Source organism: Deinococcus multiflagellatus, from assembly GCF_020166415.1.
Classification (GTDB): domain Bacteria; phylum Deinococcota; class Deinococci; order Deinococcales; family Deinococcaceae; genus Deinococcus; species Deinococcus multiflagellatus.
Genome location: NZ_JAIQXV010000009.1, coordinates 56,359 through 112,418, shown reverse-complemented (window position 1 = coordinate 112,418; position 56,060 = coordinate 56,359). Strand labels below are relative to the sequence as shown.

The window sequence follows — 56,060 nt, the reverse complement described above, 5'->3', positions numbered from 1 at the left end:
AGGCCCCCGACGACGCCTTTATTCCCGCCAGCACGGTCAAGCTGATCACGGCCAGCAGCGTGCTGGACGAACGCGGCGGGGCGTCGGGGGTCTGGACGGCCGAATTGACGGTGCCCGCCGCCCAGGTGGGCCGCGCGCAGGTGTCGCACCTGACCCTGCGCGGCAGCGGCGACCCCACGCTGGCGGTCACGGGGGCCTACAGCCTGCGGGCCCTGGCGCAGCAGGCCTACGCCCACGGCGTGCGGCAGGTGGGGGAGGTGCGGCTGGACCAAACGCCGCTGGGTGGCCCCTGGGCACAGACCCCGCTGGGTCTGCCCATGACCGCCCTGCGGCTGGCCGAGTGGCACGTCCGTCCCCCCGCCACCGCCGCCGAGGCCCACGCGCGCCTGGGGGCCGCGCTGGTGCAGGCGTTGCGCCGCGCTGGCGTCTCTGTCGCCTCGGCGCAGATTGGGCGCGCCGCCCCCTTCCGGCCCTACGTGCCCCCCGCCCGCACAGACGACCGGGGCCGCCCGCTGCCCCCGGACCCTTTCATTCCGCTGGCCCAGCGCCCCGAGCAGGGGGTGGCCAGTGTGCGCAGCGCCTCGCCCGCGCGGGTGCTGGCCGCCACGCTGCGCCCCAGCGACAACCTGCGGGCCGAAGAACTGCTCGCCACCCTGGCGCACCGCCCCGGCGGCAACGGCACCCTGGCCGGGGCCCTGGCCCGCGAGCGGGCGTGGCTGCGCCGCGTGGGCGTGGACCTGCGGGGCGTGCGCCTCACCGACGGCAGCGGCCTGAGCCGCGACAACCGCCTGACCGCGCGGGCCCTGGTCACGGTGCTGCGCGTCCAGTACGACCTGCCCCACCCCCTGCCCGGCAAGACGGGCCTGCCCGGCGCTCTGTACCGTACGCGGGGCAACGCCTTCATTGAGGCCCTGCCCCAGGCCGGCACCGGCGAAAACGTCCCCGAGCACGACGGGCGCGGCGGCACCCTGGCCCGGCGGCTGCTGGGCGCGGGGCTGGACGTACGCGCCAAGACCGGTACCCTGCCCGGGGTCAGTGCGCTGGCCGGCTACGTGACCGGCCGCAGCGGGCACCCCCTGGCCTTTGCGATCCTGATGAACGGCCCCGAGGAGGTCCCCATCCTGACCCTGCGCGCCTTGCAGGACGAACTGGTGCAGGCCCTGGCGGCGCGCTACTGACTCCCAGATCGCTAGGCCCTGATACCCCCACCGGGCCGCCCCCCGGCCGGGCGTGGAGTTCTTCACATGCTGGCCGGGGCATCGCCTAGACTCGGGGGCGTGATGAACGACGCAGGGATGAAGGTCATGCTGGCCACCGGCAACGCCGGGAAAGTGCGGGAAATACAAGAAGCGCTGTCTGGCCTGAACTGGACCCTCTCAAGCGTGAGTGGCCTGCCCCTGCCCGAGGAAACCGGGCGCACCTACGAGGACAACGCCGCCCTGAAAGCCTGCTTTGTGGCCCACATGACCGCCATGCCCGCCCTGGCCGACGACAGCGGCCTGGAAGTCGAGGCCCTGGGCGGCGAACCCGGCGTGTATTCGGCGCGCTACGGCAACTGGAACAGCGATGTAGAGCGCAACGTGTACCTGCTCGACAAGCTGCGCGGCCAGGCCAACCGCCGCGCCAAATTTGTGTCGGTGGTGATTCTGGCCCACCCCGACGGCCACGTTGAAACCTACCGGGGCGAACTGCACGGCACCCTGCTGGAAGGCCCGCGCGGCGACGGCGGCTTTGGCTACGACCCCCTCTTCGTGCCCGACGGCCACACCCGCACCCTCGCCGAAATGACCGTGCCCGAAAAGCGGGCCATCAGCCACCGGGGCCAGGCCCTGGCCGCCCTGGCCCACGCCTACCGCGAAGGCCCCCCCGCCCGCCCCGTCCCCACCACAAGCAACGAATAAAGCCCAGAAGCAACCGCCCACCCCATCCCGCAAAGGATGAGGTGGGCGTTGTTCTGGGTATGGAACTCGTCGGGCCAGAGACGTGCTGTTCAGCGATCACGCCTGAACCCCCGTGCCCACCCTTGTTTTGAAAAGTAGAACCTCCTGGGCCGCACCAAGCCGTCTTGCCCCTCGACCGCCCAGGTCCAGACGAGGCCGTCGTGCCCGAAGGGCGCGGGCCATTGCGCGTTACCAGCGGATGGCGTCGAAGCCAGACACGTTACTGAATGGAGCAAGCCATCCAACTTCAGTAAAAACTCTTGCCCAGCGCAGCGCCGCTCCCCCCTGCCCCTCTGGGGTAGGGGGGCTGGGGGGGTGGGGCAACCTCACCTACCCCTGCCCATGCTCCCGAACATCCGTCTTCAACCGCATCAAAATCGCCCCCATCCCCCGAAGCCGCATCGGCGTGATCAACTCCGTCAGCCCCATGTCCATATAAAACTGGTCCGGAATATTCAGAATCTCCTCGGGCCGCGCCCCGTCCAGCGCCTCATGCAGAATGCCCGCGTAGCCGCGCACGGTCGGCGCTTCCTCGGGCACCTTGAAATACAGGTGCATGCCCCCAGCCTCGTCCTGCTCGGTCACCAGGAAAAACGGGCTGGTGCATTCGGGCACGGGCTTCAGGAACTCCGGGTGCTCCAGGTACTTCTCCGGCAGGCCGGGCAGCTTCTTGCTGTATTCCAGCAGGGCCTGCAGCCGCAGCGGTTTGGGCGCGCTGCGGAACAGATTCACGATGCTCTGCAGCTTTTCGGGGAGGGGCGCGCTCTCGGTCATGCCCGCCACTGTAGCGCCCGCCCCGGCGGGGGAATGGGGTGGGCTGTCCAGTTGACCACTTTTGTCAATAACTGTGGCCGAAGGGTACAATCCGGGGGCAAATTGAGCTGGGCCCGCGCCCGCCGCAGGAGGCACACCTATGGATTACGCGAAAGACGTTCTTGTCAGCACCGACTGGGTCGCCCAGAACCTGAACACCCCCGGCGTTCGCCTCATCGAGGTGGATGAAGACATCCTGCTGTACGACACCGGCCACATTCCCGGCGCCGTGAAGCTGGACTGGCAGACCGACCTGTGGCACCCCGTGGAGCGCGACTTCATTACCCCCGAGGAAGTCAGTGCCCTGCTGGGCCGCCTGGGCATTGGGCCCGACGACCAGATCATCCTGTACGGCGACAAGAGCAACTGGTGGGCCGCCTACGCCTACTGGTTCCTGTCCTACAGCGGCGTGAAGAACCTGAAGCTGATGAACGGCGGGCGCCAGAAGTGGATCGCCGAGGGCCGCGAGACCACCACCGACGCGCCCCAGGTCGAGGCGACCCAGTACCCGGCACTGACCCGCGACGACTCGCTGCGCGCCTTCCGCGACGAGGTCAAGGCGCACCTAGAGAGTGTCAAGAGTGGCGCGGGCGCCCTGGTGGACGTGCGCAGCCCCGACGAGTTCAGTGGCAAGGTGACCCACATGCCCGCCTACCCGCAAGAAGGCGTGCTGCGCGGCGGCCACATTCCCGGCGCCCGCTCCATTCCCTGGGCCAAGGCCACCAACGAGGACGGCACCTTCAAGAGCGCCGAGGAACTGAGGGCCCTGTACGAAGGCGAAGGCGTGACCCCCGACAAGGACGTGATTGCCTACTGCCGCATTGCCGAACGCAGCAGCCACAGCTGGTTCGTGCTGCGCGAACTGCTGGGCTACCCCAAGGTGCGCAACTACGACGGCAGCTGGACCGAATGGGGCAACGCCGTGGGCATGCCCATCGAGAAAACCTACAGCGAAGCGTAAGACCTCGGTTTTTCCGCGCGGCCAGTCCCTCCCAGGGCTGGCCGCTTTTGCGGCCCGCGTCCTGTACGCTGGCCCCTATGGTGCGGCGATCACTGGTGCGGATTCAGGCTGAGAAAGGCGAACTGAGGCTGGACGTGCTGCCCAGCGGCCAGGTGGGGCTGTCCTTTGCTGGCCGGCAGGAACGGTTCGGGACTATTGAGGCCGCTTTTGAAGGGGCGGCCCTGTGGCCCGGCCTGCCCGCTCACCTCTACGACGCGCTGGCCTGGGAACTGGACCTGCTGGCCGGGCACGGTGCCGGACGCTGGACTGGGGAAGACGGTTAGGCAGGAGGAGCGCTCTCATCGGCTGGGCGCGTTCCTCTGCTCCCCTCAGGCCAGCCGCGCCTCAATAATCTGCGCCGCGCGGGTGGGCCCCCCGGCCTGCTCAAATGCCCTGCGCAGATCGCGGCACCGGCCCCGCACCGCCGTATCGTGCACCAGGGCGTCCACCGCCGCCCGCAACTGCCGGGCGCTGCGCTGGAAAGGCTGCAGGGTGCGGCCAATGCCCAGCTGCGCCACCCGCTGGGCAATGGTGAACTGGTCGGCAGCCTGCGGCACCGCCACCACCGGCACCTCCTGCGAGATGGCTTCAGACACGCTGTTCATGCCCGCGTGGCTCACAAAGACGCTGGCGCGTGACAGCACCTCCAGCTGCGGCACGTAGGCCCGCGCCTGAATATGGTCGGGCAGCGGCCCCAGCACGGCAGGATCGGTGCGGTCGCCCACCGACAGGATGACCTGATAGGCGCCGTCGGCAAAGGCCGCCACACACTGGCGGAAAAAGTCTGGCTTGCGGTTAAACACCGTGCCCAGCGACACGTACACCAGCGGCCGGTCGTCCAGCGGCCCCAATGTCGGCGGCTGCTCGGCGCGGGGCGCCACCGACGGCCCGATAAAGTGAAAGTGCGCCGGGAACCGCTCGCCACGCGGCTGAAAGGCCTGCGCGGTGCAGACCAGAACGTCGTCACCGTCCATGGACAGCAGATCAAACTGGGTCTGCATGGGCGGGGCCGCGTACTGCCGGGCCAGCTGCGCGGTCAGGCGGCGCAGTTCCAGCACCTCCCGGCCGCCGGGCAGCGGCGCGGGACCCACGTCCAGGGCCATCAGCATGGGGCGGGGCGGCAGGACCCCTGGCCCCAGGGCAAACCCACTGCTGATGTTCACCAGGGGCAGCTTCAGCGTGCGGGCCACCATGCGGCCCCACAGGCACATGAAGTCTGCCAGCACGCCTGCAGGCGCCAGGGCCTCGACTTCGGCCAGCAGCTGGGGCAGCAGCGCGGCGGCGCAGTGGGCCTGCGCCAGGGCGTAGGCGCTCAGGCGGGGCTGCTGTGAGCGCTCTACCGACCGGAAATCCCAGGCAATGGGCCGGAAGGTGGCGCCCGTGGCCTCAATTTTCGCGCGCACTTCCTCGCCGCAGTAGTACACGACATGGTGTCCACGCTGAACGAGTTCGCTGACGATGGGCAGGGTGGGGTGAACATGCCCCAGCGCCGAGAGAGTAAAGACAACAATGGTACTCATTCCCACACTCTACGGGCCGCGTCCGGCCGCTGGCCGCTTGACGGTCTAGAGCCTCGGTGGTGGTGCCCCTTCGGGCCCAGGGCAGGCGGGTGCATAGGTTGACAGGGCCTGAATACCGCTCTATCTTGAAGAAATCAAGGCGGCCTGCGGGTCGCCTTTTTTGCTGGGCCGCTTTCGAGAAACGGCGCCGATGCTGGGTTTCGCTGGCCCCTCTTGCGCTGATGCACCTGCGACCTCTGACCAGCCACCAGCGCGGGCGGCCCCAAGGTTCAGAAAAGTGTCATAGGCGGCACTCTAGGCTAAAGGCATGATGGGAGTTCTTGTCGCCCTGGCCGTGCTGGCTGCGCTCGCTCTGGTCTGGGCTCTGGCCCGGCGCCGCCGTCCCCCCGCCGCGCCCCCGGCCACCCCGGCGGACCGGCCCTCGGGCGTGCGCGTGGTGCCCACCCCGGCCGCCCCCTCCCCGGTGGTCAGCCCCCTGCCGCCCCAGACGGCCGCCCCTGTGCCGCCAGCCCCGGTCCAGGCCGCGCCGGCCCCCATTGTCCCGCCTGCCGCCCCTGTGGCGCCGGCCGTGGCAGCGACCGCCGTGACAGTGCCCGCTGTGGCGGCCCCCGCGTTCCTGACCCCTCCGGGCACCGCTGCCCTGGACGACCCCGACGCCATTCGCCCCGAAGTCAGCGCCGAAGCCGTGGCGACCGCCCGCGCCGCCGTGCAGGCCGACGTGCCCGACGAGGTGCTGTCCGACGCCCTGCTGGACGTGACCCCCGATGAACTGAAGCGCCTGATGGCCGCCGTTCCCGAGGACGTGATGGCCCGCGCCATCGGGCAGGTGGACGATGTGCGTAACCAACCTGTGAAGGCCGAGGACCTGCAACAGCTTCAGGGCCTGGGCAGCGCCTTGGACGATCTGGATATCTGGAGCTTCGGGGACGACAGCGCGGCGCCGGGCGGGCACAAGGCCTAACGCCCCCCTTCAAAACGCCCGACCCGTTCCAGCGGCCCGCCCAGTCCCTCCAGGCGGGCCGGCAGCGTCTCGGTGGGAATAGCCTTGCCCGTTGCCACGTCCACGGTGTGAAAGGTGGCGCGGCCCTGCGCCGGCCAGACGCTCAGCAGCGTGACGGTGCTGCGCGCGGTGCCCGGAAAACCCACGTAGGCCCGGCCCCCAATCCCTCCGGCCGACAGCACGTTCAGCCCGCCCAGTCGCCCCGGGTAAAAGGCCGCGTGGTGGCCGTGCAGGTAGGCCAGCACGTTGCCGTCCTCCATCACCTGCCGCAGCGCCCCGGCCTCGCGGATCACCTCGCCAGGGCGGTTCTTGTCGGCGCTGACCCCGGCCAGGGGGAGGTGGCCCAGCACCAGCCGCACCCCCGCCGCGCGGGCCGGCCCCGAGGCCAGTTGGGCCGCCAGCCAGCGGCGCTGCGCGGCGTCCACCGTGGGCCCGCTGGCGTCCAGGGACGCCACGAACACCTGCCCCCCGCCCAGCGTGAACGCGAAGCGAAAGGGAAAGCCCGCGCGGTCCACGTAGGCCAGGGCCGGGGCGTGCGCCTGCCAGTAGCGCGCGGCCTCGCGGCGGTCGCCGGGCAGGGCAGCGTCGTGGTTGCCCAGCGTGAAGGCGAAAGGCAGGCCCGCCTGGGCCAGCGGGGCGCGCACCTCGCGGTCAAAGGCGGCCCACATGGCGCGCACCTCCCCGGCACTCAGGCGGGGGCTCTGGCCGGCCACCAGATCGCCGGGCGAGAGCACCGCGTCGGGTCGCCACGCCTGCACCTGCGCCAGGGCGCGGCCCAGCAGCGCCGGGTACGTGGTGGCGCCGTAGGGGCCGTTGAAATCGCCCAGAATCGCCAGCCGCAGCGGGGGCGCTGGCGGCGGCGCGGCCGACAGCAGGGCGGGCAGCAGCAGGGCCAGCGGGGGGCGCGGAAGCGGCATGGCCGCACTGTCTCATGGGGTCTTGAGCAAATCATCAGCCGGGGCTGACCGGAGCGGGTCAGGCTGGGGCATGACCCCCGACGACCCCACCACCCCCAGAGACGCGCTGCCCGTGAACCCCACCCTGGCACCCCACACCGCCCCCGCCGCCGACCACCGCCCCGCCGAGCAGGGGCCGGCGCCGGACCACCTGCCCCCGGCCCCCGCCGTGCCCCAGCCCAGTGGCGACGGCCTGAGCAGCGCGGAAGTGACCGCCCTGGTGGGCGGCGCCGACCCCTCCATGACGGAAGCGAACCTGGCCCTGGAGAGCGCCGAGGGCCTGGACCCGACGACAGAGAGCTGAGCGCAAGCGCAGCCAGTCGTTCCAGCATGGGTGGCCTTCTGGGCCGGCGAGGACAGCGCTGGACCGGCTTTGAGGGTTGAGGTCCGCTCGGACCGCATCACTTCTCACGCTGCTCTCTGTGCTGAGGGGGCCGGCGCTGCGCGGCAGGCCGGGTGCGCCTCCGGCTTTGCCCCTAAGCTGGGCCCATGAAGTCCATGGCCGAGCTGCGCGCCGCGTGCGCCGCCCTGACGGGCTCGCAGGAAACCTTTCCCTTTGACGCCACCACCCTGGTCTTCAAGGTGGGGGGCAAGATGTACGCCCTGACCGACATCCAGGCCGAGCCCCTGACCCTGTCACTGAAGGTGCGCCCAGAGCAGGGGGACGAGCTGCGCGCAGCGTGGCCCGCCATCGCCCCGGGCTATCACCTGAACAAACGCCACTGGATCACGGTGACCCTGGACGGTACCGTGCCCGACGAACTGGTGGCTGAACTGCTGCGCGGCAGCCACGCCCTGGTCACCGCTGGCCTGACCCGCGCCGCGCGGGCTGAACTGGGTCTATGAGCGAGGGGCCTGTGCGGATCACCCTGGGCGCTGGCGAACAGCGCTGGCCGGGCTGGGTGCCCACGCAGCAGGCCACGCTGGACCTGCTGAAGCCCGCCAGTTTCGAGCGGTTCTTTGGTGGGACCCTGGCCGACGCCTTTCTGTGCGAGCACGTCTGGGAGCACCTGTGGCCGGAAGAAGGGGCGCAGGCGGCGCGGCTGGTCTTTCAGTATCTGAAGCCCGGTGGCCGCCTGCGCGTGGCCGTGCCGGACGGGCACCATCCGGACCCCGCTTATCAGGCGCTGGTCGCGGTCGGTGGCCCGGGGCCCGCCCATGACCACCGCGTGCTGTACACGCTCGAAACCTTCGCGCCCCTTTTCACGGCGGCGGGCTTCAAGGTCCAGCCCCTGGAATGGTGGGATGCGGGCGGCACCTTTCACCAGCAGCCCTGGTCGCCGGACGACGGCCCGGTGTACCGCACGGCCCGGCTGGACCACCGCAACGAGGCGTGGCGGCGGGGTCAGGGCCCAGCCGGGTTTACCAGCGTGCTGCTGGACGCGGTGAAGCCGGGCTAGGCCCCCAGCCGCCATTCAGCCCCAACAAACTGGCTGGACCGGATTACGCTATTTACATATTCCATTTGGCCGGGTAAGCTGGATGGTGAACAGCACCACCATTCCCCTGCGAGGTTGCCCATGATTGTCGAAACCAAGATTGTTGGTCGCCGGACCCCCTTTGAACGCCGCCCCTTGGAGGTGCCTGCTGGGCCGCAGACGCTGCGCAGCCTCCTGACCCATCTGGTCGAGCAGGAGGTGGCGGCCTACCACGAGCGCCAGAACAGCGTGGGCGTGCTGCGCGTGCTGACCGAGCGCGAACTGTCTGAGGCCACCCTGACCGGGCGCGTGAGCACCTCGCCCCAGGCGCCGGGTGGCACCGTGACCACCGAGGACGCCGTGCGCACCGCCCTGACCGGCTTTGGCGACGGCCTGTATTACGTGTTCGTGGACGACGAGCAGGTCGAGGCCCTGGACGCGCCGCTGACCCTGCGCCCCGACAGCACCCTGCTGCTGGTGCGCCTGACCGCGCTGGCGGGGGGCTGAGATGGACGTTCAGGAGTACCTGCGCCCCTTTCAGCAGCCCTGGAAGCCGGCCTTTCTGGCGCGGCTGGACACCCTGCCCGCTCCCCTGGCCGAGCTGGTGCGCGCCGAGGTGGAGCACCGCCCCGAGCGCGAAGGGCCGCCCACGCGCGAAGACATCCTGACTGACCACCTGCACGCCAGCACCCCCGCCGAGCGGCTGGCGCTGGCGCAGGTGTTCTTTCCGCAATTTCCCGAGGTAGCCGCTGCGGCCCTGGCCGCCCTGCTGACCCGCCACCCCTACCCGCAGGGCTACGCCCGGCGCGCCTTCCGGGCCCCGGGCGACCGCCGTATGGCCCGGCACGCCCTGAACTGGCTGTGGCAGACCTGGCAGGCCACGCGCGACTACCCGCAGGACCTCGCGTGGTTTGCCGTTCACGCCGGTCTGCTGAATCCCTGGGAGTCGCAGACCCTGGGCCTGCTGCTGGGGCAGGCCATCAGCGACGGGCACGAGGACGTGTTCGAGGTGCTGCGCCAGACGGCCGGCGCCGAGCACCCCGTGGCCCGCATGGGGCGCCATGTCCCCCTGGCCCTGCTGTCGAGCACCCGCGAGGACGCTTGGGCGCTGGCCGAACGCCTGCTGCTGGCCGCCCAGCGCCAGGAAGGGCTGCGGCAGGTCATTCTCGAAACGGTGGACGAGGCCAGTCTGAGCGCGTTTACCCGGATGCTGCGCCTGATTCTGCGGGAAGACCTGCTGCGCTTTGCCGCGACCCTGCGCGCCGCGTGCGTGTGGTTTGGCCTGAACTACGACGTGACCGACCTGAAGGTGGTGCGCGCCCACCTGGAGACCGCCCTGGGCTTTCTGGAAGACCCCGCCACGGCCCGCGCCGCCGTCGCTGGCGGCAGCGGTGTGGGCGCCTACCTCGCCCTGTACACCCTGGCGATGGCCGATGCCCGCGAGGCCGCCGCCCTGGCCCAGCCCCTGCTGACTGACCCGGCCCCCGAACGCCGCATGGCCGCCGTGCAGTTTCTGGAAGCGGCGGACGCCCTGACGCCCGCCGACCTGGGCGCGCTGCTGGCCGACCCGGACCTGCGCCTCGCCGCGCTGGCCGGGGGGCGGCCCCACGCCTACGCCCAGGCGGCGCAGGACGCGCCCCCCTTTGACGCGTTCGTGGCCTACGCCGGGCGCCTGCCCGCCCAGGCCCGCCACGAGCCGCTGCTGTTTCCCTGGCTGGGCCACATCCCGGCGCGCAGTGACGCGATGGACAGCCTGCCCGGACTGGTGGGGGGCGCCCCTCTGGCAATTCTGGCGCCCTACCTGAACCAGATGAGCAGCAGCGGCAAGAATGCGGCGCTGTGGCATCTGCGGCGGCGTCATACCCCACAGCCGGAGGAAAAGGCTGCGCCCCCTCAGCCCCTGGACGCCCCCACCCGCGACCTGCTGCTGACCCTGCTGCAAGACCGTGTGGGCAGCGTGGCGCAGACGGCGGTGGAGATCATGGCCCACCTCTCGCCCACGCCAGACGAGGTGCCGGTGCTCGAAGGGCTGCTGAGGCGCCGGGGCGCCGACCTGCGCCGGGGCCTGATCCGGCTGCTGGCGGCCGACCAGGCCCAGGGGGCCCAGAGCGCCGGGCGCCTGCTGGCCCAGACGAACACCGAGCAGCGCCAGGCCGGGCTGCAACTGCTGCGCGAGGTGGGGGGGACGCCGCCCGCCGACTTCAAGCCGAAGAATGTCACCGAACAGACCCTGCTGGCCGCGCTGACCGAGCCCGAGAGCCAGCTGAGCCTGCGCGACGGCCTGGGCCTGTTTGACCCGGCGGCCCTGACCCGCCCCGAGGCGCCTGTGCCGGTGGAGGGCGACTTTGCCCCAGACGTGGCGCGCGGCGCCGAATTGCTGCGCGCGCTGGACGCCCTGATCGAGGCGCACCGTGAGACCCCCTTGACCGGCCTGGGCTGGGACGGCCAGCAGACGGCGCTGCTGGGCAACGTGTCGGGCTGGCTGCTGAGCCCCCGCGCAGAGCAGCCCATGCCCCTGGCCGACCTGTGGCATGGCTGGTGGGCCGGGCGCCCCGGCGCGCAGGACGGCGACCTGACCCGCATGGCCTGGGCCCTGTCGCACTTCGTGGCCCGCCAGGACAGCACCCTGCCGGACCTGGAAGCCGAGGCCGAGGAGGACGAGGCCCTCGCTGACGTGCTGGCTGAACTGGCGGGGGAAGAGGATGCCGAGGCCGACCCCGAACGCGCCCAGGCCCGCCGCACCGCCGAAACCCGGCAGGCCCTGCGCCGCGCCACCCTGCACCGCACGCTGGGCCCGCTGGTGCCGCTGCGGCTGGCCCACATGGACCGGGTGCAGGCGGTCGCGGGCCACCTGCAATCCACCTTCGGCACCCCTGCGGACGTGGATCTGGCCCTGGACGCCTGGGCCACGGCCCTGAGTGGGTTGCCGCAAGACGCCCAGATGCTCACCGACCCGCGCTATTCCTGGCGCAGCGAGGACCCACGCGACCTGCTCTCGCCGCTGCGGCCCAGGCACGCCGGCGGCCTGACCCCGGCCCAGGAGCGGCGCCTGTGGCAGCTGACCCTGCACGAGGGAACGGCCTTTCCCCACCTGCCCCGCCGCCGCCCGGACACGGCCCTGCTGCTGCGCGCCTACGAGCAGGGCTGGGCGGGCCGCGCCGACCTGTGCGATCAGCTGATCGGCCCACGCCCGGAGCGCACCGGCTATTACTACGGCAACGACTTTGACGACCTGACGACCTTCACCCGGCGCCGCCTGCGCGAGGGCACGCCCACCCACCCCGACTGGCAGGCGGCGGTGGACGCCGTGCGCGCCCGCGTGCTGGAGGTGGAAGCGGTGCGCGGCGACCTGGAAACGCCCGCCACCCCGGCGGCCTTGGCCCTACAGTCCGTCAGCGGCGCGGAGAAAGCCCTGCGCCTGCTGGCCGCGCTGGGCAAGAACCCGCTGAAGCGCGGCTACCAGGGCCGCAACGAGAGCCGCGACGTGACCTTCAGCCACCTCATTCGCGTGGCGTTCCCGGCGCCCGGCGACACCCCCGCCACCTTTGCCCGGCTGGCGCAGGAGGCCGGGCTGGGCGAGGCCCGGCTGCTGGACCTGGCGATGTTTGCCCCGCAGTGGGCCCCGCTGGTGGCGGGCGCGTTGGGCTGGCGCGGCCTGCAGGACGGGGTCTACTGGCTGCACGCCCACACCCGCGACACCAACTGGAGCGTGCCCCAGGAGATCCGCGAGGACTGGGAGGTGCAGATCAGCGAGCGCACCGCCCTGTCCCCCGAAGACCTGATGGCGGGCGCGGTGGATGTGGCGTGGTTTCACCGCCTGCACCGGGTGCTGGGCAAGGCACGCTTTCAGGCGCTGCTGGGCGCAGCCAAATATGCCTCCAGCAGCGGCGGCCACAAACGCGCCGAGCTGTACGCCCAGGCCCTGCGCGGCGAGGTGACGGCGGCCGAACTCACCACCCGCATCCGCGAGAAGCGCCACCAGGACGCCGTGCGCGCCCTGGGCCTGCTGCCCCTGGGGCGGGGCGCCGCCAGGGCCGCCCGCGAACTGGAAGCCCGCTACCGCCTCCTCAGCGACTTTCGCCGCGAGGCCCGGCAGTGGGGCGCGCAGAAGCAGGCCAGCGAACGCCTCGCCGCCGACATTGGCCTGCAGAACCTGGCCCGCACCGCTGGCTACGCCGACCCCCAGCGCCTAATGTGGGCGATGGAAGCCCGCATGGCCCCCGACTGGGCCCAGACGGTGACCGAAGGCGACGTGACCGTGGGCATCCACCTCACCGCAGGCGGTGAAGCCAGCCTGACCGTGGCACGCGGCCAGAAGAGCCTGAAGACGCTGCCCGCCGCCCTGAAAAAGCACCCCGAAGTCGTGGCCCTGCGCGAGGCGGTCAGGGAACTGGGCGCCACCCAGCGCCGCATGCGCGGGGCCCTGGAAGAGGCGATGGTGCGCGGCGACCTCTTTACCCCCCAGGAACTGCGCGACCTGGCCGGGCACCCGGTGATTGCGCCCATGCTGCGCTCGCTGCTGTGGGTGCTGAACGAGGCCGCCGTGGGCTGGTGGCAGGGAGACGCGCTGGACACGCCCGGCGGTCCCGTCCCCCTGGCCGACCACGCCCTGCGCCTGGCGCACCCGCATGACCTGTTCGTGGGCGGGCAGTGGCCGCAGCTTCAGCAGGACATCATGACGCGCGGCGTGACGCAGCCCTTCAAGCAGGCCTTCCGCGAGTATTACCCCCTCACTGGGGCCGAGCAGGGCGCCCGCCGCACCACCCGATACGACGGCCACCACGTCCAGCCCGGCAAGGCGGCGGCCCTGTTCAAAACGCGCGGCTGGGTGGCGGTCCCTGAAGAAGGCGTGCGCAAGACGTGGCATGCCGAGGGCCTGAGCGTCTGGGTGGACACCAGCGTGGGCTACGGCACCCCCAACGAGGTGGAAGGCGCGCCCCTGCACGCCGCGTATTTCCTGCGCCCCGGCGCCACGGAACCCCTGCCCCTGGCAGAAGTCCCGCCGCGCGTGTTCAGCGAAACCATGCGCGACCTGGACCTGGTGGTCAGCGTGGCCCATGTGGGCGGCGTGGACCCCGAAGCCAGCCAGAGCACCACCGAGATGCGCGCCGCCCTGCTGCGCGAAACGCTGCGCCTGCTGAAGCTGGGCAACGTGCGCCTGGAGAACGACCACGCCCTGATTGACGGCCACCACGCCCGCTACACCGTTCATCTGGGCAGCGGCACCGTTCACCGCCAGCCGGGGGGCTTCCTGTGCATCGTGCCGGTGCACAATCAGCACCAGGGCCGGATTTTCCTCCCCTTTGCCGACCCCGATCCCAAAACGGCCGAGGTGGTCAGCAAGGTGCTGCTGCTGGCCGAGGACCGCAAGATTCAGGATCCCACGATTCTGGAGCAGTTGCGGTAGGGGGAGGGGCCATGAGCCATGGGCTTTGGGCCATGAGGGCTTGTTCGCTCATGGCCCAGCGCGGGGAGCCGTGCCACCCCAGGGTCAACAAGCGGTCGGCGTCGTCATTTCGCCCACGCCAATTCAGAGCGACCCCGGGTGTGTCCCCGGGGTCGCTCTGAATTCTTCTTTTCGACCCTCTCTCCTGGGGAGCCGCGCAGAGCCACTTGCAGCGGGCCTCCCGCCAGAGAGGGGTGAAGGAATCTTTCCTTAGAACGCCCCGTCCAGCGCCCCCAGCGCCGCCTCGGCGTCGGTAATGCCGGCCTGGGCCATATCCGGGCGGCCGCCGCCCTTGCCGCCGCCGGCCGCCGCCAGCTTGCCGATCAGCTGCCCGGCGTGTGCGCCCCGGCCCACGGCGGCCTTGGTGGCCTTCACGACCAGCCCCTTGTCACCGGCCACGACCACCAGATCGGCGCCGCTCTGGTCCAGCAGCTTGTCGGCGGCGGCGCGCAGTTCGTTGCCTTCAATGCCCGCCAGTTTCAGCGCGGCCACCTGGAACCCGCCCAGTTCACGGGTCTGGGCCGCTGCGCTCCCACCGCCCATCTGGGCCTCGGCCAGCTGGCGCTTGACGGCGGCCACCTCTTTCTCGGCGGTCTTCAACTGGCCCTGCAGGCCAGACACCCGCGCTTCCAGGCCCTCGGGGCTGGTGTTCAGCAGGCCCGCCACCTTCGCGGCGGCGTTCAGGCGCTCGCGCACCCAGGCGGTGGCGGCCTCGCCCGCCAGGGCCTCCACGCGGCGCACGCCCGCCGCCACGTTCTCGTCACTCAGCAGCACGAACGCGCCAATGTCGCCGGTGCGGCGCACATGGGCCCCGCCGCACAGCTCCTTGCTGCTCACGGGCTGGCCGTGGTAGCTCACGTCGCCTTCCACGCTCACGACGCGCACGGTCTCGCCGTATTTCTCGCCGAACAGGGCGGTGGCCCCGGCGGCCTTGGCCTGGGCAATGGGCATCTCCTGCCACGACACCGCGAAGTTTGCGCTGATCCAGCGGCTCACCAGCGTTTCCACAGCGGCCAGTTCATCGGCCCTCAGGGCTGCCCCGTGCGAGAAGTCAAAGCGCAGGCGGTCGGCGGCCACCAGCGAGCCCTTCTGGGCCACGCCGCTGCCCAGGACCGCCTGCAGCGCCGCGTGCAGCAGGTGGGTGGCGGTGTGGTGGCGCTGGATGGCCTGCCGCTCACCAGACACCACGCCGCGCACAGTCATGCCGCCGCGCAACTCGCCTTCCTCCACCAGCACGTCGTGCAGGAACACACCCTGGGGCGTCTTGCGGGTGTCGCGCACCAGGCCAGCGCCGCCTTCCCACTCCAGGCGCCCGGTGTCGCCCACCTCGCCGCCGCCCTCGGCGTAGAAGGGGGTGCGCGACAGGACCACGGTGGCCTCGCTGCCCGCCGCCAGATGCTCCAGGCGCTCGCCCGCGCCCACCAGCGCCAGCACCTGCCCTTCGGCCTGCAAGTCGTCGTAGCCCACGAATTCGGTGGGGGAGAGGCCGTCCAGGGCCTCCTGGTTGCTGCCGAACAGCTCGGATTTGCCATACTTGCTGCCTGCGCGGGCAATGTTCTGGGCGTTTTCCAGGCTCTCGGCGTACCCGGCTTCGTCCACGGTGATGCCGTATTCCTCGGCAATTTCCTTGGTCAGGTCCACCGGGAAGCCGTAGGTGTCGTACAGCACGAAGGCGTGCTCGCCCGACAGCACATCGCCCCGCTGCATGCCGCTCAGCAGGCCGCCCAGGCGCTGAATGCCGCCCTCCAGCGTCTTCAGGAAGCGCTCTTCCTCGGCGCGGATGGTGGCTTCTATCTTGGCCTGGTGCTCGCGCAGTTCGGGGTAGGCCTCGCCCATGCGCTCGACCACCAGGGGCACTAGCTGGTACAGGCTGGGCTCACGCAGGCCCAGCAGGTAGGCGTGGCGCGAGGCGCGGCGCAGAATCTTGCGCACCACATAGCCGCGCCCGGTGTTGCTGGGCGCCGAACCATCGGCGATCACCATGCTCACCGAACGGGTGTGCTCGGCCACCACGCGGTGCGACACGTTCTGCGGCCCCTCGTAGGGCTGGCCGCTCAGCTCTGCCACCTTGGCGATGACGGGCGCGAACACGTCGTTGCTGTAGAAGTCGTACACATCCTGCACGACCGTCGCAATGCGCTCCAGGCCCATGCCGGTGTCAATGTTCTTGAACGGCAAGTCCTTCAGGACCGGGGTGCCGTCGGGCAGTGGGTCCTGGCGGTCATACTGGGGGAACACGCAGTTCCAGATTTCCAGAAAGCGGGCGCTCTCGCGGGTGTCGGCGTACTCGGCCCAGGTGTCGTCGCCGTATTTGGGGCCACGGTCATAGAAGATCTCGCTGCACGGACCGCAGGGCCCGTTCGGGCCTTCCTTGGGTGCGTCTGCCGGCCAGAAGTTCTCGTCGGCCCCAAAGCGCAGAATCCGCTCGGGGGGCAGACCAATCTCCTGGGTCCAGATGGCGAAGGCTTCCTCGTCATCCTGGTAAATCGTGGCGTGCAGCTTGCTGGGGTCCAGGCCCATCCAGTCCGCGCTGGTCAGGAATTCCCAGGCCCAGGTCAGGGCCTCGCGCTTGAAGTAGTCCCCAAAGCTGAAGTTCCCCAGCATTTCCAGCAGCGAGCAGTGGCGCAGCGTGCGCCCCACGTTCTCAATGTCGCCAATACGCAGGCACTTCTGCGCCGTGGTCACGCGCTTGCTGGCTACGCCATCAAAGACCGCTGGCGCTCCCATGAACTGTGCCTTGAAGGGCTGCATGCCCGCCACGGTGAAGAGGGTGGTGGGATCGGGTGCCACCGTGGAGTGGCTGGGCAGGCGCAGGTGCCCCTTGCTTTCGAAGAATTGCAGGTACTTCTCGCGAATCTGGGCCGTGGAGAGCGGGGTGGACATAGGGGAGAGTCTAGCGTGAAGGTGGGAAATCTCCAGAGGGCATAACTCCATATGTGAGTCTGCCCTTATCGACATTCAGAGATGAATCAGGCGAGCTTTTTATATATGCCGACATTTTAACGTCTTTGAAAACATATTTGCGTATCTCGGCATAATCTACAGTCTCTTGATCGACAAGAGCCGAAGAAGCTAAAATGTCCTTTTTGAGGTCTAAGTTGGGAAGTCCCATCCAACTAAAAAAGCTCTTAAGCATAACAGATTCGTCTGGAGTTGGTCCATTGAGTAGGCTTCGTTTAGGAAGGTCAATTGCGAATCTGTTCAAGTAATAGCGGTTCAAATTTACATAGAGCTCGCTTCCTGGCCTTATCTTATTATGAGATAAGGCGAATATATATATATTATTCTGCGAATACTTCAATCTACATTGATATATCTTGCAAAATGAAGAATATTTTATTTCTGAAATATTATATAAAGGACTCATGTTGACGGCATTTGAGCAGCCAGCTAGTAGAATTAGAAGAGGAAGTGACCTTCTCATTTGCGTAACCAGCCGAACAAGTTAAGATCTGCAAAATCCTTGCCAAGTCTATATCTTTTCACTCCGCCCGATGTAAACGTTTCTAAATCAATATCTTGCTTGAACAAGGTGCCCACATTCTGTTGCGCTATCGTGATTTTATTTTCCGTAACTGCCGCAACAATTGCTACGTGCCCATACCCTGAGTATTTGTTCGGTCCAAATATTATGAGGTCTTGATATTTAGGCTTCTCTCGACCACCACTTTTAAACTGCCTTAGGCTTCTTGCGGGGTTAGTAGAGCCATCCGGTGTTGATTTATCAAAATAATCTTGCGCATCGCCGGATCTAGGAACAAATTTAACATCTAATACATCGTAATAGTATCTACGAACGTACTCTACACACTGCCATTTAAGTCCATATTCATAGTTTTTTCCATCTTTGGAGTAATTTCTATTACCTTCCGCTTGTTCGTTGGCGTCCTTTCGACCATCGTTATAGTATGCCGCCACTCCATCTAAGGAGCCTATTTCTGCTCCCCAATCCTGCTGTTGAACGATCTCCCTTTTTCGTGCTGCAGAAGGCAATTTAAATGTTGCAGCCCCAGTAGTGCTTGGTTGAGAATTGTTCTGGGTAGGGTTTTGTGTGATCGGCCCAAAAGTAGGGTTGAGTTTCTCTGAAAATACAGTGTCGTGTTCCTTAACCTTCCACTTCCTTTCAAGTTTTCCATTCCTTGGATTGAGTTCGTTATACCATACTCTTTCTATGTTCCTGCTTCTGCTGTCGATATTATTACCGAACACATCTCTCCAATGTAGTCTTACTGCATCGGCAGCCTCTGTGGGAGTAATCTGCTTATCATTATTGCTATCCAAGCCTGAGTTATTGTCATAACCATCGGGACTAGCTGATCTCGTCTTCCAAACGGGGCGATATGCCGCCGATGAGCTACCAGCCAAAATACTCATATAAATTTCTTCAAGAGTTATATTTCTTTTCTCTAGCTTGGCCTTTTCCACAGCCTTGAGAACCCCATGCTGTTTCAAGAAAATTTCTACATAGGGTAATTGCTGTGTGGCGGACATCGTTGCAAACTTTTTTGGATCGACTATACCTAAATCCCTTGCGGCTGCAGCCCCAAACTGAATTAAGCCATAGTAGCCTAGTCCATTATCGGCAGTCGGATCCAAACCGCGAGTCCCATGTTGAGCATCTGCAGACTCAAATGCCATCACTGCTAGAAGTAGGTCTCGTGGAATGCCCAATCTTGTGCATAGACCTTGTAATTCCTTCAAGAATCCTGGCTCTGCTAAGGCTGGAAGCTTATTCCTCATCTCTTGTGATATGGTCTCTTCCCAACTCATAATATTTGAATCATTTTGTTGTCCGCCTTGCCCCGATACTCCAGGTCCCTGAGTATTGGGTTCTGAGTTTTGCTGGGTCGGTTTTGGCGCCACCCTCGGAGGCATCACCACAAAACCCATCTGCATACTCTCGACCTTGAATTCACCGTTCGAAGTCTTGTTGTTGAAGCTGGTGGTGATCTTTTTACCGTCGGGGCTGAATTGGCCGGCAAATTCGGCGTTGTTGTCGGTGCCTTTCAGCACGAAGGTGTTGTCCTCGCGGATCACGCCCTCGACGTGCCACCCCGCCCCGCTCCCTGGGGTGGCCATATAGCGGCCAATCAGGCGCCCGCCTTCATCGCGGATAATGCGCAGCTGAAACTTCACGTCCTTGCCCTTGCCCACAAAGGTGCGTTCCCATTTCTTGGGGGCTTTTTTCAGGGCCATGGGCGCGGCGGGCTGCTGGGGCTTGGGTGCGGGCTTGCCGCCGTCGTTGCTCAGTCGTTGTTCTGGGGAAAACATGGGGAACCTCCTGACCGGTTGTGCATTCAGGGTACCCAAGAGGCCTGACCCCGCGCGCCGCAAATGAGGCAGGGGCCGCTGCACCTGTGTGCCGGCGGCCCCCCCTTGTTCCTTAATCCAGATCCACCGCCCACCACGCTTCCCGCTGGGCAGCCAGCCGCGCCCGGGGATCGCCAATGGTGTCCAGCGCGCGGGCCAGGCCCTGCCAGTCACTCTCGCTCATGGGGTCAATGGCCAGAGCCCGCTGGTGAAACTGCGCTGCGTCGCGGTCGCGTCCGGCCAGGGTGGCGGCGCGGGCGGCAATGCCCAGCAGGCTCAGCTGCTTTTGCTCCAGGCGGGCGCGCACGTCGTCGGCCCAGGGGCTGTCGGTGCCGGGCAGAAACTGGCCGTACTGGGTGACCAGTTCGCGCAGTTCTTCCAGCCCCAGGCTGCCCTGTTCGGCCTGGGCGGCCAGCAGTTCAAAGCGCTGCACGTCGTATTCGGGGTTCAGGTCGGCGTTCAGGGCGTAGCGGCGGTTGGCGCTCACCACCGCCTCGTTGCTCAGGCTGCGGCGCAAGCGGTGCAGGGTGGTGTGAAACAGGCTGCTGGCGCGGGCCTCGTCCTTCTCGGGCCACAGGGCCTCGGCGGCTTCCCAGCTGGTGACTTCCTTGTGTTCCAGCAGATAAAAGAACAGCTCCAGCGCCTTGCGGCTCACCCACGACACCGCGCTGCCCTTCCACACCACCTGCGCGGTGCCCAGGCCCTTGGCCTGCATGCCGCTTTCGCCCTGCAGGGTCAGGCCCGCGCGCCTCAGGCGGGCGTCAATGGCGGTGGTCAGGTCCTGGGGGGTAAAGGGCTTGGGCAGGTAGTCGTCGGCGCCCAGGTTCATGCCGCGCCGCACGTCGCCGCGTTCGGCGTGGCTGGAAAGCAGCATGAACGGAATGGCGGACAGCTGCTCGTGGGCCCGCACCTTTTCCAGAAATTCCAGGCCGGTCATATACGGCATCACCACGTCGCTGATGACCAGATCGGGGGTAAAGACCTTCAGCAGGTCCAGGGCCTCGACCGGGTGGGTGCTGGTGCGCACCTCGTGCCCGGCGCGGGACAGAATCACGCTGACAAGCTTGAGGATGGCGGCGTCGTCATCCACCACGAGGATGCGGGGCATGGCGTGAGTGTATTACGAAACCGGGCGGCCCTGGCGCCAGAAATAAAGGCCAGCCCAACACCCGACCCGCCCAATGCACTACGCTGCCGCCCATGACCCAGCCCACCCCGGCGGCCCCCGCGCCGCTGACCCTGCTGCAGGCCCGTGCCCTGACCCTGGACCCCCAGCACCCGAACGCCGACGCGGTGCTGGTGGGCGCCGGCCGCGTGCTGGCGGTGGGCACGCGCGAGCACCTGCGCGCCCTGGCCCCCCGCGCCGAGGTGCGCGACCACCGCGACCTGCTGCTGACCCCGGGGCTCTCGGAGGCGCACATTCATCTGGTGGCCTACGGCTTTTCCCTGGGGCAGCTGAACCTGCACGGCGCGCGGGGCGTGGCCGAGGTGCAGGCGAAGGTGGGCCAGCGCGTGCTGAACACGCCCCAGGGAGAGTGGATTCGCGGTGGGGGCTTTCTGCTGTCCGAACTGGGCCTGGGCGACTACCCTTCAGCGGCCCTGCTGGACGAGGTGAGCCCACACCACCCGGTGCTGCTGTACTCGCGCGACCTGCACATGGCCTGGGCGAACTCGGCGGCGCTGCGGGCGGCGGGCATCCACGAGGACACGCCGGACCCCGAGGGCGGCAAGATTGTGCGGCCCCTGGGCTGCCTGCTGGAGCACGCCTCGGGGCTGGTGGAGGCCGTGATCCCGCCGCCCAGCGAGGCGCAGTATCTGGCCGCCGCCCGCGCTGGGGCCCAGGACCTGGCCGCGCGGGGGTATGTCAGCGCACACACCATGGCCTTTGAAGCCCCCGAAGCGCCGCGCGCCCTGCAGGCCCTGGCCGACGCCGGCGAGTTGCCCCTGCGGGTGTGGGCCTGCCTGCCGCATGACCGCCTGGAACTGGCGCGGGGGCTGGGCCTGCGCCGCACGCCGGGCGGGCTGTTTCAGTGGGGCGGCGTGAAGTTCTTTGCCGACGGTGCCCTGGGCAGCCGCACCGCGTGGCTGCACGCCCCAGGCTTTGCCGACGGCTCGGGCACCGGCATTCCGCTGGACCCGCCGGAGTTGATCCGCGAACGGGGCCGCGAGGCGCTGCACCTGGGCCTGACCCCGGTCACCCACGCCATTGGCGACCGCGCCAACACCGAAGTCCTGAACGCCTACGACGACCTGCGGGGGCTCGCCCGGCAGCGGGGCGTGCGCCTGCGCGTTGAACATGCCCAGCATCTGCGCCCCCAGGACATCCCCCGCTTTCAGGGCCTGACCGCCAGCGTTCAGCCCATTCACCTGCAGGCCGACGGCCCCATGATCCGCACGCTGCTGCCGCACCTGCAGGCCCAGAGCTACGCCTTCAAGGCGCTGCAGGACGCCGGCGCCGTGCTGGCCTTTGGCAGCGACGCCCCGGTGGCCCCGCCGGACTACCGCGCCAACTTCGCCGCCGCCCTCACCCGCGTGGACGACGGGGGCGAGCGCCTCGCCCCAGAGCAGGCCCTCACGGAGCTGGACGTGCTGCGCGCCCACACCCACGGCCCCGCCCTGGCCGCCGGCTGGACCGACGAGGGCGTGATCCGCCCCGGCGCCCGCGCCGCCTTTACCCTGTGGGACCGTTTGGGGGGAACGGCGCAGGCCCTGGTGCTTTGAGGTTGATGGCAAAGGGTTGATGGTTGATGGAAAAAGCAGTGCTCCATCAACCATCAACCGTTCACCCTCTACTCTTCTTCCGGGAACTCCGCGTTCGAGTACACGTTCTGCACGTCGTCGAGGTCTTCTAAGGCGTCAATCAGGGTCAGAAGTTTTTTGGCGTCGTCGCCGCTGACGGCCACGGTGTTGCTGGGGAGCATGGCCACCTCGGCGCTTTCGACCGTGAAGCCGGCGGCGGCCAGGGCGTCCTGCACGGCGTACAGGTCGTTGGGGCCCGTGCTGATTTCCAGGCCGTCCTCGGACTCCTGAATATCCTCGGCGCCGTGCTCAATGGCGGTTTCCTGAGCCTGCTCGCTGGTGTCTTTCAGCAGCAGCACGCCCTTTTTCTCGAACTGCCACGCCACACTGCCGTTGGTGCCCAGAGAACCGCCGCGCTTGTTGAACACCGCGCGGATGTCGGCCACCGTGCGGTTCACGTTGTCGGTCAGCGTCTCAATGAAGATGGCTGTGCCCCCGGGGCCGTAGCCCTCGTAGGTCACGTCCTTGTAGTCGGCCGCGCCCTCGCCCGCACCCACCGCGCGCTTGATGGCGTTTTCAATGTTGTCCACCGGAACGGTGGCGCTTTTGGCGGCGGCAATGGCATTTTTCAGGCTGAGGTTGCCGGCGGGGTCGCCGCTGCCGCCCGAGCGGACGGCGGCCTGAATGGCGCGGATGTGCTTGGAGTACATCGCGCTGCGTTTGCTGTCGTTGGCACCCTTCTTGCGCTTGATCTGAGACCATTTGCTGTGACCGGCCATGCTGAAAACTCTCCTTGCGTGAAAACTGCGCCCGCTCGAAAAGACCATCGGGGGCGCGTGCAGAGGGCAGTTTAGCGTATGGGCACAGCTGGCTGGCTTTAGCCGTCCTCGTCGGTGGGTTCGTGGGCCGGGTGGGCCGGCTGAAAGCGCGCCTGGTCCTCGGTGGGCGACAGGTTGGCGCGCTCCTGTTCGGGCGGGCCAGTGTCCACGCCGCTGATCAGCACCTCACTGCGGGCGCCCTCGGGCCGCCCCTCGCCGCTGCTGGCGCTGTCCCTGGACTGTGTCATACCCCGCACTCTACGGCGCGCGGCGCCGTGGCAAGTGTGGACGAGCTGCGCCTGACCTTTAGATCCGCACCACGCTGCGGTCACCCATCACCAGCTGCAGGCCCGATTCGCTGGGCGCCGACACCAGGGCGTGGCGGCCAATCAGCACCCGGCTCAGCGGGCGGCTGGGGTGCAGAATGCGGGCGAATTCATCCACCAGGGCGCCGTGCAGCCGCGCCGTGTCCACCCGGGCGTGCGCGCCGATGCTCACGAAAGGCCCCAGGGTAGCGCCGCGCACCAGCGCGTGCGGGCCAATCCACACCGGGCCGGTGATCACGCTGTCTTCGACCAGCGCGCCGGCCTCAATGACCACGTTGCCGGTGATCACGCTGCGCTCGGCGCGGCCCTCCACGCGCGGACGCTGCTGCGCCAGAAAGTGGGTGTTGGCCGCCAGCAGGTCGTCGGGGGTGCCGGCGTCGGACCAGAAGCCGCTGAATTCCACGGCGCGCACCGTGCCGCCCGCTGCCATCAGCCGGGTCAGGGCCTGCGGAAATTCAATCTCGCCCCGGTCACTGGGGGCCAGTTCGGCCACATGCTCCAGCAAGTGGGGCTGAAAGGCAAAGACCCCACAGGCCGCCAGGTTGCTCTCGGGCTTGCGCGGTTTTTCCACCAGCCGCTGCAGCCGCCCGTGCTGCACCACCGCCACCCCGTAGGCCTGGGGGTTGGGCACCGCCTTGACCCCCAGGGCCGCCTCGGCGCCCCGCAGGGCCGCGACCAGGGGGCTGAGGTTGTCCTGAAACAGGTTGTCGCCCAGGTACAGCAGCGTGGGCTGATGCTCTAAAAAGGCGTGGGCGGCCAGCACAGCGTGCCCGGTGCCCAGGGCCTCGCTCTGGCGGATAAACGTCAGGTGCCCGCTGTCCTGCGTGGCGTCGCGCAGGTCTGTCTCTGAGGACGGACTGGTGACAATGCCGATGTCCTGAATACCCGCGTCCCGCAGGGCCTGTACCGCCCGCGCAACGATGGGCACGCCGGCCACCGGCACGGCATGTTTGGCCCGTGTGGCGCTGATGGGAAGAAGACGACTGCCGCGCCCAGCGGCGAGAATAAGCCCTTTCATGCAATCACAGCGGAGTATACGGGCCGGCGCGCGCGCCCGATTGCGAAGTTGCCCACCCCGCCTGAGGCCCCTAGCGGCTCAGGGCGTCGTCCAGCGCCTCGGCAAAGGCGTCCTCGTCGTCCAGCCAGGGGTAGTGCCCGGCGTCCAGCACGGTCACGTCGCCGCCGGTCAGGTCGGCCACCCAGGCCACCTGCTCGGGGTAGCTGGTGTGGTCGTGCGCGCCCGCGATCACGAACACCGGGCGGCGAATCTCCTGTAAAAAAGGCGGGTATTCAAACTCCCACAGGCCCTGGGCCACCAGGGCGTCGCCCACCTCGCCGCCGCCCAGCAGTTGCCCCTCGGCGTCGGTGAATTCCAGGTGCATGCGGCTGGCGTTGTCCTTGAACTGCAGGGCGTTGAGCAGGTCGCGGGCGTTCAGCAGGGCAAAGGCCGCCTCCACGCGCGCGCCGCCCACCGCCGGGTACTGGCCTTCGGGGGTGCGGGCGCGCAGGTCGTCGGCGGGGTCTTCCAGGGCCACGCCCCGGCGCTCACTGGCCTCGCGCAGCAGGGTCAGGGCCAGTTCGGGAAAATGCACCCAGGGGTTCACCACGACCACCCGCGCCGTGCGCGCCGGGTAACGCCGGGCATATTCCAGCGCCACCAGCGCCCCGAAGCCGTGGCCCAGCGGCACAATCTGCCGGGCCCCCAGGAACTCGCGCAGGGCTTCTAGGTCGCCCGTCAGGGTGTCCAGGTCCAGGGTTTCGTCGCCCTGGTCGGTGTCGGCCAGGGGGCCGCTGCGGCCACAGCCGCGCTGGTCCAGAAACACGGCCGGCTCTGGCAGGCGGTCTCCAAAGAGGGCCTGGAAGGAATAGCTGTTGTAGCCGGGGCCGCCGTGCAGGAACACCAGCGTGGGGGCGTCGCCTGCCGGGTCGCCGGTCACCTCAAAGTGCAACTCCGCGCCGTTCAGGCGCTCAAGGTACACGCGGCCCTGGGTGCCGTCCTCGGGTGACAGCAGGGGCGGGGTCCCTTCGTGGGCAAGGTCGTCGGGGCCGGTCATGGGCGCCATTGTAGGCCGCGTTCTGGTGGGCGTGCCGGGGGCGGGCGCTAGGGTGAGGCCATGAGGCGCGCGCCATGACCGAGCCCCAGGTGCCGCTGGGCATCCGTTTCGTGCTCGAAGGGCTGGACGAACTGGCCTTTACCCGGGTGCTGCGCGACGTGCTGCGTGACCCTGCTTTTCGCCGCCCGCTGCAGCTGCAGGTGCAAGAGCCGCGAGGGGGCGCCCCGGGCCGCCTGACCCTGGCGTTTGCCCCTTCAGACCGCACGCTGGCGGTGGCGGCCACGCAGCGCCTGAAGACCGTGCTGCTGCGCTACGGGGTGCAGGTGGACCGGGTGCTCGTGCCCGGCGAGCCTGGGCCGCCCGACTGACCGCAGAAGGCTGTTAAGGGACCATAAACCGTGCCTGCGCCCCAATCAGGGCGCGCGCCCCCTACCATGTCCCGGAAACAGGTGCACTGCGCATCCGCCGCCGCCAGCGGACGTCCGCCGTTGTCCGCCGCCGGTCACGGAACGGTCCGGCCCGCCGCGTTCCCGAGGAGACCCCACAGCAGCTATGGAGCAACGCATCCTTCTGATCGAAGACAATCCAGACATCACCCGCGTCGTGCAGTACGAGCTGGAGCAGGCGGGGTACAAGGTGCTGGCCGCCCCCGACGGCGTCACCGGCCTCACCAGCGCGCGTGAAAGCAGCCCCGACCTCGTGATTCTGGACCTGGGCCTGCCCGACTTTGACGGCGCCGAGATTGCCCGGCGCCTGCGCAAGACGAGCAGCGTGCCCATCATCATCCTGACCGCCATGGACGCCGTGGACCGCAAGGTCAACCTGCTGGAAGCCGGCGCCGACGACTACATGACCAAGCCTTTCCACCCCGAAGAGCTGGTGGCGCGGGTGAAGGTGCAGCTGAGGCACCAGCAGCACGGCGAGGTGATTTCGATTGGGCCGCTGGAGATTCATCCGCAAAAGCGCCTGTGCCACTACAACGGCCACGAGGTGCGCCTGTCGCCCAAGGAGTTTGATCTGCTGACCTTCCTGGCCCGCCAGCCGGGGCGCGTGTATTCCCGCCAGGAAATCGAGCGCGAGGTCTGGAACGGCGAACTGCCCAGCAACTCCAACGTGGTGGACGTGCACATGGCCAACATGCGCGCCAAACTGCGCGACCTGGACGGCTACGGCATCATCCGCACCGTACGCGGCATTGGCTACGCCCTGAAGACCCCTTAAGCCGCTGAGGGAGAGGGTTCCCCCGGCAATCTTCGTGCGCTTCTTACAATCTCGCCCGCCCCTGGTTGGCAGACTGGGGGTCATTCCGGGGGAGTACGCCGCCCTGAGCTTCAGGGAGCGCGTGATCGTCAGTCCGGTGGCCAAAGGTCACCCGGTCGCGCGCACAAAGGGCCAGACCCGGCAGGAACGCGGTGAAGGCCGCGCCCCTGCCGGCGTTTTTCGTTGGTGGCGGCCCTGCCTCTTCGCCGCGTCCACTGGAGGCTCCCTGTGGAAGCGATCTTTGCGGATCTGTCGTCGGCGTTTTCGGTGCTGTGGCTGGGCAAGCCTGCGTGGATGTGGCTGCTGTTCATGACCCTGGTGGTGGCCCTGCTGGCCTTTGACCTGGGGGTGCTCAGCCGCCGCCGCGCGGCCAAGGCGGCCGAGCACGGCGACGATGCCCAGGTGATCGGGGTGGCCAGCAGCCTGAAGCTGAGTGCCTTTTACATCGCCATTGCGCTGGCCTTCGGGGCGTGGGTGTGGGTCACGCTGGGCGCCCAGAGCGGCATGGCCTACCTGACCGGCTTTGCGGTGGAAAAGGCGCTGGCCCTGGACAACGTGTTTGTGATCAGCGTGATTTTCGCGGCGCTGGCGATTCCCCGCCACCTGCAGCACCGCGTGCTGTTCTGGGGGATTCTGGGCGTCATCGTCCTGCGCGGCATCATGATCGGGCTGGGTGCAGCGCTGGTCACGCAGTTCGACTGGATCATGTGGGTGTTCGGCGCCTTCCTGCTGCTGACGGGTGTGAAGTTGCTGCTGAACAAGGGCGGCCATGATGAAGCCCCCGACCTGGAGCGCCACCCGGTGGTGCGCGCCCTGCGCCGGGTGATGCCCATCAGCCCCAAGCTGGACGGCCAGAAGTTCCTGACCAAGCTGCCCGACGCCCTGGGCCGCGTGCGCACCCACGCCACCCCGCTGCTGCTGGCGCTGCTGCTGGTGGAATTCGCGGATCTGGTGTTTGCCGTGGACTCGATTCCGGCCATCTTCGCCATCACGCAGGACCCGTTTATCGTGTACACCAGCAACATCTTCGCCATTCTGGGCCTGCGCGCCCTGTACTTCGCCCTGGACGCCCTGATTCACCGCTTCAGCGCCCTGAAGCCCGCCCTGGCCCTGGTGCTGGTGTTCATTGGCGGCAAGATCTTCTACGGCCAGTTCTTCGGCAAGGTGGACCCGGCCATCAGCCTGACCGTCACCGTGGGCATCCTGGCGGGCGGCGTGCTGGTCAGCCTGTGGCGCACGCGCGGCGGTGGCGGCCAGGGCAAGAACGAGGTCCAGGCGACGGACTGAAAACAGCTCGCATCTGCCAGCCACAAAGTGCATGTCTCCTGACCCTCTCCCCTCGTGGGAGAGGGTTTCGTCCACTGGAGGGCACGATGAAAAGCACCCCTGACCCTCTCCCCCTGTGGGACTCGAAGAGCTGCGCAGCAGAGAGGGCCCCCGCGCAGCAAGGGGTGAGGGGGCTTCCCCTCCCTGCTGTGCTCTCCTCCTTCCTATGACCCCCAACCGCACCCTGACTGGCATTCCAGGCTTTCAGGTGGGCCACTGGACCCACGCGCCCGCCCGCACCGGCTGCACAGTCATCCTGTGCCCGCCGGGGGGCGCCGTTGCGTCGGCGTCGTTCCTGGGGCCCAGCCCCGGCACGCGCGAGGGGGTGCTGCTCTCGCCGGAAAAGAAGGTGGAGCGCGTGCACGCCCTGCTGCTCACCGGCGGCAGCGCCTTTGGGCTGGCGGCGGCGGCCGGGGTGGTACGGGTGCTGGAAGAGCGGGGCATTGGGCATGAAACCCCCTGGGCGCGCGTGCCCATCGTGCCCGCCGCTGTGATCTATGACCTGGGCGTGGGCGACCCCACGGTGCGTCCCGGCGAACGGGAAGGCGAACTTGCCGCCCGCGCCGCCAGCGCCGATCCGGTGGCCCGGGGGCGGGTGGGGGCCGGCACCGGGGCCACTGCTGGCAAGTACCTGGGGAGCGGGGCGGTGCCCGGCGGCCTGGGCAGTGTGCTGGTCGAGCGCCACGGGGTACAAGCGGGCGCGCTGGCGGTGGTGAACCCTATTGGCGACGTGCTGGATGAGCAGGGTGGCGTGCTGGCCGGGCCCGGGGTAGGCCCAGGTGCCGTGGCCTTTACCCCCGGCGACGCCGAGAACACCACCCTGGTGGCGGTGGTCACCGAGCATGCCCTCACCAAGCCCGAATGCCGCCGCCTCGCGGACGCCGCGCAGGCTGCCCTGGCACGAGTGATTCACCCCAGCCACACCTTCTGGGACGGCGACAGCGCCTTCGTCCTTAGCAGCGGCGCGCGCCCGGCGGCCGATCCGCTGCTGCTGGGCGCGCTGGTACAGGAAGCCGTCTGTGGGGCGGTACGCGACGCGGTGAGGGCGGCGCAGGCAGAGGGGTGAAGGCCTCTGCTGGGCTCTCAAGGCCACGCCCCTTGCTGAGAGGCTCGATTGCCCAGGTCATTTGTCCCAGAACGGCTCAGGCGCTTGTTCCGTCAGGGCCCCCTGGCCCAGTCTTACTCAACGTCAGCCGCGCGCCGACCAGCCCGAACCCTGCCCGGCGGATGTTGCGCTCGCTGGGGCTGCCTGGGGTCACGAACACGCTGGCAAAGTCGGCCCCCGCCTGGGCGGCGGCGTGCAGCCGCGCCGCCAGCAGGTCGGTCTGCACGCCCTGGCCGCGATAGTCGGGCCGGGTGGACATGCCAAAGAGCGCCGCCACCCCGCCCGTCACGCTCAGGGCCGCGCTGCCCGCCGCCTCGCCCCCGCGCCGGGCCACGAACAGCCGCGTGCCGGGGGCCGCCGCCACCACCTGCATGGTGGGGCCGCTCCCCGCCCCGAACCCCTGCGCCGACAGGGTGGCCCAGGCCTCGGCGTCGTGGGTCTCCTCCACCTCGGCTCTGGGTGGCAGCGCCGTCAGGTCGTGGGCGTAGACGTGCAGCAGGGTGCTCAGGGCGTAGCCGCGCGCCCCCAGGACTCCCAGCGCCCCCGGCACCGCGTCTGAAAGCAGGTGCACCGTGGGCGGGGTACCCACTTCGGCGCAAAAGGCTTCAAAGGCGGCCAGGGCCCCGGCGTCTGGTGGGCGGGTGCCGTCGTGCCACGCCGCGTTCAGGGGCAGCCCCGGGCCTGCATAGGCGGCGTGCAGCGGGCCAAAGGTGGCCGCCCGGCCAAAGCGGCGGTGCGCCTGCGCTTCGGCGCGGCTCAGGTGGGGCAGGAGGTCCGGGAACAGGGGCATGGGGGGAGCATAGGGGCCCGGGGCCAGGACACTCATGCGTCACTTGGCGGAGCTTCAGGCGATCTTAGGCCACTCCTGAGCTTGTGTGGCTTCTCTCCGTTCAGGGGTAGGGGCCAGCGCCACCATAGACGCATGATCGCTTTCCACCCCCACCTGTTCGTGCGGATTGTCGAACTGGACGGCCCGCGCGCCCCCATGCCCCGGCCCCTGTCCAGCGGCTTTTCCGAAGGGCGCGCCTACCGCGTCCTGGGGGTGTACAACCCGTCGGAGTCCTCGGACGCCTATTTCATCCTGCCCAATGACCGCGATGAAATGTGGTTCATCTGCCAGCGTCACCTGCGCTTTGCGGGCCTGCACGACACGAGCGCCCACCATCTGGACCTGCCGATGGAGCACGCCACCGCCGCCGATTAAGGCGCTGGTGTGGGGCTGAAACGGCTTGCTGGGAGGTTCAGAGCGGTTCCAGCTCTGGTGCCATGCCTCCGCTCTGCCATCGCTTGAAGACGCCTCTGCACGGCACGGCTCCCCACCTTCAGTTCTCTAAAGCCGCCTTGACCTGTGCCGCGCCGAAGCGGGCAGTGTAGGCCCAGATACTTTCTGGCAGAGTTCATTTCTCTCTGCCGAGGTGTCTATGGCTCAACTTCCTGTTTTTCGCACGTTGGCCCTGGCGTTGGGCGCCTTTTTGCTGTCGGGCAACGTCTTTCAAGCGGGGGCCGGGGCGCTGCGCCCCACGGGGCTGGCGGACGGCGCAGGGCCCGTGGTCCGCCGCCGCTTCTGGGCCGAGGTGACCGGCGCCACCCGCTCTCCCGAAGCCATCACCGCCGAGGTGCTGCAGCACCTGCCCGAATTCGCGCCGCGTCTGGCCGCGTGGTTCCGGGGACTGGACGCCCCGCTGCCCGCTCAGGGGGGGCCGCCCATTGGCCCTGGCACCCGCCTGCGGATTCTGATGGGCCTGATCCGGCGCGCCCGGGTGGTCGTGGAGGCCGTCACGCCGCGCGCCTTTCGCATCCGCACCCTGCGCCTGCACGCCGATGCGGGCACGGTGCGCTTTGGGGTGACCGAGCCCGGCGGGGGCGTGCTGCGCCTGGAAATTGAGGTCTTCATCCGCGCGGCCAGCTGGCCCGACCGCCTCAGTTATCTGCTGGCGGCGCACGCCCTGCAGCGCCTGAACTGGGAGACGGTGCTGTCGCGCGCCGTGGCGGTCAGTGGCGGAAGCGTGCGCGCACGCGGCCATGAAACGCGCGAGGCCGCATATGTCCCGCCGCCGGGCCGCTAGCCTGTGAGGCATGATTCCGCCTTCCGCCGCTGTGCCCTCCCGCGCTTTTGTGTCCCTCATCGGGGCGGGGCCGGGTGATCCGGGCCTGCTGACCCTGCGCGGCCAGCAGGCGCTGCAGGCGGCAGACGTGGTGCTGTTCGACTACCTCGCCAACCCCGAACTGCTGCGTCACTGCCCCCAGGCCGAAACCATCTACGTCGGCAAGAAAGGCTTTTCGGAATACATCAGCCAGGAGCAGATTAGCGAACTGCTGGTGGCCAAGGCCCAGGAGGGCGGCGGGCGCCGGGTGGCCCGTCTGAAGGGCGGCGATGTGTTCGTCTTTGGGCGCGGCAGCGAGGAAGCCGAAGCCTGTGTGCGGGCCGGGGTCCCCTTTGAGGTGGTGCCCGGGGTGACCAGCGCCATTGCCGCCCCCGCCTACGCGGGCATTCCCGTCACCCACCGCGAGGTGGCCCGCTCGTTCGCGGTGCTCACCGGCAACACGAAGGAGGGCGGCGCCCATTACGAGCGCCTCTCTGGCGTGGACACCCTGGTGCTGCTGATGGGCGTGCGGAACCTCGACCAGATCGCGGCCGACCTGATCGCCGCCGGGCGCGACCCCCAGACGCCGGCCGCCACCGTGCAGTGGGGCACCACCCCGCAGCAGCGCGCGGTGACCGGCACCCTGGCGACCATCGCCCAGGTGGTCCGCGAGGCCGGCCTGCAGGCCCCGGCCGTGACCGTGGTGGGCGAAGTGGTGCGCCTTCGGGACACCCTGCGCTGGTTCGAGTCGGCGCCCGTTCTGGCTGGCCCCCTGGCCGGCAAGACGGTGGCAGTCACCCGCACCCGCGAAGGCGCCAGTGCCCTGTCTGACGTGCTGCGCGCCCGGGGCGCCCAGGTGCTGGAGGTGCCGCTGATCCGCTTTGCGCCTGCGCCGGATCTGGCGCCCGTGGCCGCCGCGCTGCATGACTTCGGCGGTTGGCTGCTGCTCACCAGCAATCAGGCGGTGCGCGCCCTGTGGACACTGCTGGACGAGGCTGGCCTGGACGCCCGCGCGCTGGCCGGCATGAAACTGGCGGCCGTAGGCCCCAGCACGGCGCGCTCGCTGGCGGAACGGGGGTTAAAAGCCGATTTCGTGCCTTCCACCCCCGGCGCCCGGCATCTGGCCGCCGAGCTGCCCGTGGAGCGTGGCGAGGCGACCCTGCACCTCACCAGCCAGCTGGCCGAGGACGAGCTGGAACGCGGCCTGAGCGCCCGGGGCGTGCCCTATACCCGCGCCGAGCTGTACCGCACCGAACCCGCGCCCCTGGACCCCGGCACCCTGGAGCGCCTGCGGCAGGCCGACGTGGTGACCCTGGCTTCCGGCAGCGCCGCCCGCCACCTCGCCGCCCTGGCCGGCACCGACTTCCGCGTGGCCGCCATGGGCCCCCAGACCGCCGACGCCGCCCGCGAGGCTGGCTTTGCCCAGGTGATCGTGGCCCACGAAGCCAGCCTGGACGCCCTGGCCGATGCAGCGGCAGCGGTGGTGGAAGGCATGGAGGGGAGCGGGGTGCAGGACGCGGGGCGCGGGCAAACCAGGGCTTGACAGGCCCGCTGGGCCGCATGAGGCAGTCTCACTGCCATCTGCCTTTTCACCCCCTCCCAGCCGCTTTCCCGACCGTTCGGTCGGGGACGGCTGCCCCGCCTCTGGGACGCTATGCTGCGCCCCGTGAGTCTGCTTCCCGCCTTCCTGGACCTGCGTGGGGCGCGCGCCGTGATTGTGGGCGGGGGCCGCGTGGCCCTGCGCCGGGCGCATGCGCTGCTGCGCGCCGGGCTGTCGGTGACGGTGGTGGCGCCCGAGGTGCAGGCTGAATTCTCGGGGCTGCCCGTGACGGTGCTGGCGCGGCCCTATGCCCAGGGCGACCTGCACGGCGCGGCGCTGGTGGTGGCCGCCACCCCAGACGCCCGCGTGAACGCGCAGGTGGTGGCCGAGGCGCGGGCCCAGGGCAGCCTTGTCAACGACGCCGCCGACGCCGCGCGTGGAAGTCTGCGCTTTGCCGCTGTGGCCGAGGAAGCGGGCGTGCAGGTGGCCGTGAGCACCGGGCGCGAACTGCCCATGCTGGCCCAGGCCCTGGCCCAGCGCTGCGCTGAACTGCTGCCCACCGAGGCGCAGCTGGGGCGCTGGACCGCCCAGCGTGAAGCGGCCCTGACCCTGCCCGAACCTCAGAAACACGCCGCTCTGGACACCCTGCGCGCTGACATCCGCCGCGCCCTGGGGGCCGCATGACGCTGGCCTGCCCCACCGCCCGGTCCTTCCTGAGCGGCCTGCCACAGCCTGAAGCCCTGGACCTCGTGGTGGTGGGCCTGAACCACCAGACCGCCCCCGTCGAGGTGCGCGAGCGCGCCGCCGTGCGCGCGGGCGAAGAGGGGCCCCTGCTGGCCCACCTGGCCCGGCATGCCGAGGAAGTCATGCTACTGGCCACCTGCAACCGCACCGAGGTCTATCTGGCGGGGCTGCGCGGTGATCCCCTGGCCGCGTTTGAGGGGGCCTGGGGGCAGGCCCTGGAGGGCCACCTGTACGTGCACCGGGGCGAGGCCGCTGTGGCGCACCTGTACCGCGTGGCGGCGGGCCTGGACAGTCTGGTGATTGGCGAAACGCAGATTCAGGGGCAGGTGAAGCGGGCGTGGCAGGACGCCCGCGCGCGGGGTCTGACTGGAACGCTGCTGAACAAGGTGGCCCAGGGCGCCCTGGCGGCGGGCAAGCGGGTGCGCTTTGAAACGGGCATGAGCGACAAGGTGGTCAGTGTGTCCAGCGCCGCTGTGGAACTGGCGCAGGCGGCGCTGGGGGGCCTCTCGGGCCGCACCGCCCTGATTCTGGGCGCGGGGGAAACCGCTGAACTGACCCTGACCCACCTGCGTGCCGCGGGCGTGGACGACGTGATCGTGGTCAACCGCACCGCCGAGCGGGCGCGGCAGCTGGCCGAGAAGCTGGGGGGCCGCGCCTGCGCCGCCGAATACCTGCATGAGGTGCTGCCCGAAGCCGACGTGTTGATCGCCTCCAGCGCCGCGCCCCATTACGTGCTGAACGGCGAAGGCGTGCGGGCCGCCCTGCGTCAGCGTCCGGGCCGGTCCATGTTCCTCATTGACATCAGTGTGCCGCGCATTCTGGCGCCCGACATTGCCGAGGTGCCCGGCGCGCACCTGCACAACCTCGACGACCTGACCGGCATCGTGGCCCGCAACCTGCAAAGCCGCCGCGCTGCGCTGCCCCACGCAGGCGCCATTGTGCGCGACGCCGCCGCTGACCTGAGCCGCTGGCACCTGACCCGTCAGGCCCGGTTACGTGAACTGGCCCTGGCCAGCGATTAGGGCGGCTTCGCCAGAGAACATAGGGAAGCAGGGCTCCCAGGAGGCCAGGAGGGACCGGCCCCTTCTGTATGGACCGGCGTCTCTGGCCTGCCGCTGCTCAGTCACACGGCTTCCGAAAATATCGTCACGCATGACGGGATTTTTCAACCGGAGGAACTCGCAGAGCGGGGCAGCAGAGCAGGAAAACATAAGGATGTCGGGGCGCTGGACCTGGAGGGCGCCGCAGCAGAGGCACGGCCACCTCTTTCCCAGAAATAGACGGCAGTTCGTAGCAGTGCTGCATGTGGGTCTATTTCAGCGGGTAATAAGGATTCCGGTTGGTCAGTTATTCCATAACTGATCAACCCGACCCCAGGGAGAAAGAAAAACGGTGACGGAGAGGAGTGGAAGCACCGAAGCGACGCGGAGGGGCTGGAACGGATGATCCGGAATCCGTATAAGCAGCCTGCGTCGTGCGGTTGCCCTTGACAATGTGCAGCCGTGGGGAGGAACGAGAGGGCTGCTCTGAGCGGGGCTTGGCTCTCTCGCGCTGGCGCAGGGGCCCGACAGCCCTCAACCACCATTCCCTTGAATCCTAGAAAAACGGAATGCTACGGCTTTTGGTGTGCGGCGAAACAGAACAGCTCGCCCTGATCCGTTTGTCCAACTCCCACAGGCCGGCAGTGTTGCCGCTCTAGGATCTGTAGGCCAAGAGTAGTCGTATGATTCGGTCGTTTATCTTTTGCTGCTGTGGCGCGAAGAAATCACGGATGCACAGTGGACACGCCTGGAGCCCCTCTTGCCGCCTCTGACAGGTCAGGGACGGCCCTATCTGGCGCATCGCCCTATTGTCAGCGGCATCGTCTGGGTGCTCCGCACAGGCGCACCCTGGCGTGACGTCCCAGAGCGATTTGGGAAATGGACGACCGTGTCCAGCCGCTTCCGTCGCTGGACGGCCAAAGGCATCTGGCAGGCCATCTGGGCGCAGTTACAGCACAAAGCTGACCTGAAAGGGCAGCTGGACTGGTCCATGCACTTCGTCGACGGCACCGTGGTACGAGCTCACCAATGCGCTGCGGGTGCACGTGGAGGCCAGAAGGAAGAAGCGCTGGGCCGGTCCCGTGGTGGCTTCAGTACTAAGATTCATTTGCGTGCTGAAGGGCACGGCAAGCCGATGGCCTTTGTCCTCAGTGGTGGCGAGCGGCATGAGTCGAGATTCTTGGCACCCCTCCTGGAAACAGGCGCGGTTGTTCGTGCAGGACGAGGACGCCCGCGAATCCGTCCTGATCGCGTGGTGGGTGACAAAGGCTACAGCTACACGACGACTCGAAAGTATCTCCACAGCCGCGGCATTCGAATCACCATTCCGAGGCGGAAGGATCAAGGGCTGGATCTCTGCTTCGATCCTGCCGTGTACAAGGAGCGCAACAAGATTGAGCGTTTGGTTGGTCGCCTCAAACACTTTCGACGAATCGCCACGCGCTATGACAAGCGGGCTGCGAGTTACCAGGGATGGCTCACTGTGGCATCCATCCTGCTCTGGCTCTAACGAGACGTGGCCACCCGCCAGTTCTGATCTTCTTGAAACGGGTCGGGGAGAAGTTCTGCACCCCATGACCTCAAGGGGAACCACATCTCATTTTCTGGATCATCCAAGTCAATACCGAGATCGAGACCGCTGGGGGCCTTTGCATCTTCAGGCGGTCCCAACAGAATTTCCATCTGTGGGTGATCTGGCAGACACAGTTCGAGGATCTCGCCCGTTTGCCATGCCAAACGAATCCAGAGGGCGCGGACATCATCTCCTCCAGGACTGAACATGGCTTCCCGCCACACCTGAGCCCAACTCACCCCCTCTGTTGCCAGCCTTTGGGTCAGGAATTGTGCGATGACATCGCCAGCTTCCCAAGAAGGTGTTATGGCATCTTCTGCCATCTTTGCGCGGCCCTGATCGCGGACGGCAACGAGGTGAAGGCGAAGGCTTTCGATGTTCAGAACTGGCGCTATGTCACTCGACACCTTGACTAGCGTACCGCTTTGGAAATCTAACCCTTCTGTAGCGGGTACCTTGGCCTACACACCCTAGGTGCAGGACAGCCCCGGGGTGCTGTGCCCAGACCCCCCGCTTTATGGGGCTTCCTTGGGCGCGCGGGCCTGGGCCGTCTTGGCCTGGTACATCCGCTGGTCGGCCAGCTTCAGGACCTCGCCGACGCTGGGGCGCTCGTGGCGCCACGCGATGCCAATACTGGCCGTGACCCCATCCACGAACAGCTGCGGAAGCCGCTCGTGCGCCCAGGCCTCAAAGGCCTCTGCGGTGCCAGGAAAGTGCGTCACCAGCAGCAGGTACTCGTCGCCGCCCATCCGGTAGACCCGGCCCCAGGGCCCCGTGACGCGCGAAAGCCACAGGCCGTAGCCCTTGAGCAGCGAGTCGCCCATGGCGTGACCATGTTCGTCGTTGATGGCCTTGAAGCCGTCCAGGTCAATAAATACCACCGCGAACTCCTCAGCCGTGGCGTCCAGGTGACTGAGTTCGGTGTCCAGGGCCCAACGGTTGGGCAGGCCGGTCAGGGCGTCGGTGGTGGCGGCGGTGGCCATGGACGACAGGCGGCGGCTCAGGCGCTCAATGCTGCGCTGGGCGTCCAGATGCCGCAGCCGCAACTCGGTCACGGCCCGCAACTCGGGCGGCAGCTCGGTGGGGGGCGCCGTGGCCAGCCAGTATTCCTCATCGTCCCCCAGGGGTCTCAAGGGGGAGTGGGGCTCGGCTGGCTTCTCCCCGGCCCAGGCCAGGGCCAGGGTGCCGCCCTCGCCCCACAAGGCCACGCCCCGGAGGCCCGGCACCCCAGACAGCAGCTGCTGGGCCAGGGCCTCGGCACTCTGGGCCCTGGCCACCCCAACAATCAGGTGGTCAAGCCCGTCTTGCCGCTGCGCCTGAGAAGAGATGGAAACCGCCATACGCCTGTTCAGGCATAGCACAGTTGGCCGCTGCGCAGATGTTGAACCTTTCCACAATGAAGTGACCCGCAAGGTCTGGGCTGCCCCTACAGGACCGCCCGCGTTTTCTCTAAAGGCGCTTTAAGAGAAGGGGCAAAACAGGTCTGGGGTCTTGGTTGGGGGACGGCCGGCCAGTCAGGGTGGGGGCTGCCACCGGGGCAGGCCTCGTGAGGGGCATCTCCATACAGCTGGCCTGCGAACAAGCCAAAGGCTGGCAGCGCCACAACAAAAAACCCCCTCTGCGAGGGGGTCTGATCTGGCTCGGCAGGTTGGGGTCGAACCAACGACCGTCCGATTAACAGTCGGATGCTCTGCCACTGAGCTACTGCCGAATACTGGGCCGTTTCCGGCGCGAGAGGGATAGTAGCACGCACCCTGCAGGCGTGCAAGCCCCGCTGCGCGCCCGCTTACGCCTGCGCGCCCCCGGGCATGATCCTGTCCGGCACCACGCCCAGGCGGTCCAGGGCCGCCTGCCAGCGCTCGCGGGCGGGCACCTCCCACAGCAGGTCTGGCGAGTCCTGCTCCACCCACACCCAGCTGCCTTCGCGCGCCTCGTCCGCCAGCTGCCCGGCCGACCAGCCTGCGTAGCCCAGCACCAGCATGTAGCGCTGCCCCTGCTCGATCACAGCGTGCAACACCTCCAGGCTGCTGGACACATTCAGGTTCGGCAGCAGCCGGATTTCGCCCTCCAGGCCCACCGCCTGCGGGTACAGGCACCAGCCCAGCGTGGGGTCCACTGGGCCGCCCAGCCATGCGGGCGCCTGTTGCCCAGGGGCGTCGGGCAGCAGGTCGGACACAGTGTGGGGCATGGGGGCGTTCACGATCAGGCCCATGGCCCCTTTCTGATCGTGTTCCAGCAGCAGGATAACGGTGCCCTCGAACACCCCACCGCGCAGGTGGGGGCTGGCCACAAGAAAGGTGATGAGGCTGCTCATGGGCCTACAGGATACCGGGGAGGGCAGGCCTGGCATGGGGATACGGGCCGGATTAGTAGGTGAAGGTGCGGCTGATGGTGACCGTTCTTTCAGGGGCGCGGAACACACGTTTGACCCAATTCCCTCGGAGGTCATAGGTGAACTCCACACTGGTGCGCTCCCCATCCCTGAGGAGGTCTTCGCGGAGGATGTTGCCAGCCTGGTCCACGGTGAACCGCGCTTCAATCTCAGGCTGACCCCGTTCCACCAGTTGCCCTGAACCGTCGCGCCCCACTGGGATGTGAAACTTAGCCCCGGCGAGGGCTCCGTCTGCGCCGTAGTCGAAGATCGTGCGCGATATGTAGACCTCGGGATTGAACGCCGGGCGAAAAGTCGCCATGTTCAGGGGGCCGTTGTACAACTGGGTTGCCGCGTCTACAAAAAGGAGCTTGCCTTGTGGATCAAATTTTGCGGTCAGCACAGCGCGGTATTCATCCTCAATATTCACGGTCTCGATGACGACACCCCGGCCATAAACGCAGCTGACATTGAGCGGCTTAGGCACCAACATCCCCTCGCGGATAAGCATGCCAGAGTACCGGATCAGCCGCCCCTGGGCGTCGAAAGTGGACGAAAATTTCAGAGGAATGCCTTCGCCGCGCTGCGCCTTGAGCCGTGTCAGCCTGATTCGTTCATTGAGGGGCAACGCAAACGATTCGTCGTCTGGAAGGGCCAGCTGGCCTTCACTCTTGTCGCCCACTTGCTTGAAGACGATGAGTTGATCCAGGCGCGTCCGCTCTGGTGAGCGGCTGAGCTGAAGAATTTCCGCCAAGCGCTGCTGTTGAAAGCTCACCTGCAAAATCAGCTTTTCCTCGACGCCCTTTTGCTCGATGACCTGTTCCATCTGCTTGGGGGCCCCTTTGACAAAGCGGAAGAAGTCGTCGGCCTCAGTCGGCGCATCAAAGCAATACGCCGCCTGCGCCCCCGACCAGAGGCCCAGCAGTCCTACAACCAACGCGCGTTTCATCACGCCACCCAGCATAGAGAGGCCAGCTGCTCTCCGACACGAAAAACCCCCGCCACCACGGGCGGGGGAGAGGTCACGTCGGTTTACGCGCGGGCGTCGCTGCGGCGGCCTTTGCGCTTGGGGGCCGTTTCGGGGGCCGGCAGGGCCTGACCGTCGCGGGGGGTTTCCAGGGCCTTCAGGCCACCCACCAGGGCCACATCCAGCACCTGATCCACGGTTTCGCAGGGGTGGAAGCGCATGGAGCTGCGCAGGTGCAGCGGGATGTCGCGCAGGTCGCCCTCGTTGGCCTTGGGCAGGATGATGTGCTTGATGCCGGCGCGGCGCGCCCCCAGCACTTTCTCCTTCAGGCCGCCGATGGGCAGGTAGCGGCCGGTCAGGGTCATCTCGCCGGTCATGGCGACGTCGTGGCGGGCGGGGATGCCGGTCAGGGCGCTGATCAGGCTGGTGACCATCGCGCCGCCCGCACTGGGGCCTTCCTTGGGAATGGCGCCGGCCGGCACGTGCACGTGAATCTCGGAGTCGTCAATGCGGGCCTTGTCAATGTGGAAGCGTTCGGCGTTCGCCTTGATGTAGGTCAGGGCGGCGCGGGCGCTTTCTTTCATCACGTCGCCCAGCTGGCCGGTCAGGACCAGGCCCTTGCCGGGGCTGGTGCTGGTTTCCACGAACAGGATGTCGCCGCCCACCGGGGTGTAGAACATGCCGGTGCTGACGCCCACCATGTCTTCCTTGCCTTCGGTTTCGGGGATGTGGCGGGCCTGGCCCAGGTAGCGGTCCAGATCCTTTTCCGTGACCTTCACGCGCTTGACTTCACCGGTGGCGATGCGGCGGGCGACCTTGCGGGCCACGGTGCCAATCTCGCGTTCCAGGTTGCGCACACCGGCCTCGCGGGTGTAGTGGCTGATCAGCTTTTCCAGCGCCGCGTCCGTAAAGGCGATCTGGTTGGGCTTCAGGCCGTTGGCGGCCAGCTGGCGCGGCAGCAGGTAGCGCTTGGCGATCTCCAGCTTCTCCTGCTCGATGTAGCTGGAGAAGTCAATGACCTCCATGCGGTCCATCAGCGCCGCTGGGATCTGCTCGGGGTAATTGGCCGTGGCGATGAACATGGCCTCGCTGAGGTCAAAGGGCACGCCCAGGTAGTGGTCGGTGAAGTGCTGGTTCTGTGCCGGGTCCAGCACTTCCAGCAGGGCCGCTGAAGGGTCACCCTGGTAGGAGCTGCCCAGCTTGTCCACCTCGTCCAGCAAGATCACCGGGTTCTTGGTGCCCGCGCTGCGGATGCCCTGAATCAGGCGGCCGGGCATGGCGCCAATGTAGGTGCGGCGGTGACCACGGATGTCCGACTCGTCCCGCGCGCCGCCCAGGGCAATGCGCACGTACTTGCGGCCCAACGCCTTGGCGATGCTCTGCGCAATGCTGGTCTTGCCCACCCCAGGAGGGCCGGTGAAGACCAGAATCGGCCCCTTGTTCACGTCCTCGGCGCTCAGTTCGCCGCGCTCGGCGCGTTCCTTGCGCAATCTGCGCACCGCCAGGAATTCCAGCACGCGGTCCTTGACCTTTTCCAGGCCGTAGTGGTCGTCGTCCAGAATCTGGGAGGCCTGGGTCACGTCCAGCTGGTCTTCGCTGCGGGTGTTCCAGGGCAGCTCGGTCACCCAGGTCAGGTAGGTGCGGATCACGCTGGCTTCAGCCGCGTCGGGGTGCATGCGGGCGAGGCGGTTGACCTCGCGGTCCAGGTCCTTGCGCACCTCGGGCTTCAGGTCGAGCTGGTCCAGCTTGGCGCGGAAGGCCTCGGCCTCGTCGCCTTCTTCGCCGTCGTCGCCGCCCTGCAACTCCTTCTGGATCACCTTCATCTGCTCGCGCAGGTAGTACTCGCGCTGGTTCTTGTCGATCTCTTCTTTCACCTGCGCGCGAATCTTGGCCTGCACGGCCTGCACTTCCTGCTCGGTATCCAGCAGCGTCAGCAGCTTGCGGATGCGGGCGGTCAGGCTGGCCTGCTCCAACAGGGCCTGCTTGTCTTCCAGCTTGAAATCCAGGTTAAAGGCGATGTGGTCGGCCATCTCGCCAATGTCATCCTTGGCGTGGATGGTCTGCACGTTCTCCGCGCTGATCTTGCCGTTCGAGGCAATCGTGTCGAAGCGCTCGCGCAGTTCGCGGCTCAAGGCCTGCAGTTCCACGGGGCTGTCGGCCTCGGCCTGCAGCGGGGCAATATCGGCGCTCAGGTAATCGCCGCGCCGGTAGTTGCTGGCCTTGACCCGGGCCACGGCACTGACCAGCATCTGCACGGTGCCGTCGGGGTTCTTGCGCACGCGCAGGACGTTGCAGGCAGTGCCCACGTCGTACAGGTCGCTGCCTTTGGGGTCGTCCACATCCTTGTCGCGCTGCGACACGATGAGAATGACCTTCTCGCCCTGCATGGCGGCCTCAATGGCATTAATGGACAGCGCCCGACTCGCGTCGATGTGCTGCACCATGGTGGGGTAAATCACGCTGCCGCGAACCGGGCAGACGGGAACAGTCTGGGGAAGGGTGGGCATGGTCGGAACTCCTTTCGCCCGGGTGGGTCGTCTTGAGGGTGGGTTCCTGAAAAGACTGAAACAGGAAACTTGAGTGCGAATATATCAAGTTTCCGGGGTGGAGACAACCCTGGGCACGCCGGGAAAGGGCCGGGCGAAACCTCGTCCTCCACGTCAAAAGCCTAGCGCCCGGCACCTGACATAACCCTCACGGGAAGCTGACGTCGCCTTCACCCAAGCCGGGGCCGGCGGGGGGCCGACGGGGCTATGCCACACTGCCCGCATGCCCGAAGTGCGCTTTCGTCTGCACCTGCCGCCCGGTTCGCTCCCGGCCGGTACGCTGTTTCTGACCGGCGATTTCCGGGGCTGGGCTGCCGAACCCGGTCCGTTTGCGTTTGTGCAGGGCGAAGTGCGCGCGAACCTCCCGGACGGGACCCTGACCGGCGTGAAAGTGCGCTTACATCACCCGGACGGCACCGTGACCGAGGAGGGCGACGCCTGGGGCGGACGCGCGCCGGCCCACCCGGTGGTGGTGCGTGGGCCGGGGCTGGTGGAGCTGACCGTGGCGGGCTGGCAGGACGCGCGGGCCGGGCAGGGGCGGCCTGTGCGCTCGGCCCCTCCGCGCCAGGAGGTGACGCTGGCCGCGCCGTGGGGGCCTCAGCGCGTGCGCCTGTGGTGGCCGACCGGCCACGACGGCCCGCTGCCGCTCCTGATCCTGCATGACGGCCAGAACGTGTTCGACGAGGGCCCCACCTTCGCGGGCGAAAGCTGGGACGCGGCCGGTGCAGCGCAGACACTGGCCGAGGCGGGCTGGCCCTGCCGCGTGGCCGCGCTGCCGGTGAACGAGGACCGCAGCCGCCGCTACGTGCCCTTTCCCTTCGAGCTAAACGCCTTTGCCAGCGGCGCTGACGAATACGCCGACTGGTTGAGGGACGCCCTGCTGCCCGACCTTCGGGAGCGGTTCGGGCCCGTGCCGGCGTCGCACGTGGCGCTGGTGGGCTCGTCGTTCGGGGGGCTGATCACCGCCTACTGCGGTCTGCGCGACCCTGGCACCTACGGCACCTGGGGGGTGTTCAGCCCGGCGGTGTGGCCCGCCGACTTCGCGCTGCGGCGCTGGTGGGCGCCGCGCCGCGACCCCCAGGCCCGGGTGTGGTTGGACATGGGCGACCACGAGGGCGCCACCCTGGATGACGCCGCCCGCACGGTGGCCCTGACCCATGAACTGGCTGCGGAACTGAGCCCGAAGGTGCGCGAGGTGCACCTGACTATCGGTGAGGGCCACTGGCACGATGAGGCCGCGTGGCGCGCGCGCCTGCCCCACTTCCTGCGCTGGTGGCTGACGGGCCTTAAGTCGCTCGAAGTTGATCTGTAGATCAACCGAGCGGAGCGAGGATCGAAAAAAGACGTTGCGCCAGGAGTGGAGACTTTGCGGCGCCTTCCTGAACAGTCGCAACGTGAGGTGCGGCGTCCTTAGCGCCCCGACCCCTTGAACGCCTGCAGCAGGGCGCCGCGTTCGGCCAGGGCCTGCTGGAACAGGGCCTGCTGAAAGGCGCGGGCGTCGTTCACGCCGCGCACGCCCTTGACCGCCGGCAGGTCCGCCTTGGGCACCGGGCTGAGGGCAGGGCCAGACCCGGCGAAGCGCCGGGCCCGGAACATCCCCGGGTGTTCCTCGAACACCGCCGTCACCCCGTCTGGCAGCCGGGCAAGGTGCGCGGCGAACACCCCCTCCTGCGCCAGTTCCACATGGGCGGCGGCCTCGCCCAGCTCGGTCAGCAGGCGGTCAATGAGGGCAAAGACCCCGGCCGCGTAAGCGTTCACCTCGGCGCGGGTGGGCAGCGCGCCCCGGTGAATCACCCGGTTGCGGAAGTCGGTGCCCAGGCCCGCCGGGGTCAGGAATTCCGGCTCACGGCCCTCGCGCAGCAGGTACGCCAGGGCGAACATGCCCAGCTGGCGCTCGGACTGGCTGGCCACGTGGCGCCAGGTGCCGTCCAGGGCCGCTTGCGCCGCGCCGAAGTCCTGCTCGGTCCCGGCCGCCTGCTGCAGCGCAAAGGCCCGCACGTAGAACTCGAAAAAGCGTTCCAGGGCCGCCGCGAAACTGGCCACCGCCTCGCGGGCGTAGCCGTCCATCAGGGCGCGGGTGCCCAGGTCGAACAGCACCTCAAAGCGCTGCTTGCGCAGAAACACGCAGGACCGCGCGCGGCACTGGGCGCAGGTCACGTCATGCACCCCGCTTTCCGTAAAGGCCACGCGGTTTTCAAAGCCGCACGCCGGGCAGGGGGTGGGGAAGTCCATGAGGAGGAGTCTAAGGGGCAGGGGTCAAAGGGTCGAAGGGGGACTGGGGAAAGCGTCATGAGGTCCCGAAGAGGAGCCCCCCTGGTTCCCAGAATGGTTGACCAAGGAGCCCCCTCATCCCTCGCTGCGTGAGGCCCGCTCTGCGGCGCAGCTCTTCGAGTCCCACAAGGGGAGCGGGTCAAGGCCCAACATCATCTTGATACCAACGGCTCTAGACCCTTTGACCCTTTGACAGGCGCCGCAGGCGCCCTACGGCAACGCCGTCCCCGGCCGCGCAATCACGTACGCCAGCCCGCCGCTGTGGGTCAGCCACAGCTTCTCGAAGGCCGCGCGGGGGTAGGTGCGGCGCACGGCGGCGTCGGTGGGGGCGGCGGGGTCGTTCAGAACCGGGTTGCCCTGGGCGTCAAAGCCCACGAGCACCATCAGGTGACCGCTGCTGGTGGGCAGCGGGGCGCCGGGCAGTTCGCCCGCCTTCCAGCCCAGGCTGACCGCCAGCGGCACCCCGGCAGCAATGAACCGCTCGGCCTGGGCGAGGCTGGGCAGGCGCGTGACAAACGCGCGCAGGCCGTGGGTGGCAGCGTAGGCGGTGTTAAAGGGCCAGTTGCCGGTGCCGTCGTAGGCGCGGTCAAAGGTGGCCTGGGCGGCGTCGGGCACCGTCACGTTCACGCCGTAGTGGGCCAGGATCATGCTCACGCTGGTGGGGCTGCACCAGACCTCGCCGCCGCCCGGGTACAGCATCTGCGAGCGCGCGGGCACGCCCAGCACCTTGCCCCACAGGGCGCGCGTGCCGGGGGTGCCCAGCCCCGAAGCCTGCCTTGCGCGGTCCGAGGTGGCGAAGGCCAGCAGGGTCACGCCGGTACCGGCCCCGCGCAGGGTCACGCGGTACTGGTAGGCGCTGGCCTTGGCGCTCAGGCGCAGGGTGTCGGTCAGCACCTGCCCGCTGGCGTCCTTCTGGCCGTCCAGGCTGGTGCGGCCTTCGGCGCTGCTCCAGGTGCCAAAGCTGAAGTAGCGCGTCCAGCGCCCGCCCTGCTGCGCGCGCACCTCCACGGTGACGCTGCCCCTGGCCGGGGTGCGCGCGTTCCACGACGGCACCAGTTCATCAAAGGCGGGGGCCGCCAGGACCGCCGAGGTCCAGGTGCCGCTGCTGGCCCCCGGCGCCAGCGTGAGCCCGCTGGGGCCCGCCGCCACGCCCCTTCCCTCGCCGCCGGTCCAGTCGCCAGCGCGCTCGTGAATCAGGGTGGTGGACGCAGGGTAGGTCATGGTGAGGGCCTCCGAAGCACTGGACGCGAGGCCCGCCGCCAGCAACAGAACGCGGAATACTTGCATGTGGTGCGCGCATGATGCCGCGTCCGGGCCGCCAGGGGATGAGGAGAGGCCCGGCCCTCAGCCCGCGCCCTGCAGAAACAGCAGCGCCTCGGGCAGGGCCTCGCGCCACGTCACCCAGTTGTGGCCGCTGGGGTATTCGCGGTACTGGTGGGTCACGCCGGCCTCGGCCAGCAGGCCTGCCATGCGGCGGTTGGGGCCGGTCAGCCACTCCAGCACGCCCGTATCCAGGCTGACCGTGAGGTGGCTGGGCGGGGTCTGGCGCAGCCGCTCCAGCAGCCATTCCCCGGCGCCCACCGTGTCAATTCCGCCGTCACGGGTGGCCCCGGGCCGGGCAATGAATGCGCCGCTGTGGCTGGCCACCCGCGAGAACAGCTCCGGGTGCCCTGCGCCCAGAAACAGGCTGGTCAGGCCGCCCAGGCTGGCGCCCCACAGGCCCCGCACCGAGGGGGTGACCAGTTCACCCTCCACCCGGGGCATCACCTCGGTGGTCAGGAAGTCCAGGTACCGGGGGTTGAGGTAATACTCCTCGTTGCGGTCGCCGGGCTCTACAAACACGAAGGCGGCGGGCGGCATCAGCCCGGCTTCGGCCGCGCGGTCCATCAGGTCGCCCAGCTTGCCGGTGCGGTAAAAGGCCACGCCGTCCTGCACGTAGTACAGCGGCAGCGCGGTGCCCGGCTGGTGGCCGTGCGGGGCGTACACGATGGCCCGCCGTGTTCCGGGAAACACGCCGCCCTCCCAGGTCAAGCGGTGGGCGGTGCCTTTCAGGCGCGCTTCGGGGGCCAGCCACAGCGGATGGCGGGCGTAGGCGCCCACCACGGCCGCCCGGGGGTACGGCCACCAGGGGTTCAGGGACTTGTGCGGGTTGTCGGGGTCAGCAAAGGGCTCACCCGCCGCGTCCACCCACGCGTATTCCACCCAGGCGCCGCGCGGCAGCCGCAATGTAATGGGCTCCCCACTGATCACGGGCAGAGGCGCGCGCTTGCGCCAGTCCGTCATGTCGCCGATCAGCCCGGCCGCGCCCGCTGGGGGCGTAAAAGTCACGTTCTGTCCCTGTACCGAAACCGCCATGAGGGGGATTCTAGGGGCTGTAGCATAGGGCCATGAGCGGCTCCGCCTTCAAAGCCATGAGCGTTGAAGCGTACCTGCGCAGCGAGGAGCACAGCCCGTTCAGGCGCGAGTACGTGGGCGGTTTTGTCTATCCGCTGCACGCCCAGGCTGGGGCCAGCGAGGCCCACGTGCTGATCTGCACCAACCTGACCGCCGCGCTGCACGCCAGTGCCCGGCGCGCAGGCTGCCGGTTGTATCAGTCGGACATGAAGCTGGCCCTGGCAGGGGCATCCACCTTCTTTTACCCCGATGTGATGGTGGTCTGTGACCCAGATGACCGGGCCACGGGGTATAAAACGGCGCCGTGCCTGCTGATCGAGGTGCTGTCGGCCAGTCCAGCCAGCCATGACCGGGTGGGCAAATTTGGCCTGTACACGGCTCTGCCCAGCCTCCAGATGTATCTGATCGTGGAACAGAGCGAGCGCCGGGTCTATGCCTACCGCCGCACAGGCGACCAGTGGCCGCTGCGCGAACTGGCCGGAGAGGGCGAGATTGAGCTGCCCTGCCTGAACACCACGCTTTCTCTGGACGAGATGTATGCCGGCGTGCTGCCGTCCTGCTGACACGGTTGCCGTTCAAGCCGTGTTCAACAATGGTGCGGACAGTTTTCGGGCCCGGCAAGGCGGCAATGGCGAAAATGTCGTCTGGAACGCCATGCCCGCTTCCTCCTCTGCTGCGCAGCTCCGCGAGTCCCCCGCCAGGGGGGAGGAGAACAACAGCGTGTTGATCGCTACTCGTTGGCGTGGACGCTCAAGCCATGCGAACCCCCGATCACCTGGGAGCACGCTCGGAACGACATCTCGGAATGGGCAGCAGTGTTGCAGAAGGAAGCCATCAAAAGCGCGTGCCCACCGTCGACGGTGGGCACGCGCTTAATCTGCGCTGCTTACTCCCGCGCTTCGGGGGTGTTCACGCCCTGCGCCTGTCCGTAGCCCCGGTACTGCTCGCGCAGTTCGCGCTTCAGGAACTTGCCGGTGGCGCCAATGGGAAGGTTCGTGGCCGTCACGGTGGCGTCGGGCAGCCACCAGCGGGCAAACTTGGGCGCCAGGAACTCGCGGATTTCCTCGTGCGACACGCTCTGGCCTTCGCGGAGCACCACCACAGCCAGCGGGCGCTCGTCCCACTTGGGGTCGTCCATGGCAATCACCGCGCACTGCGCGACCGCCGGGTGCGCCATGATCGCGTTTTCCAGATCCACGGAGCTGATCCACTCGCCGCCGCTCTTGATCAGGTCCTTGGCGCGGTCCTGAATGTGCATGTAGCCGCGCTCGTCCAGCGTGGCGATGTCGCCCGTGTCGAACCACCCCTGGCCGCCCAGCGAGAAGAAGTTGTCCTGGCCCTCGCCCTTGAAGTAGCTGCTGGCCACCCAGGGCCCCCGGATGATCAGGCGGCCCATGGTCTTGCCGTCGTGCGGCAGCGGCTGGCCGTCGTCGTCAATCAGGCCCAGTTCGATCAGGGGCACCGCGCGGCCCTGCTTGGCGCGCAGGGTAAAGCCCTCGTCGCTCTGCGCCTCCACGCCCACCGGCACGCCGCTGGCGGTGCCCAGGGGGTGCGTTTCGGTCATGCCCCAGGCCTGCAGCATGGTCAGGCTGTGGCGCTCAAAGGCGCGGATCATGGCTTCGGGGGCCGCGCTGCCGCCCACCACCAGCCGCTCCAGGCCGCTCAGGCGGTAGGGCTCGCCCGCCGCCGCCGCGCGGTCCAGTTCGGCCAGCAGGCCCATCCAGATGGTGGGCACGCCCGCCGTGATGGTCACCTCTTCGTCCTGCAGCAGCCGGGCCACCGTGCGCCCGTCGCTGAAGACCCCGGCGTACACCTGCTTGGCGCCGTACAGCGCGCAGGTGTAGGGCAGGCCCCAGGCGTTCACATGGAACATGGGCACAATCGGCAGCACGCTGTCGCGCTCGCCCACGTTCAGGGCGTCTTTTGGGGCACTGACAATGGAGTGCAGCAGCGTGGAGCGGTGGGTGTACACCACGCCCTTGGGGTTGCCGGTGGTGCCGCTGGTGTAGCACATGGCGGCGGGGTCGCGCTCGTCCAGGTCCGGATACTGGTCCAGGGCGGGGCTGCCCATCACGAAGGCGTCGTAGTCCTGCACGCCGGGCAGGGGGATAGGCTGCGGGGTGGGCCCCAGCACAAAGATGTGCTCCAGGGTGGGGCAGGCCGCCTTGATGGCCGGAATCATCGCGGCAAAAACATTTTCAATGAGCAGCACGCGGTCTTCGGCGTGGTTGATGATCCAGGCAATCTGCTCGGGGTGCAGGCGGATGTTCACCGTGTGCAGCACCAGCCCGGCGCTGGGCACGCCCAGGTAGGCCTCCAGATGCCGGAAAGAGTTCACGGCCAGCGTGGCCACACGGTCGCCCTTGCGCAGGCCCAGGCCCAGCAGGCCGCCGGCCAGCCGCCGGGCGCGCTCGGCCACCTGCCCGTAGGTGGTGCGGTGGGTGTGGGGCAGGGGATTGCCGGCCTCGTCGCGGCCCGCCACCAGCAGGCTCACGACCTCGCGGCTGGCGTACTGGGTGCGGATGCGCTCCAGAATGGTGGGCACGGTCAGCTGAACATCCATCATGGTGCCTTGCATGGGGTCTCCTTGGGGGCGCGGGCCGCCCTAAAGCCCCTGGTCGCCGTGACCAGGGCGCGGCCCGCTGGGGGGAATGCCGGGAGTATAGGGAAATCTTCAGGGCTGCGATTTGGCCGGGGGGGTGGCCTGCGCGCCGTCCCGGCGCGGCCGGGGGCCAGCCGGAACCAGCACCCCGGCGCCGCCTGGGTCGTCCCCGTCTCTGGGCGAGTCGGGGCTGGGCGGGGCCGGGCGCCCCAGCAGGCGGCGCCACCACGTCTGAAGCCGGGTCAGCATGGGTCAGTGTGCCGGGCCGGCGGGGGGCAGATCAAGCGGCGTACACTGCGGGCCATGAGACTGCGGGCCACGATCCGTACGCTGCGCGTTCCCGCCCTGGTCTTGCTGGGCGCCCTGGGCCTGAGCGGCTGCGCCGAGGTGAGGTATCTGGCGCAGGCGGCGGGCGGCCAACTGGACCTGCTGCGCCGCGCCCGCCCGCTGGACGACGCCCGCCAGGACCCAGCCCTGAGCACAGAAACCCGGCGCAAACTGAATCTGGCCGCCCAGGTGCGCGCTTTTGCGGTGGCGCCGCCCGACCAGGGGGGCCTGGGCCTGCCGGACCACGGCAGCTTCCGCACCTACGTGGATGTGGGGCGCCCCTCTGTGGTCTGGAACGTGTTTTCAGCGCCCGAATTCAGCGTGGCGCTGGACACCAGCTGCTTTCCGGTGGCCGGCTGCGTGGCCTACCGGGGCTATTTCAACGAGGCGCAGGCCCAGGCCGACGCCGCCGCGCGCCGCGCCGCCGGGCGCGACGTGGTGGTGGGCGGGGTGAGTGCCTATTCCACCCTGGGCTACCTGAAAGACCCGCTGCTCTCCACCATGCTGCTGTACCCGGACGCCACCCTGATCCGCACCGTCATCCACGAACTTTCGCACCCCAGCGTGTACGTGGCGGGCGACACCGTCTTTAACGAGTCCTATGCCACCGCTGTAGAAGAGGAAGGGATGCGGCGCTGGCTGGCCGCCCACGGCACCCCCGCCCTGCGCGAGGCCGACCAGTTGGCCCAGAGCCGGCACACCGATTTTGAAGCCCTGCTGCTGGACGCCCGCGCGCAGCTGGAGGCCCTGTACGCCCAGAGCGGCCTGACCGACGACGAGCGCCGTACCCGCAAGGCCGGGGTGCTGCAAGGCGTGCAGACCCGCTACGCCGCCCTGAAGGCCAGCTGGGGCGGCTACGCAGGCTACGACGCGTTTTTTGCCCGGGGCATCAACAACGCCTCGCTGGGGGCGGTGGCCGCCTACGCCGCCCTGGTGCCCGACTTTGAGGCGCTGCTGGCGCGGGTGAATGGAGACATAGGGGCCTTTATCACCGCCGCGCGGGCCTGCGGCGCCCGGCCCCAGGCCGAACGGGCGGCGTGCCTGTGGGGGGGCTGAGCCCCAAACTTCTCACCGCTCTCACATGCCCTGCCCTGCGGCGATGAGGCGGGTGAGAGCTTCCTTGACCTTCACTTGGGTTTGTGCGGCCCGCTGGAGTCCGGTGCGGCCCATCTGGTAGCGTTTCCAGCATTGCGCGTGGCGGCCCGCCACCCCGGCGCAGCCCATTCATCTTCTTCTTGCCACTGGCCTGCAACCAAGGAGTCCTTGTTCCATGACCACCCTGACTGCTCCCCCCACCCCTGTGCCCATGCGCCCTGGCCGCCCCTTTCCACTGGGGGCCACTTGGGACGGCAAGGGCACCAACTTTGCCCTGTATTCCGAACACGCCAGCGCCATCGAACTGTGCCTGTTCGACGAGCAGGGCCAGGAAACCCGCGTGCCCGTCCGCGAACAGACCGCCTTCGTGTGGCACGCCTACCTGCCCGGCGTGGGCCCGGGGCAGCGCTACGGCTACCGGGTCCACGGCGAATACGCCCCCGAAAAGGGCCTGCGCTTTAACCCCAACGTGGTGCTGCTGGACCCCTACGCCAGGGCGCTGGACGGCACTGAACAGTTTGACCGGGGCGTGTTCGGCTACGTGCTGGGCGAAGACGACTCCGTGATGCAGCAAGGCGAGCAGCGCGGCGCGCCCCTGGGCATCGTGACCAACCCCAAATCCTTCGACTGGCAGGGCGACGAGCGGCCGAACGTGCCCTTTCACCAGTCGGTGATTTACGAGGCGCACGTCAAGGGCCTCACCATGACCCACCCCGGCGTGCCCGAAGAGCTGCGCGGCACCTACGCGGGCGTGGCCACCGAGCCGATCCTGACCTACCTGAAAGAGCTGGGCATCACGGCCATTGAGTTCATGCCGGTGCACCAGCATGTGGACGACCCCTTCCTGCTGGACAAGGGCCTGACGAACTACTGGGGCTATTCCACCCTGGCCTTTTTCGCCCCGGACGTGCGCTACTCCGCCGAGGCCAAAAAGGGCAACCCGGCCGGCGCAGTAGACGAGTTCAAGGCGATGGTGCGCGCGCTGCACGAGGCCGGCATCGAAGTCATTCTGGACGTGGTGTACAACCACACCGCCGAGGGCAACCACCTGGGGCCCACCCTGTCATTCAAGGGCATTGACAACCCCACCTATTACCGGCTGGTGGCCGATGATCCCCGCTTTTATTTCGATTACACCGGCACCGGCAACAGCCTGAACGTGCGCCACCCGCAGACGCTGCAGCTGATCATGGACTCGCTGCGCTACTGGGTGACCGACATGCATGTGGACGGCTTCCGCTTTGACCTCGCCTCCACACTGGCGCGCGGCCTGCACGAGGTGGACCAGCTGTCGGGCTTTTTCACCATCATTCACCAGGACCCGGTCATCTCGCAGGTGAAGCTGATCGCCGAGCCCTGGGACGTGGGCGAGGGCGGCTATCAGGTGGGCAACTTCCCGGTGAACTGGGCCGAGTGGAACGGGATTTACCGCGACGATATGCGCGCCTTCTGGAAGGGTGACGGTGGCCTGGCCAGCGAAATCGGTTACCGCCTGACCGGCTCTTCGGACCTCTACCAGTTCAATGGCCGCAAGCCCTACGCCAGCATCAACTTCGTGACCGCCCACGACGGCTTTACGCTGCGCGACACCGTGACCTACGAGCAGAAGCACAACGAGGCCAACGGCGAGGGCAATAACGACGGCCACAACCACAACATCACCTGGAACTGCGGCGTGGAAGGCGAAACGGATGATCCGGCGGTCAACGCCCTGCGCGCGCGGCAGCAGCGCAACTTCCTGGCCACGCTGCTGCTGGGCCAGGGCACGCCCATGCTGCTGGGCGGCGACGAGTTCGGGCGCACCCAGGGCGGCAACAACAACGCCTACTGCCAGGACAATGAGATCAGCTGGTACAACTGGCACGCGCTGGACGAGGACCTGCTGGCCTTTACCAAAAAGGTGATCGCCCTGCGCAAGGCGCACCCCGCGCTGCACCGCCGCAAGTTCTTCTCGGGGCGCAATATTCGCGGCGAGGACATCCGCGACATCATGTGGCTGCGCTTTGACGGCCAGGAGATGACCGACGAGGATTGGAGCAACCCCCACACCCAGAGCATGGGGATTTTCCTGGACGGTGGCGGCCTGGACGACACCGACGAGCGCGGGCGGCCCCTGGTGGACGACCACCTGCTGCTGCTGCTGAACGCCTCGCATGTGGACCTGCCTTTCCGCCTGCCGGACCTGGGCGGCTGCCAGACCTGGGAGCTGCTGCTTGACACCACCGACGACCACGCCGGCGGGCAGGCAGCGGCGGGCAGCGAAACCAACCTCGCCTCGCGCAGCGTCAAGCTTTACCGCTGCCCCCAGGCGCAGGAAGGCTAAGCCGCTCCCCTCGGGGCCGGGGTGCGCCTGTGCCCCGGCCCCATTGTCGGCTTCTGTCTGGGGCGGCGGTCTGGTCGCCTACAGGCCCCCACCGCCCCGCCGCACTATCCTGCCGGGCATGGACATTGCAGAGCGCTACATTCGGCTGGCCCACGCCCTGGACGTGCATTCGGAGGGGTTTATTGACGGCTACGGCGGGCCCGCCGAATGGGCGGTGCGTGAACGCCGCGCCCCCGAGGCCCTGCGCGACGAGGCCGCCGAGCTGCTGTCCAGCGTGGCGGCCGAGCCCGACGAGACCCGGCGCACCTGGCTGCAGGCCCAGGTGCGCGCCATGCACACCCTGGCCCGGATGCTGAGCGGCGAGGCCCTGGCGTACACCGAAGAGGTGCGCGGCCTGTACGACATTGAGCCGCGCCGCGCCGCCGAGGCCGACCTGCGCGCGGCGCTGGCCCAGCTGGACGAGGCCCTGCCAGGGTCAGGGACCCTGCTGGAGCGTGACGAAGCCCTGCGCGCCCGCGTGGCGGTGCCCAAAGACGACATCCTGCGCGTCTCGGCGCCCATTCTGGCTGAACTGCGCGCGCGGGTGGCGGCCCGCTATGGCCTGCCAGACGGCGAGGACTTCAGCATCGGGCTGGTGCAGGACAAGCCCTGGAGCGGCTACAACTGGCCGCTGGGCAACCTGAACAGCCGCATTGACATCAACACCGACCTGCCGGTGCTGCTGCCCGGGTTGCCGGACCTGCTGGCCCACGAGGGCTACCCCGGCCACCACACCGAACACGCCACCAAGGAAGCGGTGCTGGCGCGCGAAAAGGGCTGGCACGAGCACCATATTCAGCTCATCAACGCGCCGGAATGCGTGGTCTCGGAGGGCATTGCGGTCAACGCCCTGCGCGCGGTGATGACCCGCGAGGAGGTGGAAGGGTGGCTGACCGGCGACCTTGCTGCCGTGGCCGGACTGGACCCGGACGATGTGCGCGCCTTCCTGGCGGCTTCACGCGCCCGCGAGGGCCTGCGCGGCGTGAGCGGCGAGGCGGCCATGCGCCTGCATGCGGACGGCCAGAGCGAGGCCGAGGTACTGGACTTCCTGCAGACCTACGCCCCGGCCAGCGAGGCCCGCGCCCGCCAGAGCCTGCGCTTCATCTCGCAGCCCACCTTCCGGGCGTACATCTTCACGTATTCGGTGGGGGGCGATCTGGTGCGCGCCGTGCTGGACGCCGGGGGCCCCGAGGCCTACGGGCGACTGCTGCGCGACCCCCTGACGCCGGGCGGGCTGCGCAGCGGCCTCTGACCGCGGCGCGCTTCCGGCGCCCTATGGCCCAGTGAGTGGCACCGAGGGGTACTGCTGCCGGAAAGCCCTGTAGAACTGCTGCCAGGCTCGGTCCACCTTGGCGCGGTCAGCCGCGCTCAGCTCGGCGGCGCCCGTGGCCAGGCCAGCCAGCATGGCCACATGGCTATTGGCCAGGAGACTCGAGAGCTGCGGCACGTCCTCCATCAGCAGGCTGGTCAGGGTGTAGGCGTTTATCATCTGCAAGTAGCCCTGCTCGGCCTCGGCCTGGGCCGTGGCGCTGCGGTCATCGGCGTACTGGGCTTCGGTGTAACGAATCCGGCCCAGCAGAAACAGGGACAGCGGGTTGTTCAGCTCCTCGCCCGTCAGGGTCAGCACCTGCCGCTGCCGCTCTTCGCCGGCCACCTGCCCGGTGATCAGCATGTAAAAGTAGGCCCCAGCCCAGGCCCGTTCCTGGGTTGTCACTTCAGCGCCCAGCAGCGCGGCCTGCTCGAAGCCAGAGGCAGTGGTCAGGGCCATCAGGAACTCGTTGGTCCGGGCCAGGGGTTCATGCGGCAGGGCTTTCCAGCCACCGCGTTCATAGAGGGCTGCCAGCCGCTCCAGGTTGGCAGCCGTGTCCATCTGGGTGCGCAGGCGCGCGGCCACCTGCGGCTCCTGAAAGGTGACCGTCAGCCACCTCTGACCATCCGGGCCCGGTTCCGCGGCGGCCAGGGCCACGCTGCCCTGCGCGTGGGTCTGTGCGGTCCCCGGGTCCAGGAGGCTGTGCAGTGCCGACCGGGCGGCGGGGGCTCCAGCGCCAAAGCGGCTGGTCAGGAAAGTTTGCACTGCTCTGAGCCGTGTGGCTGTGGCCTGCTCTTCCAGCTTGACGGCCACCAGTTGCCCCTGGATGAAGACGAAGGTGGCATCCACATCTTCCCCGTGAAACGTCAGCCCGTCGCGCAGGCGCAGGGCCGTGCGCCCGAAGCCCTGCGCGAAGGCGTAGGTTCGCCCGGGAAAGCTGGCCTCCAGTCGGCGGCGGACCTCGGCCAGCGACTGACCGAACGGAAACTGGGCATACCCGCTGACCGCCTGTGCGGCTGGAATGGGCAGGGGAGGGCGCGGCTGACCGTAAGCCAGCGGCAATCCAAGCCCCAGGGTCAGCGTGGTGAGGAACGTGATGCGGCGGCGCATGGGCAGACTGTACCGGGCACCTGGAAGCGGCGTTGCCCCACATGCGGCGCCCGGCCAGACCCTGGCCCCAGTGTTGAACGCGCAAGGCTGAACCCCGGCTGTGCAAGCTAAACTCTCTTGCACATGCCGCTGGACACCGGTTCACAGCTTGCGGGGCGCTACAACCTGCTGACCCTGCTGGGCGAGGGCGGCAGCGCCCGCGTGTTCCGCGCGCACGACACCCTGCTCTCGCGCGAGGTGGCCGTGAAGGTGCAGCACGCCCACGTGCCACCCTCGGACCGCGAGCGCTTTCTGCGCGAGGTGCGCACCCTGGCCCGCCTGACCCACCCCGGCGTGGTGCCGGTGTTGGACTTGGGCACCGAGCAGGATGGGGGGCGGCCCTTTTTCACCATGCCGCTGATGACCGGCGGGCCGGTGACCGCGCTGGGGCCCCTGGAAGACGCCCCGGCGCCGCTGGCCCGCTTTCTCACGGCCGCCGCTTTCAGTGCGCGCGCCCTGCACTTTATTCACGAGCAGGGCATCACCCACCGCGACCTGACCCCCGGTAACATCCTGCTGGACGAGGCGGGGTGGCCGCGCATCATGGATTTCGGGCTGGTGGCGCTCACGGAACAGACCCGGCACCTCACCCGCAGCGGGGTGACCCTGGGCACGCCCGCCTACATGGCCCCGGAGCAGGCGCGCGGCGTCGGCG

49 protein-coding genes and 1 tRNA gene (2 of these 50 only partly in view) are annotated in these 56,060 nt (G+C 68.3%); 27 read left to right on the top strand and 23 right to left on the bottom strand.

Translation table 11 applies throughout. The features are described from left to right. Together K7W41_RS12420 and rdgB are read left to right on the top strand one after the other, a co-directional pair. A protein-coding gene (locus K7W41_RS12420) for a D-alanyl-D-alanine carboxypeptidase/D-alanyl-D-alanine-endopeptidase (RefSeq protein ID WP_224608880.1) crosses the window boundary here: on the top strand, positions 1 to 1,178 show its 3' portion. The gene continues 196 nt to the left of window position 1, outside the view; 1,178 of the gene's 1,374 nt are visible here — the last part of the coding sequence; its start codon lies off the left edge, out of view; its stop codon occupies positions 1,176 to 1,178. Positions 1,179 to 1,280: 102 nt separating this feature from the next. After that, entirely contained in the window at positions 1,281 to 1,901 is a 621-nt protein-coding gene (gene rdgB, locus K7W41_RS12415) for an RdgB/HAM1 family non-canonical purine NTP pyrophosphatase (protein WP_224608940.1), read from the top strand. Between the two features lie 369 nt (positions 1,902 to 2,270). On the opposite strand, the gene K7W41_RS12410 is transcribed toward rdgB, so the two are convergent. After that, positions 2,271 to 2,714 (bottom strand): SufE family protein, encoded by a 444-nt coding sequence (locus K7W41_RS12410; RefSeq protein ID WP_221089491.1) that lies wholly within the window; start codon positions 2,712 to 2,714, stop codon positions 2,271 to 2,273. Between the two features lie 139 nt (positions 2,715 to 2,853). Here K7W41_RS12410 and K7W41_RS12405 point away from each other — a divergent pair, with 139 nt between their 5' ends. Then, positions 2,854 to 3,714: a sulfurtransferase gene (locus K7W41_RS12405; RefSeq protein WP_224608878.1), complete on the top strand. Its 861-nt coding sequence runs from the start codon at positions 2,854 to 2,856 to the stop codon at positions 3,712 to 3,714. 77 nt (positions 3,715 to 3,791) lie between these two features. Next, positions 3,792 to 4,037 carry a hypothetical protein gene (locus K7W41_RS12400; protein WP_224608875.1) on the top strand — a complete coding sequence of 82 codons (246 nt, stop codon included), beginning with the start codon at positions 3,792 to 3,794 and terminating at the stop codon, positions 4,035 to 4,037. A 45-nt stretch (positions 4,038 to 4,082) separates the two neighbouring features. Here K7W41_RS12400 and K7W41_RS12395 read toward each other — a convergent pair whose 3' ends face one another. Beyond that, a complete protein-coding gene (locus K7W41_RS12395; RefSeq protein ID WP_224608872.1) occupies positions 4,083 to 5,273 on the bottom strand; it encodes a macrolide family glycosyltransferase in 1,191 nt (396 codons plus the stop codon). Positions 5,274 to 5,580: 307 nt separating this feature from the next. Between K7W41_RS12395 and K7W41_RS12390 the strand changes: the two genes are divergently transcribed. Beyond that, the gene (locus K7W41_RS12390; RefSeq protein ID WP_224608869.1) at positions 5,581 to 6,234 is read left to right on the top strand and encodes a hypothetical protein; all 654 of its coding nucleotides are present in this window, start codon (positions 5,581 to 5,583) and stop codon (positions 6,232 to 6,234) included. Here K7W41_RS12390 and K7W41_RS12385 read toward each other — a convergent pair. Next, complete coding sequence (locus tag K7W41_RS12385; protein WP_224608866.1) at positions 6,231 to 7,190, bottom strand: metallophosphoesterase family protein; 960 nt, start codon at positions 7,188 to 7,190, stop codon at positions 6,231 to 6,233. The genes K7W41_RS12390 and K7W41_RS12385 overlap by 4 nt on opposite strands. Before the next feature lie 70 nt (positions 7,191 to 7,260). Between K7W41_RS12385 and K7W41_RS12380 the strand changes: the two genes are divergently transcribed. The 5 genes from K7W41_RS12380 to K7W41_RS12360 all read left to right on the top strand — a co-directional run bounded on the left by K7W41_RS12380 (position 7,261) and on the right by K7W41_RS12360 (position 14,054). Continuing rightward, complete coding sequence (locus tag K7W41_RS12380; RefSeq protein WP_224608863.1) at positions 7,261 to 7,533, top strand: hypothetical protein; 273 nt, start codon at positions 7,261 to 7,263, stop codon at positions 7,531 to 7,533. 185 nt (positions 7,534 to 7,718) lie between these two features. After that, on the top strand, positions 7,719 to 8,075 hold the full coding sequence (locus tag K7W41_RS12375) for an MmcQ/YjbR family DNA-binding protein (RefSeq protein ID WP_224608860.1): 357 nt from the start codon (positions 7,719 to 7,721) through the stop codon (positions 8,073 to 8,075). Continuing rightward, complete coding sequence (locus K7W41_RS12370) at positions 8,072 to 8,629, top strand: class I SAM-dependent methyltransferase (RefSeq protein ID WP_224608858.1); 558 nt, start codon at positions 8,072 to 8,074, stop codon at positions 8,627 to 8,629. Before K7W41_RS12375 ends, K7W41_RS12370 begins: the two co-directional genes overlap by 4 nt. A gap of 120 nt (positions 8,630 to 8,749) precedes the next feature. After that, on the top strand, positions 8,750 to 9,154 hold the full coding sequence (locus K7W41_RS12365) for a hypothetical protein (RefSeq protein ID WP_224608855.1): 405 nt from the start codon (positions 8,750 to 8,752) through the stop codon (positions 9,152 to 9,154). Between the two features lies 1 nt (position 9,155). After that, positions 9,156 to 14,054, top strand: a complete 4,899-nt coding sequence (locus K7W41_RS12360; RefSeq protein ID WP_224608852.1) for a DUF4132 domain-containing protein — start codon at positions 9,156 to 9,158, stop codon at positions 14,052 to 14,054. Positions 14,055 to 14,303: 249 nt separating this feature from the next. Here the strand turns inward: K7W41_RS12360 and alaS are convergent, their stop codons facing one another. The 3 genes from alaS to K7W41_RS12345 all read right to left on the bottom strand — a co-directional run bounded on the left by alaS (position 14,304) and on the right by K7W41_RS12345 (position 20,511). Further along, positions 14,304 to 16,976, bottom strand: coding sequence for an alanine--tRNA ligase (alaS, locus tag K7W41_RS12355; RefSeq protein ID WP_224608848.1), 2,673 nt, complete (start codon positions 16,974 to 16,976; stop codon positions 14,304 to 14,306). Between the two features lie 537 nt (positions 16,977 to 17,513). Beyond that, entirely contained in the window at positions 17,514 to 19,364 is a 1,851-nt protein-coding gene (locus K7W41_RS12350) for a CHAP domain-containing protein (protein ID WP_224608845.1), read from the bottom strand. A gap of 112 nt (positions 19,365 to 19,476) precedes the next feature. Beyond that, positions 19,477 to 20,511, bottom strand: a complete 1,035-nt coding sequence (locus tag K7W41_RS12345; protein WP_221089503.1) for a response regulator — start codon at positions 20,509 to 20,511, stop codon at positions 19,477 to 19,479. Between the two features lie 92 nt (positions 20,512 to 20,603). Between K7W41_RS12345 and K7W41_RS12340 the strand changes: the two genes are divergently transcribed. Continuing rightward, a complete protein-coding gene (locus tag K7W41_RS12340; RefSeq protein ID WP_224608841.1) occupies positions 20,604 to 22,124 on the top strand; it encodes an amidohydrolase in 1,521 nt (506 codons plus the stop codon). Between the two features lie 68 nt (positions 22,125 to 22,192). Here K7W41_RS12340 and K7W41_RS12335 read toward each other — a convergent pair whose 3' ends face one another. The 4 genes from K7W41_RS12335 to K7W41_RS12320 form a co-directional block, all read right to left on the bottom strand. Then, positions 22,193 to 22,921, bottom strand: a complete 729-nt coding sequence (locus tag K7W41_RS12335) for a YebC/PmpR family DNA-binding transcriptional regulator (protein WP_221089505.1) — start codon at positions 22,919 to 22,921, stop codon at positions 22,193 to 22,195. Positions 22,922 to 23,019: 98 nt separating this feature from the next. After that, positions 23,020 to 23,208 carry a hypothetical protein gene (locus K7W41_RS12330; RefSeq protein WP_221089506.1) on the bottom strand — a complete coding sequence of 63 codons (189 nt, stop codon included), beginning with the start codon at positions 23,206 to 23,208 and terminating at the stop codon, positions 23,020 to 23,022. A gap of 58 nt (positions 23,209 to 23,266) precedes the next feature. Continuing rightward, a complete protein-coding gene (locus K7W41_RS12325; protein ID WP_224608838.1) occupies positions 23,267 to 24,304 on the bottom strand; it encodes a sugar phosphate nucleotidyltransferase in 1,038 nt (345 codons plus the stop codon). A 70-nt stretch (positions 24,305 to 24,374) separates the two neighbouring features. Further along, complete coding sequence (locus K7W41_RS12320) at positions 24,375 to 25,340, bottom strand: alpha/beta fold hydrolase (protein ID WP_224608835.1); 966 nt, start codon at positions 25,338 to 25,340, stop codon at positions 24,375 to 24,377. A 74-nt stretch (positions 25,341 to 25,414) separates the two neighbouring features. On the opposite strand from K7W41_RS12320, the gene K7W41_RS12315 reads away from it, so the two are divergent. From K7W41_RS12315 to K7W41_RS12300, 4 genes are all read left to right on the top strand, one after another. Then, positions 25,415 to 25,708 carry a hypothetical protein gene (locus K7W41_RS12315; protein WP_224608832.1) on the top strand — a complete coding sequence of 98 codons (294 nt, stop codon included), beginning with the start codon at positions 25,415 to 25,417 and terminating at the stop codon, positions 25,706 to 25,708. A gap of 184 nt (positions 25,709 to 25,892) precedes the next feature. Further along, positions 25,893 to 26,561 carry a response regulator transcription factor gene (locus tag K7W41_RS12310; protein WP_107137559.1) on the top strand — a complete coding sequence of 223 codons (669 nt, stop codon included), beginning with the start codon at positions 25,893 to 25,895 and terminating at the stop codon, positions 26,559 to 26,561. 267 nt (positions 26,562 to 26,828) lie between these two features. Next, complete coding sequence (locus K7W41_RS12305) at positions 26,829 to 27,887, top strand: TerC/Alx family metal homeostasis membrane protein (RefSeq protein WP_224608829.1); 1,059 nt, start codon at positions 26,829 to 26,831, stop codon at positions 27,885 to 27,887. A gap of 205 nt (positions 27,888 to 28,092) precedes the next feature. Next, positions 28,093 to 28,992: a P1 family peptidase gene (locus K7W41_RS12300; protein WP_224608826.1), complete on the top strand. Its 900-nt coding sequence runs from the start codon at positions 28,093 to 28,095 to the stop codon at positions 28,990 to 28,992. Positions 28,993 to 29,068: 76 nt separating this feature from the next. Here the strand turns inward: K7W41_RS12300 and K7W41_RS12295 are convergent, their stop codons facing one another. Next, positions 29,069 to 29,821 (bottom strand): GNAT family N-acetyltransferase, encoded by a 753-nt coding sequence (locus K7W41_RS12295; RefSeq protein WP_224608823.1) that lies wholly within the window; start codon positions 29,819 to 29,821, stop codon positions 29,069 to 29,071. Between the two features lie 132 nt (positions 29,822 to 29,953). On the opposite strand from K7W41_RS12295, the gene K7W41_RS12290 reads away from it, so the two are divergent. The 6 genes from K7W41_RS12290 (at position 29,954) to K7W41_RS12265 (ending at position 35,949) form a co-directional block, all read left to right on the top strand. Continuing rightward, complete coding sequence (locus K7W41_RS12290) at positions 29,954 to 30,235, top strand: hypothetical protein (protein WP_224608820.1); 282 nt, start codon at positions 29,954 to 29,956, stop codon at positions 30,233 to 30,235. 217 nt (positions 30,236 to 30,452) lie between these two features. Continuing rightward, on the top strand, positions 30,453 to 31,097 hold the full coding sequence (locus tag K7W41_RS12285; RefSeq protein WP_224608816.1) for a DUF1990 family protein: 645 nt from the start codon (positions 30,453 to 30,455) through the stop codon (positions 31,095 to 31,097). 10 nt (positions 31,098 to 31,107) lie between these two features. Next, complete coding sequence (gene cobA / locus K7W41_RS12280; protein WP_224608813.1) at positions 31,108 to 32,658, top strand: uroporphyrinogen-III C-methyltransferase; 1,551 nt, start codon at positions 31,108 to 31,110, stop codon at positions 32,656 to 32,658. A 123-nt stretch (positions 32,659 to 32,781) separates the two neighbouring features. Next, the gene (locus K7W41_RS12275) at positions 32,782 to 33,339 is read left to right on the top strand and encodes a precorrin-2 dehydrogenase/sirohydrochlorin ferrochelatase family protein (protein WP_224608809.1); all 558 of its coding nucleotides are present in this window, start codon (positions 32,782 to 32,784) and stop codon (positions 33,337 to 33,339) included. Then, complete coding sequence (hemA, locus tag K7W41_RS12270; protein ID WP_224608806.1) at positions 33,336 to 34,421, top strand: glutamyl-tRNA reductase; 1,086 nt, start codon at positions 33,336 to 33,338, stop codon at positions 34,419 to 34,421. The genes K7W41_RS12275 and hemA overlap by 4 nt, the downstream gene beginning before the upstream one ends. A gap of 727 nt (positions 34,422 to 35,148) precedes the next feature. Beyond that, entirely contained in the window at positions 35,149 to 35,949 is an 801-nt protein-coding gene (locus tag K7W41_RS12265; protein ID WP_224608938.1) for an IS5 family transposase, read from the top strand. Here the strand turns inward: K7W41_RS12265 and K7W41_RS12260 are convergent. From K7W41_RS12260 to lon, 6 genes are all read right to left on the bottom strand, one after another. Beyond that, positions 35,946 to 36,419: a hypothetical protein gene (locus tag K7W41_RS12260; protein ID WP_224608803.1), complete on the bottom strand. Its 474-nt coding sequence runs from the start codon at positions 36,417 to 36,419 to the stop codon at positions 35,946 to 35,948. The two genes, K7W41_RS12265 and K7W41_RS12260, sit on opposite strands and share 4 nt — an antisense overlap. 108 nt (positions 36,420 to 36,527) lie before the next feature. Next, entirely contained in the window at positions 36,528 to 37,352 is an 825-nt protein-coding gene (locus K7W41_RS12255; RefSeq protein ID WP_224608800.1) for a GGDEF domain-containing protein, read from the bottom strand. Between the two features lie 296 nt (positions 37,353 to 37,648). Continuing rightward, a tRNA-Asn gene (locus K7W41_RS12250) sits at positions 37,649 to 37,723 on the bottom strand. A gap of 75 nt (positions 37,724 to 37,798) precedes the next feature. Beyond that, positions 37,799 to 38,326, bottom strand: coding sequence for a YqgE/AlgH family protein (locus tag K7W41_RS12245; protein WP_224608797.1), 528 nt, complete (start codon positions 38,324 to 38,326; stop codon positions 37,799 to 37,801). A 52-nt stretch (positions 38,327 to 38,378) separates the two neighbouring features. Beyond that, the gene (locus tag K7W41_RS12240) at positions 38,379 to 39,335 is read right to left on the bottom strand and encodes a hypothetical protein (protein ID WP_224608794.1); all 957 of its coding nucleotides are present in this window, start codon (positions 39,333 to 39,335) and stop codon (positions 38,379 to 38,381) included. 80 nt (positions 39,336 to 39,415) lie between these two features. Continuing rightward, entirely contained in the window at positions 39,416 to 41,857 is a 2,442-nt protein-coding gene (gene lon / locus K7W41_RS12235; protein WP_224608792.1) for an endopeptidase La, read from the bottom strand. Between the two features lie 262 nt (positions 41,858 to 42,119). On the opposite strand from lon, the gene K7W41_RS12230 reads away from it, so the two are divergent. Beyond that, the gene (locus K7W41_RS12230) at positions 42,120 to 43,208 is read left to right on the top strand and encodes an alpha/beta hydrolase (protein WP_224608789.1); all 1,089 of its coding nucleotides are present in this window, start codon (positions 42,120 to 42,122) and stop codon (positions 43,206 to 43,208) included. Positions 43,209 to 43,306: 98 nt separating this feature from the next. Here K7W41_RS12230 and K7W41_RS12225 read toward each other — a convergent pair whose 3' ends face one another. From K7W41_RS12225 to K7W41_RS12215, 3 genes are all read right to left on the bottom strand, one after another. After that, positions 43,307 to 44,128: a hypothetical protein gene (locus tag K7W41_RS12225; RefSeq protein WP_224608786.1), complete on the bottom strand. Its 822-nt coding sequence runs from the start codon at positions 44,126 to 44,128 to the stop codon at positions 43,307 to 43,309. Positions 44,129 to 44,377: 249 nt separating this feature from the next. Continuing rightward, entirely contained in the window at positions 44,378 to 45,388 is a 1,011-nt protein-coding gene (locus K7W41_RS12220) for a peptidase C39 family protein (protein WP_224608782.1), read from the bottom strand. 123 nt (positions 45,389 to 45,511) lie between these two features. Beyond that, positions 45,512 to 46,522 (bottom strand): alpha/beta hydrolase, encoded by a 1,011-nt coding sequence (locus K7W41_RS12215; RefSeq protein WP_224608779.1) that lies wholly within the window; start codon positions 46,520 to 46,522, stop codon positions 45,512 to 45,514. Between the two features lie 32 nt (positions 46,523 to 46,554). Here K7W41_RS12215 and K7W41_RS12210 point away from each other — a divergent pair, with 32 nt between their 5' ends. Beyond that, positions 46,555 to 47,124: a Uma2 family endonuclease gene (locus K7W41_RS12210; RefSeq protein WP_224608776.1), complete on the top strand. Its 570-nt coding sequence runs from the start codon at positions 46,555 to 46,557 to the stop codon at positions 47,122 to 47,124. A gap of 323 nt (positions 47,125 to 47,447) precedes the next feature. Here K7W41_RS12210 and K7W41_RS12205 read toward each other — a convergent pair whose 3' ends face one another. Together K7W41_RS12205 and K7W41_RS12200 are read right to left on the bottom strand one after the other, a co-directional pair. Further along, entirely contained in the window at positions 47,448 to 49,139 is a 1,692-nt protein-coding gene (locus K7W41_RS12205) for a long-chain fatty acid--CoA ligase (protein ID WP_224608773.1), read from the bottom strand. Positions 49,140 to 49,235: 96 nt separating this feature from the next. Further along, on the bottom strand, positions 49,236 to 49,412 hold the full coding sequence (locus K7W41_RS12200) for a hypothetical protein (RefSeq protein WP_224608770.1): 177 nt from the start codon (positions 49,410 to 49,412) through the stop codon (positions 49,236 to 49,238). 54 nt (positions 49,413 to 49,466) lie between these two features. Between K7W41_RS12200 and K7W41_RS12195 the strand changes: the two genes are divergently transcribed. From K7W41_RS12195 to K7W41_RS12185, 3 genes are all read left to right on the top strand, one after another. After that, complete coding sequence (locus tag K7W41_RS12195; protein ID WP_224608767.1) at positions 49,467 to 50,546, top strand: aminopeptidase; 1,080 nt, start codon at positions 49,467 to 49,469, stop codon at positions 50,544 to 50,546. Between the two features lie 214 nt (positions 50,547 to 50,760). After that, positions 50,761 to 52,908, top strand: a complete 2,148-nt coding sequence (gene glgX / locus K7W41_RS12190; RefSeq protein WP_224608764.1) for a glycogen debranching protein GlgX — start codon at positions 50,761 to 50,763, stop codon at positions 52,906 to 52,908. Between the two features lie 118 nt (positions 52,909 to 53,026). After that, complete coding sequence (locus K7W41_RS12185; RefSeq protein WP_224608762.1) at positions 53,027 to 54,199, top strand: DUF885 domain-containing protein; 1,173 nt, start codon at positions 53,027 to 53,029, stop codon at positions 54,197 to 54,199. Positions 54,200 to 54,220: 21 nt separating this feature from the next. On the opposite strand, the gene K7W41_RS12180 is transcribed toward K7W41_RS12185, so the two are convergent. Next, complete coding sequence (locus tag K7W41_RS12180) at positions 54,221 to 55,366, bottom strand: hypothetical protein (protein ID WP_224608760.1); 1,146 nt, start codon at positions 55,364 to 55,366, stop codon at positions 54,221 to 54,223. Between the two features lie 123 nt (positions 55,367 to 55,489). Here K7W41_RS12180 and K7W41_RS12175 point away from each other — a divergent pair, with 123 nt between their 5' ends. Beyond that, positions 55,490 to 56,060, top strand: partial view of a serine/threonine-protein kinase gene (locus tag K7W41_RS12175; protein ID WP_224608757.1) — the 5' portion only. The gene runs 1,391 nt beyond the window's last position; 571 of the gene's 1,962 nt are visible here — the first part of the coding sequence; the start codon lies at positions 55,490 to 55,492; the stop codon falls past the right edge of the window.

Bases quoted from the DNA above. Each gene is read 5' to 3' on its own strand.
- rdgB (WP_224608940.1), top strand. From the start codon at position 1,281: ATGAACGACGCAGGGATGAAGGTCATGCTGGCCACCGGCAACGCCGGG.
- K7W41_RS12410 (WP_221089491.1), bottom strand. From the start codon at position 2,714: ATGACCGAGAGCGCGCCCCTCCCCGAAAAGCTGCAGAGCATCGTGAAT.
- K7W41_RS12405 (WP_224608878.1), top strand. From the start codon at position 2,854: ATGGATTACGCGAAAGACGTTCTTGTCAGCACCGACTGGGTCGCCCAG.
- K7W41_RS12400 (WP_224608875.1), top strand. From the start codon at position 3,792: ATGGTGCGGCGATCACTGGTGCGGATTCAGGCTGAGAAAGGCGAACTG.
- K7W41_RS12395 (WP_224608872.1), bottom strand. From the start codon at position 5,273: ATGAGTACCATTGTTGTCTTTACTCTCTCGGCGCTGGGGCATGTTCAC.
- K7W41_RS12390 (WP_224608869.1), top strand. From the start codon at position 5,581: ATGATGGGAGTTCTTGTCGCCCTGGCCGTGCTGGCTGCGCTCGCTCTG.
- K7W41_RS12385 (WP_224608866.1), bottom strand. From the start codon at position 7,190: ATGCCGCTTCCGCGCCCCCCGCTGGCCCTGCTGCTGCCCGCCCTGCTG.
- K7W41_RS12380 (WP_224608863.1), top strand. From the start codon at position 7,261: ATGACCCCCGACGACCCCACCACCCCCAGAGACGCGCTGCCCGTGAAC.
- K7W41_RS12375 (WP_224608860.1), top strand. From the start codon at position 7,719: ATGAAGTCCATGGCCGAGCTGCGCGCCGCGTGCGCCGCCCTGACGGGC.
- K7W41_RS12370 (WP_224608858.1), top strand. From the start codon at position 8,072: ATGAGCGAGGGGCCTGTGCGGATCACCCTGGGCGCTGGCGAACAGCGC.
- K7W41_RS12365 (WP_224608855.1), top strand. From the start codon at position 8,750: ATGATTGTCGAAACCAAGATTGTTGGTCGCCGGACCCCCTTTGAACGC.
- K7W41_RS12360 (WP_224608852.1), top strand. From the start codon at position 9,156: ATGGACGTTCAGGAGTACCTGCGCCCCTTTCAGCAGCCCTGGAAGCCG.
- alaS (WP_224608848.1), bottom strand. From the start codon at position 16,976: ATGTCCACCCCGCTCTCCACGGCCCAGATTCGCGAGAAGTACCTGCAA.
- K7W41_RS12350 (WP_224608845.1), bottom strand. From the start codon at position 19,364: ATGTTTTCCCCAGAACAACGACTGAGCAACGACGGCGGCAAGCCCGCA.
- K7W41_RS12345 (WP_221089503.1), bottom strand. From the start codon at position 20,511: ATGCCCCGCATCCTCGTGGTGGATGACGACGCCGCCATCCTCAAGCTT.
- K7W41_RS12340 (WP_224608841.1), top strand. From the start codon at position 20,604: ATGACCCAGCCCACCCCGGCGGCCCCCGCGCCGCTGACCCTGCTGCAG.
- K7W41_RS12335 (WP_221089505.1), bottom strand. From the start codon at position 22,921: ATGGCCGGTCACAGCAAATGGTCTCAGATCAAGCGCAAGAAGGGTGCC.
- K7W41_RS12330 (WP_221089506.1), bottom strand. From the start codon at position 23,208: ATGACACAGTCCAGGGACAGCGCCAGCAGCGGCGAGGGGCGGCCCGAG.
- K7W41_RS12325 (WP_224608838.1), bottom strand. From the start codon at position 24,304: ATGAAAGGGCTTATTCTCGCCGCTGGGCGCGGCAGTCGTCTTCTTCCC.
- K7W41_RS12320 (WP_224608835.1), bottom strand. From the start codon at position 25,340: ATGACCGGCCCCGACGACCTTGCCCACGAAGGGACCCCGCCCCTGCTG.
- K7W41_RS12315 (WP_224608832.1), top strand. From the start codon at position 25,415: ATGACCGAGCCCCAGGTGCCGCTGGGCATCCGTTTCGTGCTCGAAGGG.
- K7W41_RS12310 (WP_107137559.1), top strand. From the start codon at position 25,893: ATGGAGCAACGCATCCTTCTGATCGAAGACAATCCAGACATCACCCGC.
- K7W41_RS12300 (WP_224608826.1), top strand. From the start codon at position 28,093: ATGACCCCCAACCGCACCCTGACTGGCATTCCAGGCTTTCAGGTGGGC.
- K7W41_RS12295 (WP_224608823.1), bottom strand. From the start codon at position 29,821: ATGCCCCTGTTCCCGGACCTCCTGCCCCACCTGAGCCGCGCCGAAGCG.
- K7W41_RS12290 (WP_224608820.1), top strand. From the start codon at position 29,954: ATGATCGCTTTCCACCCCCACCTGTTCGTGCGGATTGTCGAACTGGAC.
- K7W41_RS12285 (WP_224608816.1), top strand. From the start codon at position 30,453: ATGGCTCAACTTCCTGTTTTTCGCACGTTGGCCCTGGCGTTGGGCGCC.
- cobA (WP_224608813.1), top strand. From the start codon at position 31,108: ATGATTCCGCCTTCCGCCGCTGTGCCCTCCCGCGCTTTTGTGTCCCTC.
- hemA (WP_224608806.1), top strand. From the start codon at position 33,336: ATGACGCTGGCCTGCCCCACCGCCCGGTCCTTCCTGAGCGGCCTGCCA.
- K7W41_RS12255 (WP_224608800.1), bottom strand. From the start codon at position 37,352: ATGGCGGTTTCCATCTCTTCTCAGGCGCAGCGGCAAGACGGGCTTGAC.
- K7W41_RS12245 (WP_224608797.1), bottom strand. From the start codon at position 38,326: ATGAGCAGCCTCATCACCTTTCTTGTGGCCAGCCCCCACCTGCGCGGT.
- lon (WP_224608792.1), bottom strand. From the start codon at position 41,857: ATGCCCACCCTTCCCCAGACTGTTCCCGTCTGCCCGGTTCGCGGCAGC.
- K7W41_RS12230 (WP_224608789.1), top strand. From the start codon at position 42,120: ATGCCCGAAGTGCGCTTTCGTCTGCACCTGCCGCCCGGTTCGCTCCCG.
- K7W41_RS12225 (WP_224608786.1), bottom strand. From the start codon at position 44,128: ATGGACTTCCCCACCCCCTGCCCGGCGTGCGGCTTTGAAAACCGCGTG.
- K7W41_RS12220 (WP_224608782.1), bottom strand. From the start codon at position 45,388: ATGACCTACCCTGCGTCCACCACCCTGATTCACGAGCGCGCTGGCGAC.
- K7W41_RS12215 (WP_224608779.1), bottom strand. From the start codon at position 46,522: ATGGCGGTTTCGGTACAGGGACAGAACGTGACTTTTACGCCCCCAGCG.
- K7W41_RS12210 (WP_224608776.1), top strand. From the start codon at position 46,555: ATGAGCGGCTCCGCCTTCAAAGCCATGAGCGTTGAAGCGTACCTGCGC.
- K7W41_RS12205 (WP_224608773.1), bottom strand. From the start codon at position 49,139: ATGCAAGGCACCATGATGGATGTTCAGCTGACCGTGCCCACCATTCTG.
- K7W41_RS12200 (WP_224608770.1), bottom strand. From the start codon at position 49,412: ATGCTGACCCGGCTTCAGACGTGGTGGCGCCGCCTGCTGGGGCGCCCG.
- K7W41_RS12195 (WP_224608767.1), top strand. From the start codon at position 49,467: ATGAGACTGCGGGCCACGATCCGTACGCTGCGCGTTCCCGCCCTGGTC.
- glgX (WP_224608764.1), top strand. From the start codon at position 50,761: ATGACCACCCTGACTGCTCCCCCCACCCCTGTGCCCATGCGCCCTGGC.
- K7W41_RS12185 (WP_224608762.1), top strand. From the start codon at position 53,027: ATGGACATTGCAGAGCGCTACATTCGGCTGGCCCACGCCCTGGACGTG.
- K7W41_RS12180 (WP_224608760.1), bottom strand. From the start codon at position 55,366: ATGCGCCGCCGCATCACGTTCCTCACCACGCTGACCCTGGGGCTTGGA.